We start from the raw sequence: 57,671 nt of genomic DNA on the forward strand, positions 1-57,671 counted from the left end.
CCGCTAAAGGAGGCGATGTGATGTCTGGAGACAGCTTCAGCACTGTGGAGCTTGGCAACGGTACGTTTGCAGTGGCACTTAGTGACGGGATGGGCAACGGGGAACGGGCTCGTATGGAGAGCAGTGCTGCATTAAATATTTTGGAGCAACTGCTTCAATCGGGCATGGACGAGAAATTAGCAATCAAATCTGTCAATTCTGTGCTGATGCTGCGTTCTCCAGAGGAGATGTATGCCACCGTAGATATGGCATTGATCGATGAATATACGGCAGAGACAACGTTTATGAAAATTGGTTCGACCCCAAGCTTTATTAAACGTGGGCAGGAGGTTATTCAAGTTTCAGCGAGCAATCTACCGATTGGGATCATTAAAGATATTGAGGTCGATTTGGTCACCCTTCAGTTACAGCCGGGTGATATCTTGATCATGATGACGGACGGCATCTATGATGCTCCAGGATATGCAGTCAATAAAGAGCTATGGATGAAACGACTTATTCAAGAGATTCATACGGATGATCCGCAGGAACTCGCCGATTGCTTGCTTGAGAGTGTTATTCGCTATCAGCAGCAAGAGATTTTGGATGACATGACCGTTGTGGTTGGCAAAGTTGAACATTATCGCCCGGAATGGGCCACCTTACGTGTGCCTGGTATTAATCGTATGGAGCGTCCTCGCACCGTAAGTTAAATCTATTCGAATCCGTTTGAACTCTCTTCAATGTGGCAATGCTAGTCATAGAGTTGGAGAGTACGAAAAACGGAGGGATATCGGATGAAACAAATTTTGTTGATCACCGACGGTTGTTCCAATGTGGGGGTAAGCCCGGTACTGGCAGCGGCGGAGGCACGCGAAGAGGGTATTACAGTCAATGTCGTAGGTGTAATTGATTATGGCACGATTGGCGAGCTGGGTAGTCGGGAGATTGAGGATATTGCGAGAGCTGGCGGAGGCATCAGTCAGACTGTAGGCACAAGACAGCTTGCCCATACGATGCAGATGATGACGAGAAAAACAGTGGTTCAGACCATTCAACAGGCGGTTAATAGAGAGTTAACACAAATTTTGGGAGAGAAGGGGACCAAGACTGTAACGGATCTGGAACCAGCCCAGCGCTCACAGGTTGTGGAAGTGATTGACAATTTGACGGAAAATGCCGCCCTGCAGGTCACACTTCTGATTGACGTCAGTGCAAGTATGAAACCGAAACTGGCGGCAGTAGAAGAAGGGATTCGGGATTTGATGTTAAGCCTGCAGGCACGAGTAGGCAAAAGTCGTTTATCTGTATTTCATTTTCCAGGCCGCCACAGCGGAGAGGATGCGGTAATGGATATCGACTGGACCGATGATCCCGGGCGTGTTCGTTCCTTGTTTGGACGGTTGCAAACAAAGGGTGCAACACCGACAGGCCCTGCAATTCAGAAGGTGATTGATTTTTACCGTTATGGTACACTGGAGGAACAGCAGGAAATAGAAGGGAACTATCGCATTGAAAGAGAAGGGATGCTCGGTGACAACGTTGTCTGATGCCTCTTTCCCGCCAGGAACCGTCATTACGGGGAAATGGAACCGAAGTCGGTATACGATTCGAAAGTTGCTGGGCAGAGGCGCCAATGGGGTTGTTTTCCTCGTCCAGCGTGGAGAGAATGGCAAACATTATGCGCTCAAAATGGGATTTGACCCGGTTGATTTGCAATCGGAGATCAATGTACTCAAATCATTTCAATTACAGCGTAATCATGAAGCCCTTCGGCAGAGCGGCATTCCTTCCTATCTTAAAGATGTGGATGATTATGCCGTTCGTGGACGGGATATTCCTTTTTATGTGATGCGCTACGTTCGGGGTGAGGCTCTCCATCATTTCATTCGGCGTCAGGGAACGGACTGGACACTGCTGGTTGGATTAAGATTGTTGCAGAGACTCGCTCAATTACATCAGGCAGGCTGGGTATTTGGCGATCTCAAACCTCAAAATGTACTCGTGTCCGATTACGGTCATGTCGAGCTGATTGATTATGGCGGTGTAACGTCCATTGGACGAAGCGTTAAACAGTTCACGGAATGGTATGACCGGGGATTTTGGAATGCAGGTAGCCGAACTGCGGATGCTACATATGATGTGTTTGCGTATGCGCTTTTGATGATTCACATTTTGGAAGCGGACGCGCTGAAGTCTTTGGCTGCAGATGGCCTCCCACAATTGCGGAATGTGAGTCAACTTGTGATGTTGGTGGAAAAAAGCGAACGGCTGGCCCCTTTTCGTGAATGGATTATAGTGGCCCTACGGGGACAATTCCAGAATGCAGACCATGCTGCAAAATCGTGGAAGGAATTAATGGCACGTCCTACACAGATGCGCCGGCGTTCCAGAAGCAGCACACCGCGATGGCTGAAAAATGCATTTGCTCTATCGGTAATTCTACTTATCGGTGTACTTATCTATGCACTACGTTTTTGATGTTGGGCGTGCATATACATAACGCAAGGAATGAGGAACAGGTATGGAAGCTTCACGCTGGGAGACACTGGTGGATAACGTACTGGATGCAGCGGAAGAGCATCAGTTATGGGTTCCCGGAGACCGGATTGTCATCGCTGTATCGGGCGGGCCGGATTCGGTAGCTTTTTTGCATATCATGCATGAGATCAGCAAGCGACATGTGCCGCTTGAATTGATCTGTGCCCATGTACATCATGGATTTCGGACGGAGTCGGATGAAGAGGCCCGTCAGATGATGGATGTGGCACGTCAGCTTGGCCTTGCATTTGAGTGGGTAAAAGCCGATATACCTTCCTATATGAAACAGACAGGTCAGGGTCCACAGGAGGCAGCGAGGAACCGGCGTTACGCCTTTTTGCATGAAGTGGCTGACAAATATGGGGCAGCAAGTATTGCCCTGGCACATCATGCCGATGATCAGGCCGAGACAGTTATGCTTCATTTGCTCCGAGGTAGCGGGCTTTCGGGGCTGGCAGGTATGAAGTTCAAACGTCGTGAAAAAAATGTGGAACTTATCCGTCCATGCCTTCGTATAAACAAGACAGACCTTGTAGAAGCTTGTATTACACAGGGTTTTACTTATTTTCATGATGAGAGTAATGATCAACGAAAATATCGGCGTAATGCGATTCGTCTGGATGTGCTTCCATTTTTGGGGCAATATAATGGACAACTCACGCCGTCACTGAATCGACTTGCCGAAATTGTGGGTGACGAAGACGATTTCATGGAGCAGAGTACTCATGACACATACAGGTGTCTAGTGCAGGTGAACGGCGGAAGGCAGACCTTTGAGGTGCCTTCCTTCTTGAAGTTACATGTCGCTTTACAACGAAGGTTGATTAAACTAATATTGAATTATCTGCCTTTGGACAGTGATTTTGTCGACTTTACCCGTATTGAAACTATTCGGCGCAAGGTCATGGAGACCGAGGTGACGACCTGGAGCCTGGATATAGGACAGACACTCGTATGTGCCCGGGAGTATGATCTGATTTCTTTTGGCGAACGGGCAAGTGCACAGGGTCAATCTTACGAGTATCGTCTTGCACAATGGAGCGGAACTTATGAGCTTTCACTCACCGAGATTAACCGATATATCCGGTTGATGCCGATGAGTCCCGAAAACTATCATGTACCGGAATCGGCTGATCAGGCCGCATTTGATGCGAATGGGCTTCAGATGCCGCTGGTTGTACGTTCACGGTTACCTGGAGATACCATGAAGGTAATGGGATTAAACGGGAGCAAAAAGGTGAAAAATATTTTCATCGACGAGAAGATTCCCCCATCTGTCAGACCACGCATTCCTGTGGTGTGTGATGGAGCAGGCAATGTCATCTGGTTACCGGGTGTTCGCCGGTCCGATATGGCTCCTGTCAGGGAGAGCACTTCCGCAATCCTGTACATGACTGTAGGCGATTCAGCGATTCAGGGGTAGTGGTTATGGTTCAGGTAAGGCTTTCATAGTATAACTTAGGAGGTTCGCACAGTTGCAGAACGACATTCAAGAAGTATTGATCAGTGAAGAAGAAATTCAGAGTAAGGTTAAGGAATTAGGCGCAACACTCAGTGCCGATTATGCTAACCGGAACCCTTTGGTCATTTGCGTGCTCAAAGGTGCGTTTATATTTATGGCTGATTTGGTTAAGAACATAACGGTACCGGTTGAGATGGATTTTATGGCCGTATCCAGTTATGGTGCATCTACCAAGTCATCCGGTGTTGTCAAAATCATCAAGGATCTGGATGTATCCGTTGAAGGACGTGAAGTTCTGATTGTCGAAGATATTATCGACAGCGGACTGACCCTCAGCTATTTGATTGAACTGTTGGAAAACCGCGGTGCTGAAACCGTACGTGTGGTGACATTGTTCGATAAACCATCCGGCCGCAAAGTGGAACTGGAAGCTCACTACACGGGCTTTGATATCCCTGATGCGTTCATCGTGGGGTACGGTCTGGATTATGCCGAGCAATACCGGAATCTTCCTTATATCGGGATTCTGAAACCAGAAATCTACACAAGCTGATATCCAGTAAGGCCGAAGCCTTGAGCTGTTCTTGGCTTCTATTGAGAAGCCATGTCGGGCTATGTTAAAATAATTAAAGTGTCTCGAGAGGAGGTAGGGGATGAATCGGTTCATCCGGAATTCTGGTTTTTATTTGATTCTTTTTTTAGTTGTGGTGGGTTTAGTTAGATTTATCACAGATGGAAACGATGTTATAGAAAACCCTAGATATGATCAGTTTCGTGCTGAGGTTAAAGCCAACAATATCGCCGAAGTGACTGTTCAATTCAACGGTCAGACATATCTCGTGACCGGCCGATACAAACAAGCACCTGATGGGGCCAAATCAGAAAATTTCTCAACGTATATTCCTCCTACGGATGAGGCAATTACCGAACTTGTAGCTGCAAGTGAAGCTAACAAATTTGAATATCATCAGGAACCAATGAAAGGTGACAGCATCTGGTTGACGTTGCTGACTTCCTTTATTCCTTTGATCATTATGTTCCTGCTGTTCTTCTTCCTGTTTAATCAGGCTCAAGGCGGCGGCGGTAAAGTAATGAACTTTGGTAAAAGCCGTGCTCGCCTCTACAATGAAGAGAAGAAGCGCGTTACATTTGAAGATGTGGCGGGTGCAGACGAGGAGAAACAAGAGCTTGTTGAAGTCGTAGACTTCCTCAAGGACCCTCGGAAGTTCGCAGCCGTTGGGGCACGTATTCCGAAGGGCGTATTGCTCGTAGGTCCTCCGGGTACAGGTAAGACTTTGCTTGCTCGTGCTGTAGCTGGTGAAGCAGGTGTACCATTCTTCAGCATTTCCGGTTCCGACTTCGTTGAAATGTTTGTCGGTGTCGGTGCATCACGTGTACGTGACTTGTTCGAAAATGCAAAGAAAAATGCGCCTTGTATCATCTTTATTGACGAGATCGATGCAGTAGGACGTCAGCGTGGTGCTGGTCTGGGCGGCGGTCACGATGAGCGTGAACAGACCCTTAACCAATTGCTCGTTGAAATGGACGGATTCGGTGCAAACGAAGGTATTATCATCGTTGCCGCAACGAACCGTGCAGACATTCTGGACCCTGCGTTGTTGCGTCCAGGCCGTTTTGACCGTCAAATTACAGTGGATCGTCCAGACGTCAAGGGCCGTGAAGCTGTACTGAAAGTACACTCCCGTAATAAACCGCTCACCAAAGATGTGAGATTGGACATCATCGCGAAGCGTACAACAGGTTTCTCGGGTGCAGACCTGGAGAACTTGCTGAATGAAGCGGCATTGCTTGCAGCACGCCGTAACAGAAAAGATATATCCATGCGTGAAGTAGATGAGGCGATTGACCGAGTCATCGTTGGTACGGAGAAGAAAAGCCGTGTCATCAGTGATCGGGAGAAACGCATTGTTGCTTATCACGAAGCAGGCCATACCATTGTAGGATACTTCCTGGAACATGCTGATATGGTACATAAAGTGACCATCATTCCGCGCGGACGTGCGGGTGGATATGTAATCATGTTGCCAAAAGAAGACCGTATGCTCGTTACCAAACAGGAGTTGCTGGATAAAGTAACCGGACTTCTCGGAGGTCGCGTGGCGGAAGAATTGTTTATCGGTGAGATCGGTACCGGTGCATACAGTGACTTCCAACAAGCGACAGGTATCGTGCGCAGCATGGTTATGGAATACGGTATGAGTGAGAAACTGGGTCCAATGCAATTCGGAAGTTCACAAGGACAGGTATTCCTTGGACGGGATATCGGTCATGAACAGAATTACTCGGATTCCATCGCATATGAGATCGACCAAGAGATGCAGCGCTTTATTAACGAGTGTTATGAGAAGTGTAAAGCTCTCCTTACCAAACATACAAGAGAGATGCATCTGATCGCTGAAACACTGCTTGAAGTGGAGACACTGGAAATGGATCAGATCAAGCAATTGATTGAAACAGGTTCCTTGACACCAAAAGCAGAAGGCGATAACTCAGGAGAAGGTACGCCAAATGAAGGCGGCGAGCCAATCATTGATAACATCGGTGATGTTCGCGTTCGCATTCAAGGCAAAGATGAAACATCTGAGCCACCAGCTGGAGATATTCCAAACGAAGCTCCTGACCTGGATAAGGGCAGCAATGATCCGAATGATGGTGGCTCAAAGCCAACATCTTAATATGTAACATGTCTGGTCATGTGACCGGAATAAAAAGAGAGCCCTTTTGGCTCTCTTTTTTTGCAATAATTATTCATTTGGAGGAGGAATAGATAATCAAGAGCTAGATGGCGAACCGGACAGCATAAGGGGGATAAGACAGTATATCCTGCCTTTTTTCATTTATTGACAGAGTCGTGAACGTTGTGTACATTAGTTGTTAAACCGCTTGTGATTCGTTTCACCAGCGAACATAACGACATAGGTTAGCCCATGAAACAGCGCTTGACGCTGTCCCGATAAGGAGAGGATCACAGGTGGAAGCTCTGGCTTTAGAGCGCAAGGCTGAGATGAATCGTGAGCTGCGTGAGCGGCTGATGGAACTCAAGAAGGAACGCAATGCTATTATTCTTGCTCATTATTATCAACGTGATGAAGTACAGGAAGTCGCAGATTTCCGGGGAGACTCTTTCCTGCTGGCCCAGAAGGCAGCGCAAACAGATGCGGATGTTATTGTATTCTGTGGTGTTCATTTTATGGGTGAAAGCGCTAAAATTCTGGCTCCGGGCAAAACCGTTTTGATCCCTGATGAACGTGCCGGGTGCCCAATGGCAGACATGGTGAACGTGGACGGATTACGTAAGCTGAAGGCACAACACCCGAACGCCAAGGTAGTCACCTACATTAATTCCTCGGCTGAGATCAAAGCAGAAACAGATATTTGCTGTACATCAGCAAACGCTGTTCGTGTAATCCAGTCTGTGGATTCCGAAGAAATCATCTGGGTACCGGACAAAAACCTGGGGCATTATGTACAGCAGCACACAGACAAGAAGATGATCATCTGGGAAGGTTACTGCAATACACACGATATGCTTACGGTAAAAGATGTTGTTGAGATGAAGGCTAAATATCCGAATGCTGAGTTTGTGGTGCACCCCGAGTGTCGCCCTGAAGTTGTAGAAATGGGGGATTTTGTAGGCAGCACAACAGCGATTCTGGAATATTGCAAGAAATCCTCCACTAAGGAATTCATTGTCGGCACGGAGGATGGCACAGGATATCAGCTTCGCCTCGACAGTCCGGATAAACAGTTCCATTTTGCGACCAAGTTCCTGGTATGTCCGAACATGAAGGTGAACAACCTGAAGAAGCTGGTCAAATGCCTGGAGACGATGAAGCCTCAGATCTATGTCCCACCGGCTGTTGCTGATAAAGCCAGAGAATCACTAGAGCGCATGTTACTGGTGAAGTAACATGCGTTACTCTTGCTCCGAGACAGGTGAATAAGATGATACCGCAATATATATATGATTTTGACCTCTCTGCGCTGCCAATGGTGGAGACCGATGTACTGGTGATCGGTTCAGGCATTGCTGGTCTGTTTACCGCAATTAAGGCTAGCGAACAGCATCGTGTTCTGATGATTACGAAGAAGTCTTTACTTGAGAGTAACACCAGATATGCGCAGGGCGGGATTGCGGCTGTTATTGCTGAAGATGATTCTCCTGCGTACCACTTGCAAGATACTCTTGTTGCCGGAGCCGGTTTGTGTCGATCCGAGGCAGTTGAAGTATTGGTGAATGAGGGCCCAGACGGTGTCAGAGAACTGATCCGTCTGGGAACATTGTTCGATCTGGAGAACGGCGAGTTGGCGTTGACGCAGGAAGGTGCGCACAGCCACCGCCGTATTTTACATGCCAATGGGGATGCAACTGGATATGAGATCGTAAGGGCGCTCGCTGTTGAGGTTCACGAGCATCCAGGCATTGACGTTTGGGATGAGCACTTTGTGGTGGATTTGATTACGGATCGAGGAGAATGTATCGGTGCTCTGATTCTGAAAGAAGACGGCTCAAAGGTGTTTGTCAAAGCAAAAGCAACAGTGCTCTGCTCAGGCGGTGCGGGACAGCTGTATCGTTATACGACGAATCCGGATGTAGCTACAGCTGATGGGGTAGCTATGGCATACCGTGCGGGGGCTATAGTTCGTGATATGGAATTCATCCAGTTTCACCCGACATCCTTATGTTACCCGGGAGCACCCCGCTTCCTGGTATCTGAAGCGGTACGCGGGGAAGGTGCTTATCTCCGCAACGTGAAGGGTGAACGATTCATGGAGAAATATCATGCCCAGCTCGAACTGGCGCCTCGTGATATTGTAGCTAGAGCCATTGTCAGCGAGATGGAGCTGACAAACAGTACCTTTGTTTACCTCGACATTACCCATGAGCTACCGGAGATGGTGAAACATCGTTTTCCTACCATTTATGAAACTTGTATGCGTTACGGTCTCGACATGACTACAGATTGGATTCCGGTTGCACCTGCCGCGCATTATATGATGGGCGGAGTAAAGACGGACTTGAGTGGTGAGAGCAGTATCCCCCGTTTATTTGCCTGTGGCGAGGTATCCTCTACCGGCGTGCACGGAGCTAATCGACTAGCGAGCAATTCCTTATCTGAAGCGATTGTATTTGGACGCAGAATCGTGGATCGTATCCATGCGTTGCCGGCCATCGAAGAATCACTTGGAAGAGATGTGAAATCTCTGAGCATGGAGAATCAGAATATTAGCCGTGCAAAAGAACAGCAACATTCCAAGCCGGTATCGGAAAGACGTTTACGTCTGCAAAAGATGATGGTTCGTCAAGTGGGACTGCGAAGAAACGGAAAGAACTTGCAACAGGCAATGGATAAAATGCAACAGGAGTTGTCTTTTTTTGATCAAAGACTTACCCAAAGAGAAGAACTGGAGTATGCGAACCTTCTGACTTGTGCGTGGCTTGTAACCAGCGGAGCGCTGCACCGTGAGGAGAGCCGAGGAGCACATTACCGTGAGGACTTCCCTGCACGAGACGATATAATATGGCAGAAGCATAGTCTGCAGCAGCGAGAACAAGCGATTGTGGAGGAATGGATGTCATGATACTGAACGGATATAATGAGGAACTAATTGAGACGATCAAAGGCTGGCTACGCGAGGATGTAGGTGCAGGGGATGTCACAACGAATGTGACCATTCCAGCGGGTAGTGAATCCAAGGCTGTGATTCATGCCAAAGATCATGGAGTCATAGCAGGCATAACGATTGCAGAGCTTGTATTTCAAGTCGTAGATCCGGAGCTTCGTTATACGGCAAAAGTAAAAGACGGTGATACAGTCACTCCTGGCACCATATTGGCTGAAGTTGAAGGGAGTACACATTCGCTCCTGACTGGGGAACGGCTCGCACTTAATCTGTTACAGCGTATGTCCGGTGTTGCTACCCGAACACGTTACTACGTAGATGCTCTTGATGGATTGAAGACCAGACTTGTCGATACACGTAAAACAACACCTGGTCATCGCTTGCTTGAAAAGTATGCTGTACGTGTGGGGGGCGGAGCCAATCACCGGTTTGGACTGTATGATGCTGTAATGATCAAAGACAATCATATTAAAGGTGCAGGTAGCATTACAGAAGCTGTGCAGCGAGCGCGGGCAGTTATTCCGCATACGATGACGATTGAAGTTGAAACGGAAAACATTGCTCAGGTACAGGAAGCCTTGCAAGCTGGGTCAGATATCATTATGCTGGATAACATGCAGCCTGATCGGATGCGAGAAGCAGTCGCTCTGATTCGTGAACAGGCTCCGCATGTGAAGATAGAAGCATCCGGCAATGTGTCACTTGAAACGATTCGCGGAATAGCGGAAACGGGTGTGGATGTAATTTCGGTTGGCAGGTTAACCTATTCTTTTGAGAGCCTGGATATCAGCCTGGATTTAAACGAAAAGAAAGAGGGGTGAACCTCTTTGATTCTAGTCGTAGACGTGGGCAATAGTAACATCGTGCTCGGGGTATATCAGGGCCGTGAACTGTTGCATCATTTTCGTCTGAGCACATCTCGTCAGTCCACAGTGGATGAATACGGCGTATTGATTTATAATTTATTTCATATGTCCGGTATTTCTGCCCGAGACATTGAGGGTGTCATTATTTCATCAGTGGTTCCGCCACTGGTGAGTGTCATCGAAACGATGTGTGTGAAATATGTGGGCAAAAAACCATTGCTGGTTGGGCCCGGTATCAAGACCGGCCTGAATCTGCGATATGAAAATCCGCGTGAAGTAGGGGCGGATCGGATCGTGAATGCTGTGGCGGCCGTGGAAAAATACGGCGGCCCCCTTGTGGTCGTTGATTTTGGTACAGCCACGACGTTCGACTGTATTGATGAGAAGGGCCATTACCTTGGCGGTGCGATTGTACCCGGTATTCACATTGCTACCGAAGCTCTTTACGAGCGAGCAGCGAAGCTACCGCGAATTGAGCTGGAGAAGCCGAAGAAGGTGATTGGGCGCAATACCGTGCATGCCATGCAGTCCGGCATCATCTATGGTTATGCTGGCCAAGTGGACGGCATCGTAGAACGAATTCGCGAAGAGATGAAGGCTGAACCTATGGTTATTGCTACAGGAGGTCTTGCTACTCTGATTGCAGAAGAAACCCGTAGCATTGAGAAAGTTGATCCACTGCTTACGCTTGAGGGGCTACGTGTCATCTACGAGCGGAACCGGGAAAGGTAGACATACAAAGGGCGGCATACAGCAGGCTGGGATTACAGCTTAAATGTTGAGCCGTTTTTTTCTGTTACGATATTAAAATGACACGCCAAAGGAGGCTGAATGACTTGGAAAACAACAACAAACATGACCGGTTGATCCGTGGTACAGCGATGAATGGAAAGGTAAGAGCGTTTGCCGTTCAGACCACAGAACTGGTAGAAGAACTGCGTAGAAGACATGATACGTTTCCCACGGCTACAGCAGCTATGGGGCGTACAGTAACGACAGCAGCCATTATGGGTGCCATGCTTAAAGGTGATGAGAAACTAACTATACAAGTGAACGGAGATGGCCCAATTGGCCAGATCGTAGCCGACGCTAATGCCAAAGGTGAGGTGCGCGGTTATGTTTCCAATCCGCATGTACATCTGCCAAGCAATCGTTTTGGTAAATTGGATGTAGCTGGGGCGGTGGGTACAGAAGGTTTCATAAATATAACGAAGGATCTGGGGCTGAAAGACCCGTACCGTGGTAGCATTCCGATTATCTCGGGCGAACTGGGCGAAGACTTTACTTATTATTTTGCTCAGTCAGAACAGACGCCTTCTGCTGTTGGCGTGGGTGTGCTGGTTGATACGGATAACTCGGTTATTGTTTCGGGCGGATTTATTATTCAGCTTCTCCCAGGCCTCACTGATCCCGAGATTACAGAAATCGAGAATGCCATCGGTGCACTGCCTCCGGTGACAACCTTGTTGAACGAAGGACTCGAGCTAGAAGAATTGTTGCGCCGTCTCCTGCCGGATGTGCAGGTCATGGGCGAACTGGATATTCGTTTTAGATGTAGTTGTTCTCGTGAACGTCTGGAACAAACCTTAATCAGTCTTGGTCAGTCCGAGCTGGAGCAATTAATTGAAGAAGAAGGGCAAGCTGAAGTGGTCTGCCAATTCTGTAATGAAGCGTATGATTTTAACAAAGAGCAGCTAGAGGCCATCCTAGAACAAGCCAAGAATTGATCGATGCGGGGACGGGATGAGGTATGACCAGACAGGAAAAAGGATTATGGACGGCGGTCGTTATTTTGACACTTGGCGTGCTCGTGATGGGTACATTCATGGCGATGCAGGTGCTTCATCAGGGGAAAGAAGATGCAGAGACACCTCATGATGCCAACAAGGAAGAGGGAAGTACGGTTGCAACGATTAACGGTGAAGTGATTACGGATAAAGATTGGACAGATGCATTAAAACGACGTTATGGCAGTGAAATCCTGCTGCAGATGTTGAACCGAAAAGCGGTTTATGCTGAAGCCCTTCAACGCAATCTGGTGGTTACTCCCAAAGAGATCGCAAGAGAAATGGCTGGAGCGATGGATGGGTATGATTCAGAGAAGTCATACTATGATGCCATGAAATCACAGCTTGGCCTGTCGAAGCAGGATCTCGAATTAGAGGCAGGTTACCGTCTACTGCTCGAAAAGATTGCTACCGCAGGTATTCAGGTGAAGGATGACGATATTCAAAAATACTGGGTAGAGCATCGAGAAGACTATATCACCCCTGAGAAATATGATCTGTCTATTATTGTGGTAAAAGAAAAGTCTGATTCAGAGGCTATATTGACGGAGCTTCGGAACGGGAAAGATTTCGAAGAAATGGCTCGCTCCGAATCAGAGGATAGTTACTCCCGAGATGCGGGAGGTAAACTGGGGTGGATTGATCAGAACGACCCTTTCCAACCTAAATCCATTTTGCAAAGGGCTGCCAATATGTCAATCGGTGATATTGCTGGTCCAGTGAAAGTTGAGGACGGTTATGCCATCATCAAACTGAATGACAAAGCCGAACGCCAGGAGCAGTCAGCAAAGGAAGTACATGAAGAGATTCGTATGGAGCTGGCCTTAAGCCAGGCTGATCCACTTCCGCAGGTAGAGCAGATGCTGCGCGATAAATACGAGGCTGTGATCATCTCCGAGATTCCTGCCTCCTGAAACGAAGATTGACAATTTTCCTGTCTTATAGAAGTTGCATCTTGATAAAAATACTTTGTCTACGGTCTCAGGGCCCAAGGCAAAGTATTTTTTTGAGTACTCATATTGACAATGGCGTGTAACGTTGATAAGATGAAAATAATCAAAACCTACTCGTTTACTCGGATATAAATGCATCATGATATGCATGAATTTAGATATTTTCAATGTAATAAAGAAACTTTCGGAAAACTCGGCGCTACCTACACCTGTTTGCGTGGTTCTTTATGCAGAAAGGAACGGATAATCACCGGATTTCCGCAGTTCTTCATAAACATCCAGAGGCTGACTCGCACAAATCACATAAGTTTACAGGAGTTAAGTACCATTTATACCATTAAGGAGGGCATTCATATGGCTAAAGTAGTTAATAACGTAACTGAACTCATCGGAGGTACTCCGCTTGTTCGTTTGAACAATATCGTACCTGAAGGTAGTGCTGAAGTATTGGTGAAGCTGGAATACCAGAACCCAGGATCAAGTGTTAAAGACCGGATCGCAATTAGCATTGTTGAAGAAGCGGAAAAAGAAGGCAAGCTGAAACCGGGTGGTACGATCATTGAAGCAACAAGCGGTAACACGGGGATCGGCCTCGCGATGGTTGCTGCTGCTAAAGGCTACAAGTCTGTTATTGTAATGCCTGAGACGATGAGCTTGGAGCGTCGTAACCTGCTTCGTGCTTATGGTGCTGAGCTTGTACTTACACCTGGAGCAGAAGGAATGAATGGTGCAGTCAAAAAAGCCGAAGAGCTGTTGAAAGAAAACCCGTCCTACTTCATGGCGGAGCAGTTCAAAAACAAAGCAAATGTGAAGATTCACCGCGAAACGACAGGTCCTGAAATCGTTGAAGCGATCCAGTCTGTAGGCGGCACGCTTGATGCATTTGTTGCGGGTATCGGTACTGGCGGAACAATCACAGGTACAGGTGAAGTGTTGAAAGAAGCGTTCCCTGGGATCAAAATTGTGGCTGTAGAGCCGGCAGCATCACCAATCCTGGCTGGTGGCAAACCGGGTCCTCACAAAATTCAGGGAATTGGAGCAAACTTTATTCCTGAAATTTTGGATCAAGAAGTATATGACGAGATCATTCACATCGAGAATGATGATGCATTTGAAACGGCTCGTGCTGTTGCAAAAGAAGAGGGTATTCTGTCCGGTATTTCATCCGGTGCAGCGATTCGCGCAGGACTTCAAGTAGCCAAACAACTGGGTGCAGGTAAACGCGTTGTCGTTATCGTGCCAAGTAATGGCGAACGTTATCTGAGCACACCGCTTTACAATTTCGAGGCGTAATTCAGACACAGGACGTATCTTTTACCGGATAAGCTTGATGTTTCTGAACAGTTTATATCAATCCTTCCTGCCCTGACGGGTAGGGAGGATTTTTTGCGTAATGCTTTTAAAAGCAACGGCGCTTTAGTATACTATCAAACAATAAGAACTATATAAGTTGAACACTCGGTTGCATAGTTTATTGTGACATCGGAGTGTCTGTCTAAATCAATAATTTAACTTATATAGTGACACAAGAAGGGCGGCGGGCCGCAGTGACACACCTGATGACAACATACGCCGACTGGGAAGCATGGGCTGGACAAGGCTGGACAATGTTACCATATATAACGAAGTCGGATGAGGGACCGTATCATGGCGGTTTACCGCTAACGTGGGAGGCAGCGTGGCAGCAAGCATCTCCTAACGCAATTGTGCTGGAGAATGGTAAAGGCGGAAGGTATACTTTCCTCGGCTTAAATCCGGTATCCATCGTTTCCGGCAAAGGACAGGAAGCCACAATTCATGACGTGTTTCAAGGAACAAGTCGAACAGATCAGGGCAATCCGCTGGATGTGCTAAAACGGTGGACATCACCTTACCGAGCACCCAAGGTTGACGGAGCACCAGATTTTGCAGGCGGTTGCGCCGGATACCTCAGCTATGATGTAGCCAGATCACTGGAGAAACTGCCAACGATTGCTGAGGATAATCCCACACTTCCAGATTACTGGTGGATGCGCTTTGAGGAAATATGGGCATACGACCATGAGCAGCAGGCTCTTTTCTGTATGGTGCATCTGGAAGTGAGTGCTGAACAGCAGGAACGGGCCAATCTACAGAGTCTCTATGCTGCAGCTGGGAAACGTGCGGTAGCCATGCAGCAACGCTGGCTTCATATTATGGGTTTCGCTCAGGCAGAGGAGCAACAGCAAGCGTTAGAGCTCCGTCACAGGCGGGTTCATCTTGCCCTACGCACAGAAGAATCCGAACGGGAAACAGAGGGATGGAAGACGTCCTTCCCACAAAAGGATTTTGAACAAGCTGTTCTTCAGGTACAGGAGTATATCAGGCAAGGCGATGTATTTCAGGTTAATCTGTCCCTGCGACATGAAAAGCAGCTCCAATCCAGTAGCGAGCATATCTATGAATGGTTACGTATAGTGAATCCGTCACCGTATATGGGGATGCTTCGCAGTCCCGAATTCCAACTGGTCAGTGGATCGCCAGAATTGCTCGTCAAAGTGGAGAACGGCAAAGTGAGTGCGCGGCCCATCGCAGGAACGCGAAGAAGAGGACGAGATGAAGCAGAGGATCAGGCGATGGCAGATGAGTTGCTTGGCAGTGAGAAGGAGCGAGCCGAGCATATTATGCTGGTTGATCTGGAGCGTAATGATATCGGGCGAATTGCTGCGTATGGATCGGTTCATGTTCCTGAATTAATGACAATCGAGAAATATTCGCATGTTATGCACCTGGTTTCACAGGTGGAAGGCAAGCTGGCGGAAGGATTAACTGTGTTTGATGTCATTGCCGCAACGTTTCCTGGCGGAACGATAACGGGTGCTCCGAAAGTACGCACGATGGAGATTATCGAAGAGCTTGAGCCAGTACGACGGGGGCCATATACAGGGTCAATCGGATGGATAGACTACAGTGGCAATATGGAGCTGAATATCGTTATACGCACTCTTGCGATTAAGGATGGGACGGGGTATGTGCAGGCTGGTGCAGGTATTGTCATTGATTCCGATCCATATCGCGAGTACAAGGAGTGTTCCAACAAGGCTAGAGCAATGATGCGAGCTGTGAACTACAGTGAACGAGCGGAGGCTGACACAGCGCAGGCATCAGCAGGAGAACCCCAACGCGAGCAGAAACACACGAACAGAACAGAATGAAGCGATGAAATGGAATAAGTTAAAATAAACAAGGCATCCGCCGTAATCTGCGGTGGAATATGAGGAGGAGCAGACCTATGATTCTGGTTATCGACAATTACGATTCCTTTACCTACAACCTGGTTCAATATCTGGGTGAATTGGGGGAGACGGTGGAAGTTCGCCGCAATGACGAGATTGATCTGGCAGGTATTGAAGCACTGGCACCGGATCATATTCTGATCTCTCCAGGTCCATGTACACCGAATGAAGCGGGGATCAGCTTGGCAGTTATCGAACATTTCAAAGGAAGCATTCCCATCTTTGGCGTCTGTCTTGGACATCAGGCGATCGGGCAGGCATTTGGAGGTAATGTCATTCGAGCGGATCGGATGATGCACGGCAAAACATCGGAGATGCATCACCAGGGTACATCGGTATTTACGGGGCTGCCTTCTCCGTTTACGGCAACTCGGTATCATTCATTGATCGTGGAACGTAGTAGCCTGCCGGATTGTCTGGAGATTACAGCGGAAACAGCTGAAGGAGAGATTATGGGTCTGCGTCACAAAACGTATGCGATTGAAGGGGTACAGTTCCACCCGGAATCCATCATTACAGATCATGGTCATCAGATGCTTCGCAATTTCCTAGCACAGCAAAAAGCAAACGTATAATATGCAATATGCCGCGATTAATGGGGAACTGGTTCAACTGGCGTCGGCTGTGGTTCCTGTAACGGATCACGGCTTTTTGTACGGACTGGGGCTGTTCGAGACCTTTCGAACATACCAAGGAGTTCCCTACCTTCTGGAAAGGCATCTGGAGCGCATGGCTTCAGGCTGTGAAGAGTTGGGCATTCCTTTTACAGTGACAGCAGAGGAAGTCAAAGACTGGATATCCCGTCTGATGCAGGGAAACGAACTTAAGGATGCGTACGTGCGTTATACAGTATCTGCTGGTGAAGCGCCGCTTGGACTACCTTCGGGGAATTATACAGACCCCACACATATCGTACTGGCAAAATCATTACCTGACCCTTCTCCTACTCTGTATGAAAGGGGTAAAATGCTACAACGTCTATCTACACCTCGTAATACACCGGAAAGCCAAATCAGATTCAAGTCGCTTCACTACATGAACAGTATCTTGGCGAAACGTGAATTAAACACTTATGTTGGGCAAGACCAGCGATTACTGAGCGCAGAAGGATTACAACTTACGCGCGACGATTATGTTGCGGAGGGCATTGTCAGCAATATATTTTGGGTGCGAGAGAAAGTTCTCTACACCCCTTCGCTGTCTACGGGCATTCTTCCAGGGATTACTAGAGCCGTAGTGATGGAGATTGCCGCAGATCAAGGCATCGCTTGCGTAGAGGTGCAGGCACTATGGGAAGATCTACAGCAAGCAGATGAAATTTTTCTGACGGGTTCCGTAGCCGAGCTCGTGCCGGTGACGACGTTGCGGGATCTGAGCGGCACTGAAACAGATATCAGCAATGGACGGATTGGTCCGGTAACGGCAGTACTGCTGCGTATGTACCGGGAGAAAGCGGGGTATACTTCATGACACTTACACCGGTCATCTATGAACGGAAATATGAATGGGGACCAGCTTCAATTACGCTGGGATCCCGGACGCAGATTATGGGCATTTTGAATGTCACGCCAGATTCGTTCTCAGATGGTGGGCGCTACAATAATGTGGAGCGGGCAGTAGCCCATGCGAAACAAATGATGGAGGACGGTGCGGATCTGATTGATATCGGTGGAGAATCCACCCGTCCAGGATCAGAGGTGGTCGGTGCAGATGAAGAACTTCATCGAATTATTCCGGTGATCGAAGCCTTGCGTGCAGAGGCGCCGCATATTCCGATCTCCGTGGATACGTACAAGGCTGACGTTGCGCGCCAAGCCATTCTGGCAGGGGCCCATATCATCAACGATGTATGGGGGGCCAAGGCCGACCCGGATATGGCGCGGACTGCTGCTGAGCTGGGTTGCCCGATTATTCTGATGCATAATCGGCAGACAAGAGACTACACCGATTACCTGCTTGATGTTGTGCGTGATGTGCAGGACAGCGTTCAGCTTGCGCTTGCAGCGGGCGTAGAGAAGAGTCAGATTATACTGGATCCAGGGATTGGTTTTGTGAAGGACCTCTCGGAGAACCTGGAGTTGATGTCTTCTCTCGGTCTGTTAAACGAGTTGGGGTATCCCGTGCTGCTTGCTACATCCCGCAAAAGATTCATCCAGCACACGCTGGATGTAGGTGCTGACGATGCGCTGGAAGGTACAGCAGCAACGGTTGCATTTGGCATTGCCCAAGGCTGCCAGTTGGTACGGGTTCATGATGTGAAGCCGATCCGTCGGACGGCGGACATGTGTGATGCGATGTTATATCGTTCTCCGGGCTTACGGAGAAGATCGTAATAGAGGGCCTTCACGGCCCCTCATGTTGAAGCGAAGCGTTTTGATATAGAAAGTATTTGAATAGAAGGCAGGGGAACTGTATGGACAGAATGGTATTGCACCGCATGGAGTATTACGGGTATCACGGTGTGTTTGCAGAAGAACGAAAGCTAGGTCAGCGGTATTACATTGATCTGGAGATCGATATGGATCTGGGTGAGGCTGGGCGTAACGATGATCTGACCAAAACGATTAATTACGCAGAGATTCATGAGCTGGTGAAGCAGATCGTCGAAAATAAATCATTCCAGTTAATTGAAGCGTTGGGTGAACATATTGCATCTTCTTTACTAGACACTTATACTATTATCAATGCATTGACAGTCAAGGTGACGAAGCCGCACCCGCCATTTGATATTCATTTTGGAGGCGTAACGGTAGAGCTTCGCCGCTCAAGAAAGTGAGAACCGATCATGATTGCACATTCGACCTCTGAATCCTCAGAGGCTTATATTGCTTTAGGGGCTAATTTGGGTAATCGGGAGCAGACGCTGCTTGAAGCGTTAACGCTTCTGAATGAACATCCTCATATATCTGTGCTGCGCTGCTCTGCACTATATGAGACAGAGCCGGTAGGATATGTCGATCAGCCTGCGTTTTTGAATATGGCTGCTATGGTCAGTACAAATCTGACGCCGGAGTTTTTGCTCGCCGAATTGCTCAGTGTAGAGAATCAACTTGGACGGGTTAGGGATATTCGCTGGGGCCCGCGTACGGTGGATCTGGATCTGCTCTGGATGCATGGAGAGACGCGAGATACCGAACTGCTTCAACTGCCGCATCCCCGTATGGGAGAGCGGGCTTTTGTACTGGTGCCGTTGTCGGACATCGTACCGCAGAACGAGGCATCAGGTCTGCATACCTTTGTACACGCATCGTTGTCTGTACTGGATGGAAAGGATGGAATACAGCGTTGGAAAACATGCAATTGGCCAACCGAATCCGGGCGTTCCGGAAGCTGAAAGGGTTAACCCAGCATGAGCTTGCGGCCGAGACAGGTATATCTTTGGCTATTCTGGGGACGATTGAACGTGGAAATCGGAAAGTTACACCACAGGAACTAAGTAAGATAGCGGGTGTGCTCGCGATTAGTATCGAGGAATTACAAGGGAAATAATGAACGGCGGATAACGAAGAACGGATAAAGAGGTGAAACAGCAAGCATGCTTAAGATTGGTAATATTGAAATGAAGAATCAGGTTGTTCTTGCACCTATGGCTGGTGTATGTAATCCTGCTTTTCGCTTGATCGCCAAAGAGTTTGGTACGGGCCTTGTCTGCGCTGAGATGGTGAGTGGTAAAGCCATTGTTCATGGCAACCAGCGGACACGCGAGATGTTATTTGTGGATGAACGTGAGAAACCGCTCAGTCTGCAGATTTGGGGAGGCGACCGGGAATCGCTTGTCGAGGCAGCTAGAATCGTAGATAAGGAAACCAATGCAGATATCATTGATATTAACATGGGGTGTCCTGTTCCGAAGGTAACGAAGTGTGATGCAGGTGCACGCTGGTTGCTGGACCCGAACAAAATCTATGAGATGGTATCGGCTGTTGTAGAAGCTGTTGAGAAACCAGTCACCGTTAAAATGCGGATCGGCTGGGACAACGAACACATCTATGTAGTGGAGAACGCTCTTGCGGTGGAACGCGCTGGTGGAAGTGCTGTCAGCGTGCATGGACGGACAAGAGAACAACTCTATACAGGTACAGCGGATTGGTCACATATCAAAAATGTCAAAGAAGCTGTCTCCATTCCAGTCATCGGTAATGGCGACGTATCTTCACCGGAAGATGCACGCCGTATGCTGGACGAGACCGGGTGTGACGGAGTAATGATCGGGCGTGCTGCCTTGGGTAATCCATGGATGTTATATCGCACAATTCAGTATCTGAGTTCAGGCCAGTTACCTCCTGACCCGAATGCAGAGGAGAAGATCCGTGTAGCTGTTTTGCATATGGATCGACTAATTGCACTCAAAAATGAGACCGTCGCTGTACGTGAAATGCGTAAACATCTGGCTTGGTACTTGAAGGGATTGAAGGGATCTGCCCGAATCAAGGACGTTATTATGGAAGGAACCAAACGGGATGAGATGGTGGGCATACTGGAGAACTTTGTGGAACAGTTGAAAATGGAAGGAAATCTGGAGTCTGAACCGGTAATTGCGGGTAATGCCTCATAATTAGGAGCTGTGCTGTAAAACGTTTACAGCCGCAGGGGATGTAACATTGACTTTTCGAGATCGTTCACCTATAATTTCTCAGTATAAATTCGCCATGTGCGTTTACTAAGTATAGTGCATCAGGAGGAATATTCTATTTCTCTGGAGAACTTCATATAGTTTTGAAGATGTATGCGGGCGGAGTTCTGTCATCAGCACTGATTCCGTTGCCGTACAATCAAATTATTCCCATGACAGGAGAATCGGTTGAGATGAGCGACAAGGAAGTTATCCTTACACCAGAAGGACTCAAGAAGCTGGAAGAAGAACTGGAAACACTGAAGTCAGTGAAGCGCCGCGAAGTGGCTGAACGGATCAAAGTAGCTATTGGCTATGGTGATATCAGTGAGAACTCCGAATACGAAGATGCGAAAAACGAGCAAGCTTTTATTGAAGGACGTATCATCACACTCGAGAAGCTGTTGCGTAACGCACGAATTATCAACAGCGACGAAATCGATACCGATTCCGTAAGTGTGGGTGCAACCGTAACTGTAGAGGATTTGGAATTCGGCGATATCACAGAATATACGATTGTAGGTACAGCGGAATCCAATCCGCTTCAGAACAAGATTTCCAATGAAAGTCCTGTAGGTAAAGCTATTTTGGGCAAGAAAAAAGGTACAGTGGTTGATGTGAGTGTGCCTGCTGGCGTAATTCAATATAAAATTGTAGATATTAAAAAGCTGTAGTAACGAAGCAGTCAGGCGTAGTAGACAAAAGCTTCCTTAGGGAAGCTTTTTTCAACATTACGGACAAGCCTCACGCACAGGCTGCAATGTAAATAAGGAGATGAATACAGATCATGACGGATGAAGTCTTGAATCAGGAAACCGAACTTAGCGAGCTGTTACAGATTCGCCGCGACAAATTGGACGAGCTCCGCAACTTGGGAATCGACCCTTTTGGCCAAAAATACGTACGTACCGAAGAAGCCGGCTCCATTCTGAAGAAGTATGAAGAACTGACCAAGGAAGAGCTGGAAGAGAAGCACATCGAAGTCAGTATTGCCGGACGGATTATGGCGAAGCGGGGCATGGGTAAAGCAAGCTTTGCACATATTCAGGACCTGAGCGGCCGAATCCAGATCTATGTTCGTCAGGATAGCGTACCTGAGGACAAGTTTGCGGCATTCAGCCTGCTTGATCTCGGGGATATCGTTGGGGTAACTGGCGTTGTCTTCAAAACCAAAACGGGTGAGACTTCCGTTAAAGTAAAAGACCTGGAAGTGTTGTCGAAATCTCTTTATCCACTCCCGGATAAATACCATGGTTTGACTGACGTTGAACTGCGTTATCGCCAGCGTTATGTAGACCTGATCATGAACCCTGATGTGCAGCAGACCTTCATTATGCGTTCCAAAATCATTCAATCCATGCGTCGTTATCTTGACTCCCATGGCTACCTTGAAGTGGAGACACCGACATTGCATACAATCGCAGGTGGTGCGGCGGCTCGTCCGTTTATTACTCATCACAATGCGCTTGATATGGAACTGTACATGCGGATCGCGATTGAACTTCACTTGAAACGTCTGATTGTCGGCGGTCTGGAAAAAGTATATGAGATTGGCCGCGTATACCGGAACGAAGGTATGTCTACACGTCACAATCCGGAATTTACGATGATTGAGTTGTATGAGGCTTATGCGGATTACAAGGATATCATGGCTTTAACTGAAAACCTGGTTGCTCACATCGCACAGGAAGTATTGGGTAAACAAGTTATCCAATATGGAGATCATGAAGTGAATCTTAAGCCGCAATGGCGCCGTGTAACCATGGTGGATGCGGTTAAGGAAGTTGTCGGTGTAGACTTCTCCGTTCATATGACGGATGAGGAAGCGCACAGCTTGGCGAAACAGCATAACGTAAAAGTTGAACCACATATGACATTTGGTCACATCCTGAACGCCTTCTTCGAAGAGTTTGTTGAAGAAACGTTGATTCAGCCAACGTTCATTATGGGACATCCGCTTGAAATCTCGCCACTGGCGAAGAAAAGCGATGCAGATCCACGTTTCACGGATCGCTTCGAGTTGTTTATCGTTGGACGTGAGCATGCCAATGCTTTCACCGAGCTGAATGATCCAATCGATCAGCGTCAGCGTTTCGAAGCTCAGATGTTAGAGAAAGAGCACGGTAACGATGAGGCTCATGAGATGGATGACGATTTCATCCGTGCACTTGAATATGGTATGCCACCAACAGGTGGTCTTGGAATCGGTATCGATCGTCTGATTATGTTGTTGACCAATTCTCCGTCCATCCGTGACGTACTGCTCTTCCCACATATGCGTCCACGTACACAAGAGTAAATAAGGAACGTATCTTTCGTTCATAATAGAAGAGGAACCTGCCACTTGCTTCAAGCTGGGGCAAGTTCCTCTTTGGGTTTACATAGGCAACTCATTCAGACGTGCTACGGGTCACAAGTTGCTCCTATTTTTATTTTGGTTAAAAGAGGTGCCCTTCATGAAGTTCAGGCTTCAGATCGCCAGGTTCATATCTCCTCCGTTAATATTGGTTGGCGGTTTCTTGCTAATTATCTCTATTGGGACCGTTTTGTTGATGTTGCCGTTTTCTAATCAGAGTGGCACACATCTAGCTTTTATTGACGCTTTATTCACAGCTACATCAGCGGCATGTGTGACTGGGCTAGTTGTGGTGGATGTAGGAACAACTTTCAATTTGTTTGGTCAGATTGTCATCATGATCCTGATGCAACTTGGCGGGCTCGGTTTCATGACCATGGCCACATTGTTTGCACTTGTGCTGGGCAAACGCATATCTCTTAAAGACAGGTTGCTACTGAAAGAGGCTATTAATGCGGACAGCATGGAGGGAATTGTACGGATTATCCGCAAGGTTCTGATCTTTTCATTCACTATTGAAGGGGTAGCTGCGGTCATTTTGGCTTTACTCTGGGCAACGGAGATGCCTTTTATGCAGGCCGTATACTACGGCATATTTCATTCTGTTTCCTTGTTTAACAATGGTGGGTTTGATCTGTTTGGCAACAGTTTTCAATATTATACCGGAGACTGGATTTTTAACATTACTGCTTCGATTCTCGTGATATCTGGTGGACTTGGTTTTGTTGTGTTGAATGACCTGTTTGAATATCGCAAACGCCGCCGGTTATCTTTGCAATCGAAATTGGTGCTGTCCGTGTCAGGTGCGTTGATCGGTATAGGTGCAGTGGTGTTGTTTATTTTCGAATTCACCAACAGTCACACGCTTGGTTCACTAACTTGGAGCGAGAAGATCTACGCATCGTTCTTTCAGTCTGTCTCAACGCGTTCTTCCGGGACAAGTACGATTGACATTACACAGATGCGACAAGCGACTCAGTTTTTCTTTATTTTGCTCATGTTTATTGGCGCTTCTCCAGGTTCGACAGGTGGAGGGATTAAAACAACCACGTTTCTGATCATGATTGGTGCTGTATATGCCATGATTCGGGGCAACAAGGACATTGTTTTTTTTCGTCAACGTGTACCTAAAGATCTGCTCATGAGAGCCCTGACGATCATTATGGTTTCCCTCAGTATCTTCATGATTGTAGTGATGCTTTTACTTACAACCGAAGATGCACCATTCCTTTCCCTCATGTTTGAGGCTGCATCTGCTATTGGTACGGTGGGGCTGTCGGTGGGCGTAACCCATGAGATGACCAATTGGGGCAAAATCATTATTACCTTCACCATGTTTGTTGGTCGGATTGGGCCGCTAACGATTGCGTATGCACTTCGTCCCCGTAAAGAGAAGAAATTGTATCGCCATCCAGAAGGCCGGATCATTATTGGATAAAACAAAAAACGCAGACATTCGATATCTACCCCTATGAGTAATAATGGGGTGGTATTAAATGTACTGCGTTTTTTATGTTGTGCTCTAAGGGCATAGAGAGGTCAGATGTAAGGTGAGAGCCTCGTCCATAAGTTGGCCGTTCATCTGATCGGGTCTAAGCACGGCATGGATAGCCAAGCCATCAACTAGAGCATACAGTCTTTCGATCTCAAGTTCCTGATTTAGATCTGGTCTGAAGATGCCGGACTGTATTAAAGAAGTAATAACGATCTCAACAGCTCGTCTAATATCATTATATACAGTGTCAGCCAGTTTTTTGAGTGCAGGATCCGTTTTGGATTTGGCAGTAAAAGCGTACCACACCTCCATTTCAGCCATTTTCTCATCCGTATTGGGTATGAATTCAAGCAGTAACTGTTTCATATGTTCCATCGGAGGCCCGTCGAAAGACATACTTTGAATCCGGGCAGTCACCCGTTCCGAAACCAAATTCATTGCATATAACAGAAGCTCCGATTGAGTGGAAAAATAGTGGCGCATGGATCCGACCGAGATTCCAGCTTCCTCAGCGATATTTCGAACAGAAGCTTGTTCCATACCATTTTTCCGGATAATACGCCAAGCGGCCTCAGCTACGAGCAAGCGCTGTTTGTCATGATCAACGATTTTAGGCATGTCATGATTATAACACCATTGATTATTATGGTACAAAAGTGTTAAATTAATTATAATACAGTCGTATTATATAAAAGGGGTGTAATTATGGTTGCTTATTTCATTATTGCCTGTGAGATTGCATTTTGGATATTTGTCGCGGCAGGGCTAAGTGTTCGGTATATGCTGGGTAAGAAGCGATTGGGATTGGCTTTGCTTGCCGCCACACCGATTGTTGATGTTTTGTTGCTCATAGCTACTGTTGTAGATCTTCAACGCGGAGCAACAGCAAGTATGGTTCATGGTATAGCGGCTATCTATATTGGAGTAAGCATTGCTTTTGGACATCAAATGATCGCTTGGGCTGATGGTTACTTTCAATACTGGTTTAGAGGGGGAGAGAATCCTAGGCGGAATAAGTTATATGGAAGAGAACATGCAAGGAACGAGCGTATAGGGTGGGTCAGACATCTTTTGGCTTGGAGTATTGGAAGTGCGCTTTTGTATATTATGATATGGTGGATTGGTGATCCAGCTCGAACAGAGGTGTTTTCAGGTCTAATCCGAGTATGGGCAATGGTGCTGGGGATTGATCTCGTGATAAGTATTAGTTATAGCTTTTGGCCGAGGAAAGCTCCTGCTAAAAATATAGGTTAACGGTTCAGATTGTCTTATGAAATGATCAAGTTCTTGATAAAAGTGAAAAAAAGCTTGCAATCAAAAATCATACATGGTATATTCTAATTCCGGCCAAGAAAACACAGTTTACACGGTGCGGCAAGCCAATAAGAACAAGCTTCGAAAGAAACTTAAAAAAAGTGCTTGCAAAGTTGGTTTGGAAATGATATGATATAAAAGTTACTGAAGCGAACGAGTGACGGTGGCTGAATATGTTTGATCTTTGAAAACTGAACAACGAGTGAGTATCGATCTTGCTTGCAAGATCAAAATGAGATTTTAATCTCGTCAGATTCAAAATGAGCTTATCGCTCTTTTCAATAACTTTATTGGAGAGTTTGATCCTGGCTCAGGACGAACGCTGGCGGCATGCCTAATACATGCAAGTCGAGCGGACTTGAAGAGAAGCTTGCTTCTCTGATAGTTAGCGGCGGACGGGTGAGTAACACGTAGGCAACCTGCCCTCAAGCTTGGGACAACTACCGGAAACGGTAGCTAATACCGAATACTTGTTTTCTTCGCCTGAAGAGAACTGGAAAGACGGAGCAATCTGTCACTTGGGGATGGGCCTGCGGCGCATTAGCTAGTTGGTGAGGTAACGGCTCACCAAGGCGACGATGCGTAGCCGACCTGAGAGGGTGATCGGCCACACTGGGACTGAGACACGGCCCAGACTCCTACGGGAGGCAGCAGTAGGGAATCTTCCGCAATGGGCGAAAGCCTGACGGAGCAATGCCGCGTGAGTGATGAAGGTTTTCGGATCGTAAAGCTCTGTTGCCAGGGAAGAACGCTTGGGAGAGTAACTGCTCTCAAGGTGACGGTACCTGAGAAGAAAGCCCCGGCTAACTACGTGCCAGCAGCCGCGGTAATACGTAGGGGGCAAGCGTTGTCCGGAATTATTGGGCGTAAAGCGCGCGCAGGCGGTCATGTAAGTCTGGTGTTTAATCCCGGGGCTCAACCCCGGATCGCACTGGAAACTGTGTGACTTGAGTGCAGAAGAGGAGAGTGGAATTCCACGTGTAGCGGTGAAATGCGTAGAGATGTGGAGGAACACCAGTGGCGAAGGCGACTCTCTGGGCTGTAACTGACGCTGAGGCGCGAAAGCGTGGGGAGCAAACAGGATTAGATACCCTGGTAGTCCACGCCGTAAACGATGAGTGCTAGGTGTTAGGGGTTTCGATACCCTTGGTGCCGAAGTTAACACATTAAGCACTCCGCCTGGGGAGTACGGTCGCAAGACTGAAACTCAAAGGAATTGACGGGGACCCGCACAAGCAGTGGAGTATGTGGTTTAATTCGAAGCAACGCGAAGAACCTTACCAGGTCTTGACATCCAACTAACGAGGCAGAGATGCGTTAGGTGCCCTTCGGGGAAAGTTGAGACAGGTGGTGCATGGTTGTCGTCAGCTCGTGTCGTGAGATGTTGGGTTAAGTCCCGCAACGAGCGCAACCCTTATATTTAGTTGCCAGCACTTCGGGTGGGCACTCTAGATAGACTGCCGGTGACAAACCGGAGGAAGGTGGGGATGACGTCAAATCATCATGCCCCTTATGACCTGGGCTACACACGTACTACAATGGCCGGTACAACGGGCTGCGAAATCGCGAGATGGAGCCAATCCCAACAAAGCCGGTCTCAGTTCGGATTGCAGGCTGCAACTCGCCTGCATGAAGTCGGAATTGCTAGTAATCGCGGATCAGCATGCCGCGGTGAATACGTTCCCGGGTCTTGTACACACCGCCCGTCACACCACGAGAGTTTATAACACCCGAAGTCGGTGGGGTAACCGCAAGGAGCCAGCCGCCGAAGGTGGGATAGATGATTGGGGTGAAGTCGTAACAAGGTAGCCGTATCGGAAGGTGCGGCTGGATCACCTCCTTTCTATGGAGAATCGTCTTCTGCAACGAAGACATTCAAAACTAAAATCTAGCCAGGTCGGCTAGTTACTCACTCGTTGCTCAGTTTTGAGAGCTCAAACTCTCAAAACTTCTCGTTTGTTCGACCGACACATCCGTGAACGGCCCGAACCAAACGATTTGTTCTTTGAAAACTAGATATCGAAACGAAACAAACGCGAATTAGAACATTCCTTTTTAGCTGAACTTGTGTATAACAAGTTTCAATAAAAACGGTAGATAATGCAGTTGCGATGGTATCGGGTGGGAGCGACTTTTGGCTTTGGACGTAGTCCAAAACAAGGGAAGCGAGCAAACGAAACCGGAGCATATGGTTAAGCTACTAAGAGCACACGGAGGATGCCTAGGCGCTAGGAGCCGATGAAGGACGTGGCGAACAACGAAACTGCCTCGGGGAGCTGTAAGCAAGCTTTGATCCGGGGATGTCCGAATGGGGAAACCCAGCTGGGGTAATTTCCAGTTACTCTTGTCTGAATACATAGGGCAAGTAGAGGCATACCAGGGGAACTGAAACATCTAAGTACCCTGAGGAAGAGAAAACAATAGTGATTCCGTCAGTAGCGGCGAGCGAACGCGGAGAAGCCCAAACCAAGGAGCTTGCTCTTTGGGGTTGTGGGACGTCTCACATGGAGTTACAAAGGAACCGGTTAAGCGAAGAGGTCTGGAAAGGCCCGCCAAAGAAGGTAAAAGCCCTGTAATTGAAAGTCTGTTCCCTCCGAGACGGATCCCGAGTAGTGCGGGGCACGTGAAACCCCGTATGAATCCGGCAGGACCATCTGCCAAGGCTAAATACTTCCTAGCGACCGATAGTGAAGCAGTACCGTGAGGGAAAGGTGAAAAGCACCCCGGAAGGGGAGTGAAATAGAACCTGAAACCGTGTGCTTACAAAAAGTCAGAGCCCGTTTTAGGGGTGATGGCGTGCCTTTTGTAGAATGAACCGGCGAGTTACGTTCCCGTGCAAGGTTAAGGTGAAGAGCCGGAGCCGCAGCGAAAGCGAGTCTGAATAGGGCGAATGAGTACGTGGACGTAGACCCGAAACCGGGTGATCTACCCCTGTCCAGGGTGAAGGTGCGGTAACACGCACTGGAGGCCCGAACCCACGCATGTTGAAAAATGCGGGGATGAGGTGGGGGTAGCGGAGAAATTCCAATCGAACTCGGAGATAGCTGGTTCTCCCCGAAATAGCTTTAGGGCTAGCCTCGGAAAACAGAGTCGTGGAGGTAGAGCACTGATTGGGTGCGGGGCCCGCAAGGGTTACCAAGCTCAGTCAAACTCCGAATGCCATAGACTTACTTCCGGGAGTCAGACAGTGAGTGCTAAGATCCATTGTCAAAAGGGAAACAGCCCAGACCATCAGCTAAGGTCCCCAAGTGTGTGTTAAGTGGGAAAGGATGTGGAGTTGCACAGACAACCAGGATGTTGGCTTAGAAGCAGCCACCATTGAAAGAGTGCGTAATAGCTCACTGGTCGAGTGACTCTGCGCCGAAAATGTAACGGGGCTAAACACACCACCGAAGCTATGGCTTGATGCTTTGCATCAGGGGTAGGGGAGCGTTGTATAAGGGTTGAAGGTGTACCGTAAGGAGCGCTGGACATTATACAAGTGAGAATGCCGGTATGAGTAACGAAAAGATCAGTGAGAATCTGATCCGCCGAAAGCCTAAGGGTTCCTGAGGAAGGCTCGTCCGCTCAGGGTAAGTCGGGACCTAAGGCGAGGCCGAAAGGCGTAGTCGAAGGACAACAGGTCGAAATTCCTGTACCACCGTAAATCGTTACGAGCGATGGGGGGACGCAGTAGGGTAGTGACGCAGGCTGATGGATGCCTGTCCAAGCAGTAAGGCTGGTTAGTAGGCAAATCCGCTAACCGTAAGGCTGAGCTGTGATGGGGAGTGAAAATTACAGTAGCGAAGGTCATGATCTCACACTGCCAAGAAAAGCCTCTAGCCAGATGAAGGTGCCCGTACCGCAAACCGACACAGGTAGGCGAGAAGAGAATTCTAAGGCGCGCGGAAGAACTCTCGTTAAGGAACTCGGCAAAATGACCCCGTAACTTCGGGAGAAGGGGTGCCCCGGTAGTGTGAATAGCACGAGGGGGCCGCAGTGAAAAGGCCCAAGCGACTGTTTAGCAAAAACACAGGTCTGTGCGAAGCCGTAAGGCGAAGTATACGGGCTGACGCCTGCCCGGTGCTGGAAGGTTAAGGGGAGTGGTTAGGGAGTAATCCCGAAGCTGTGAACCGAAGCCCCAGTAAACGGCGGCCGTAACTATAACGGTCCTAAGGTAGCGAAATTCCTTGTCAGGTAAATTCTGACCCGCACGAATGGCGTAACGACTTGGGCGCTGTCTCAACGAGAGATCCGGTGAAATTTTAATACCTGTGAAGATGCAGGTTACCCGCGACAAGACGGAAAGACCCCATGGAGCTTTACTGCAGCTTGATATTGAATTTGGGTACGATCTGTACAGGATAGGTGGGAGCCTTTGAAGCGTGAGCGCCAGCTTGCGTGGAGGCACCGTTGGGATACCACCCTGATCGTATCTAGGTTCTAACCTGGTACCGTAAACCGGTGCGGGGACAGTGTCAGGTGGGCAGTTTGACTGGGGCGGTCGCCTCCTAAAGAGTAACGGAGGCGCCCAAAGGTTCCCTCAGAATGGTTGGAAATCATTCGAAGAGTGCAAAGGCATAAGGGAGCTTGACTGCGAGACCTACAAGTCGAGCAGGGACGAAAGTCGGGCTTAGTGATCCGGTGGTACCGCATGGAAGGGCCATCGCTCAACGGATAAAAGCTACCCTGGGGATAACAGGCTTATCTCCCCCAAGAGTCCACATCGACGGGGAGGTTTGGCACCTCGATGTCGGCTCATCGCATCCTGGGGCTGAAGTAGGTCCCAAGGGTTGGGCTGTTCGCCCATTAAAGCGGTACGCGAGCTGGGTTCAGAACGTCGTGAGACAGTTCGGTCCCTATCTGTCGTGGGCGTAGGAAATTTGAGAGGAGCTGTCCTTAGTACGAGAGGACCGGGATGGACGTACCGCTGGTGTACCAGTTGTTCCGCCAGGAGCACCGCTGGGTAGCTATGTACGGACGGGATAAGCGCTGAAAGCATCTAAGCGTGAAGCCCCCCTCAAGATGAGATTTCCCAGTATGTAAGACCCCTTGAAGACGACGAGGTAGATAGGCTGGGGGTGGAAGTGCAGCAATGCATGGAGCTGACCAGTACTAATCGGTCGAGGGCTTATCCAATAGCAAGTTTTAAATCGCGTAGGTTTCGTTTCGAATCTAGTTTTCAGAGAACAACACTCTGAATGAAGTGAAAATCGGTACATCACGGAATGTGTGTATGATTTTCAGTTCTGATTGATATGGAAGAAGCTATGCTTCGACCAATCGCGTTTGGTGGCGATGGCGGAGGGGTTCCACACGTACCCATCCCGAACACGACCGTTAAGCCCTCTAGCGCCGATGGTACTTGGACCGCAGGGTCCTGGGAGAGTAGGACGCCGCCAAGCAAAGAACCACTGCCGATGATGTTCGGTGGTGGTTTTTTTTTGTTTAAATAGGGAAGAACATAAAAATCTTCATTAAAGGAATACTTAAACTACATTCAAAACAAAAGCAGGCGTCCGATCTGAATAAAAGGACGCCTTTTGTTATATTATCAAGACTTGTCCACCTAAGAAACACATTTGTATACAAGGGGAAGCACACCTGATTGTTCCAAGGAGTTTCCCTTGACATTCTAAATATCGCTTTGCTAAGATGGACAATAATATATTTTCAGAAAACGAATTTTCGGCATACAATACAGCCTGGAATCTTCGGGTTTTGGTCCGTAAAGCTGAGCAAACATAAGGAGGAACACTTGCGTGTGGGAAGATAAATTTGGTAAGGAAGGCTTCACCTTTGATGATGTATTGCTAGTGCCACGGAAATCCGAGACACTGCCTAAAGAAGTAGACGTATCCGTTCGTTTGAGTGATAACGTCAAATTGAACATTCCTTTGATTAGTGCAGGGATGGATACTGTTACTGAAGCGACACTGGCGATTGCCATTGCACGTGAAGGCGGTATTGGTATTATTCATAAAAATATGTCCGTTGAACAACAAGCTGAAGAAGTGGATCGGGTTAAACGCTCGGAGAGCGGTGTTATCACCAATCCTTTTTCACTTACAGCTGAACATCTGGTATCTGATGCTGAGGCAGTTATGGCAAAATACCGGATTTCTGGTGTGCCTATCGTTGAAGGAGATCAGAAGCTCGTAGGAATCCTGACAAACCGTGACTTGCGATTTATCCATGATTTCAACATCAAGATTAGTGAAGTCATGACGCGTGAGAATTTGGTCACAGCTCCTGTCGGTACAACACTGCAAGAGGCAGAAGGTATCTTGCAGAAGCATAAAATTGAAAAGCTTCCATTGGTGGATGAGTCCAACACATTGAAGGGCCTTATCACAATTAAAGATATCGAGAAGGCCATTCAGTTCCCACAAGCTGCGAAGGATGCGCAAGGTCGCCTTTTGGTTGGTGCAGCCATTGGTATCTCCAAAGATACTTTTGAACGTGCAGACGCTTTGGTCAAAGCGGGTGTGGATCTGATTACAGTAGATTCAGCTCATGGCCATCATATTAACATTATTGAAGCGGTTCGCAAGTTACGCGAACGTTTCCCTGAGCTCACCATTATTGCAGGCAACGTTGCTACGGGTGAAGCCACACGTGATCTGATTGAAGCAGGAGCTTCGGTTGTTAAAGTAGGTATTGGGCCAGGCTCCATTTGTACTACTCGTGTTATTGCAGGTATTGGTGTTCCTCAAGTTACAGCTGTATATGATTGTGCAAGCGTGGCGCGTGAATACGGCGTACCTATCATTGCTGACGGCGGTATTAAATACTCTGGGGAGATCACCAAAGCTCTTGCTGCCGGTGCTCATGCGGTAATGCTGGGAAGCCTGTTTGCAGGAACAGCAGAGAGTCCAGGAGAAACGGAAATCTTCCAAGGACGTAGTTATAAAGTATATCGTGGTATGGGTTCAATGGCTGCAATGAAACAAGGCAGTAAAGACCGTTACTTCCAGGATGATGACAAAAAACTGGTTCCTGAAGGCATTGAGGGTCGAGTAGCATACAAAGGTCCTTTGTCTGATACAATTCATCAGTTGATCGGGGGATTGCGTTCGGGTATGGGATACTGCGGAACGAGTAATCTGGATCAATTGCGTAATGACACAAGCTTTATCCGTATTACAGGTGCTGGCCTTCGTGAGAGCCACCCACATGATGTGCAGATTACGAAAGAAGCACCTAACTACTCGTTGTAATCTGAAGTGAGTTAATGATTTCCAAGGCAGGCTCGGCGATTTTCGCCGGGCTTGTCTTTTTTTGCGGATACCCCTGTGATAGAATAGAACAAGCGGTGACCGTCCTAGGATGGAACTGGGCGTTGCGGCGATTTTTTGACGTGATCCATGATTTTTTTATGAGATTCAAGGTAAGCCAGTTATGACTTATCATACTAGAAAGAATGTTTATTACGTTTTACATAAGATAAGCATTCAGCAAGATGCGAGCGAAGTGACAATTGATCTGAATAATAGAGCAACGAACTTGCTCATTTCGATACAGCGCATTCAGCAGAGAACCACATATCCATTGACACAGTGACAGGGACTATGAAAATAGCAGCTTGAGCTGCACTGAGGCATTATTCAGAAGCTTCAGACCGAAGGGAGTATTCATCATTGAAAGCCAAACACATGAATAAGAAAAAACGTCAGATCCTCAAAAAGAGCGTAGCCTCCGTTATGCTCCTTAACATGCTATGCATGTCTGCAGTGATGCCTGTTATGGCCGCTGCCAGTGACTCTGGTCAGGTTCTGACTGCGGCAGCTACAACAACGAAAACGCCAGCAAAGGCCGTTAGTATCCCTTCAGTAGACTCGCTTGGACTTGATGTAAGATCGGCAGTCCTGATGGAAGCTTCTACAGGCCAGATTTTACTGTCAGTTGATGCGGATAAAGCGATGCCGCCAGCGAGTATGACGAAGATGATGACAGAGTATATCGTTGCTGAACAAGTGAAACAGGGCAAGTTTGGCTGGGACGATGTAGTTACTGTTAAAAAAAATGCAGCTAAAAGTATCGGATCACGCATTTTCCTGGCTGAAGGTGATCAGCACACGGTAAAAGATCTGTATATCGCCATGGCTGTTGGATCGGCCAATGATGCTACCGTGGCATTGGCCGAGTATGTTGCCGGTTCGGAAGCTGAATTCGTAAAAATGATGAATGAGGAAGCGAAACGGATGGGTATGAAGGATACCCACTTCATTAACTCTACTGGTCTGGATCGTGCAGACATGCCAGCAGAATTCCGTCCAGCAGAAGACAAGGAAACGGTGATGTCCGCTTTAGACGCTGCTATTTTGTGTAGATATATCGTCAGAGATCATCCTGACTACAAAGATTTTACAACGATTCAATCCTACAAATTCCGTCCGAACGACAAAGCACCTATTATCAATTATAACTGGATGCTGGAAGCGAATAAAAATATAACCAACTTCAAAAGCTACGCTTACGAAGGTCTGGATGGTATGAAAACAGGCCATACGAGCAACGCAGGCAATAACTTTACGGGTACGGCTGAGCGTAACGGTATGCGTTTGATTAGCGTGGTGATGGGAACCGATTCTGAATCCGCACGTTTTAGAGAAACGAAAAAGGTGCTGGATTATGGTTTTGATAATTTTGAAGTAAAACAGGCTGTTGCAGGTAAAACCAAAGTTAAAGGCTGGGAAACGGTACCTCTGAAAAAAGGGAAAGAGACGACAGTTCCTGTCGTAACCGACAATGCAGTAAGTTTTGTTGTTCCTAAAGGTACTCAAGACCTGAACGTAACATTCAAAGCGAGTGTAACCGAAGCGGATAAACTGGTTGCACCAATTAAAGCAGGTACTAAGGTTGGTACGGTCACTTACACCTACAAAGCAGAGGGAATGGAACCTCAGGAAAAAACGGTAAACCTGATTACAGCCGAAGAGGCTGAGAAGGGCGGCTGGTTCCGCCTATTCTTCCGTGCGATCAAAGACTTCTTCGTTGATCTGTTCGATGGAATCAAAAACTTGTTTTAACCGAAAAATACAAACTAATACTGAATGAGTGGATTGTATATTTACGCTTTTTCCGGTAAAATATCAAGTTAGAATTCTACGTATTACAGTATAAAAGTCTAAGGTTCTTTCATCTGAATAGAAGCGCTATTATGCTTATTGAAAAATGGGAGACAACACATACACTACGGGGGGCTTGGAATATGGAAACGGGAACATCACGCGTTAAAAGAGGTATGGCTGAAATGCAAAAAGGCGGCGTAATCATGGACGTCATGAACGCTGAGCAAGCTAAAATTGCGGAAGCAGCAGGTGCAACAGCAGTAATGGCACTTGAGCGTGTTCCTTCTGATATTCGCGCAGCAGGTGGAGTGGCTCGTATGGCTGATCCAACGATTGTGGAAGAAGTAATGAAAGTTGTTACGATCCCTGTTATGGCCAAAGCACGTATTGGTCACTATGTAGAAGCTAAAGTACTTGAGTCACTGGGTGTGGATTACCTGGATGAGAGTGAAGTACTGACTCCTGCGGATGAAGTATTCCATATTGATAAACATGAGTTTACTGTACCGTTTGTATGTGGAGCGAAAGACTTGGGTGAGGCACTTCGCCGGATCGGTGAAGGAGCATCTATGATTCGTACAAAAGGTGAGCCGGGAACAGGCAACATTGTTGAGGCGGTACGTCATATGCGTTTCATTAACGGCCAAATTCGTAAAGTAACCAATATGTCAAAAGACGAGTTGTATGCTGAAGCGAAGAACCTGGGCGTTGCCTATGAGCTTTTGCTGGATGTGCATGAGAACGGAAAATTGCCAGTGGTTAACTTTGCAGCGGGCGGCGTAGCCACTCCAGCAGATGCTGCACTTATGATGCACCTTGGAGCAGACGGTGTATTTGTAGGTTCTGGTATTTTCAAATCGGACAGCCCGGAGAAATTCGCACGTGCAATCGTTGAAGCAACAACACATTATACCGATTATAAATTGATTGCCGAGGTTTCTAAAAACCTGGGAGCACCAATGAAAGGCATCGAAATTTCCAAACTCGCACCTTCCGAGCGTATGCAGGATCGCGGCTGGTAAGAGAAGGGGAATTCAGACATGAAGATCGGCGTTTTGGCACTTCAGGGTGCTGTTACAGAACATATATGCAGTATTGAACGTGCTGGAGCTGAAGGTGTAGCCATTAAGCAAATTCAGCAGTTAGAGGAACTGGATGGCTTGATTTTACCGGGTGGAGAGAGCACAACCATCGGAAAGCTCATGCGCAAGTATGGGTTCATGGAAGCCATTCGTGCCTTCGCCGCAGCTGGAAAGCCGGTATTCGGTACCTGTGCGGGTCTGATCGTTATGGCCAAGCGTATTCAAGGTCAGGATGAGGCTCATCTGGAGCTTATGGATATGACCGTTTCCCGTAATGCTTTTGGGAGACAGAGAGAGAGCTTTGAGACAGACCTACCTGTAAAAGGTATCGATGAGACGGTACGGGCTGTATTTATACGCGCTCCGTTAATTGAGAGTGTTGGCGAACAGGTCGAGGTTCTTTCCACGTATAAAGATGAGATTGTGACAGCACGCCAGGGACATTTGCTGGCTTGCTCCTACCATCCAGAGTTGACGGATGACTACCGTCTACATGCTTACTTTGTAGACATGGCAAGGGCATATAAACAATCGGTATAAGCAAAATAAAGTATGATGTACAACCTATGATCTCCCGGTCATCGGAGCACTCCTCAGTTGTCTGTTCTAGACTACGGAGGCAGCTGCATCTGGACGGATGCCTCATGTTGCTTGTAACTGCTGCATAGCGGAATCGCAGCGGAGGTGGCAACCGGGGACATAGGTTGTTTTTTCGGTTATTAGCACATTGTAGGTTATAATAGATATTATTGTGTTTTTAAATGAATGTATCGAGAACGGGCCTGACATGAGGCTCTATAATGTAGGTTTATTAGGAGGGGTACGTAGTGCTTGATGTGAAAATATTGCGGAATGAATATGCACGTGTAGAAGAAGCATTAAATAATCGTGGCAAATCGCTCGACCTGATTGCTGGGTTTACGGAGCTCGATGCAAAGCGACGGGAATTGCTTCAGGAGAGTGAGAATCTGAAGAGTCGCCGTAACACCGTGTCCGCAGAAGTAGCCAGACTGAAGAAAAATCGTGAGAACGCCGATGATTTGATTGTCGAGATGCGTGAGGTCTCCGATCGAATTAAAGCAATGGATGAGGAAGTACGCGAGCTTGAGGTTAAAATTAATGACCTCACGATGGCGATTCCTAACATTCCAAATGAAAGTGTGCCTGTAGGTACATCCGAAGAGGATAATGTTGAAATTCGCCGTTGGGAAGAGCCCAAGTCATTCTCTTTCACGCCAAAAGCGCACTGGGAGATTGCACAGGAGCTGGACATCCTTGATTTTGAAGCAGCAGCCAAAGTGACAGGTTCACGTTTTACCTTTTATAAAGGACTTGGAGCGCGTCTGGAACGTGCTTTGATTAACTTTATGATGGATTTGCACAGTGATCAGCACGGATACGAAGAAATTTTGCCTCCATATATCGTGAACCGGGACAGCTTGTTTGGAACAGGCCAGTTGCCGAAGTTCGAGGAAGATCTGTTCAAGCTTAGAGATACCGAGTATTATCTGATCCCAACAGCAGAAGTACCCGTAACGAACTACCACCGTGAAGAGATTTTGAATGCCGATGATCTGCCGAAGCATTTTGTCGCATATAGTTCCTGTTTCCGCTCAGAGGCTGGTTCGGCTGGACGGGATACTCGTGGCTTGATCCGTCAGCATCAGTTCAACAAGGTAGAGTTGCTCAAGCTATCTTCACCAGAGACATCGTATGATGAGCTGGAGAAAATGACACAAAACGCAGAGCGTGTACTACAACTTCTGGGCTTGCCTTACCGTGTGTTGACGCTCTGTACGGCAGATATGGGTTTCACTTCGGCTAAAACATATGATATTGAAGTGTGGCTGCCTGAGAGCAATACCTACCGCGAGATTTCATCATGCTCCAACTGCGAAGACTTCCAGGCACGTCGTGCCAATATCCGTTTCCGCAGAGAGCCTAAGACAAAACCTGAATTTGTACACACACTGAACGGTTCAGGACTGGCAGTGGGACGTACAGTAGCAGCCATTCTGGAGAACTATCAGCAAGAAGACGGAACGGTGATTATTCCAGAAGCATTGCGTCCTTATATGGGTGGGATTGAAGTCATCGCTCGCCGTAAATAGTACGATGTTTAAGATAGCATAATTAACAAATCATCTTACTCCATTCGCCATTTGAGGATGGCGGGTGGGATGGGTGATGTGTTACAGTGCTGGAGGCTGTTAAATCCGGTTCTATTATAAATTTTAAATAAAAATACTTGCATTCCATCATTAATCTATGGTATGATACTTTTCGTGGCAAGTTTATAAAATATTTTTTTGGAGAGGTACCGAAGCGGTCATAACGGGGCGGTCTTGAAAACCGTTAGGGTGCAAGCCCACGTGGGTTCGAATCCCACCCTCTCCGCCATATCACACTTATAACAAGGATTCGAGCGATAATGCTCGGGTCCTTTTTTGATTTAATTTTATATAAAGAGTATAACTACTCAGCATGCATAAAAACATCATCATCTCCGCACGTTATAGAAGTGGAGGTGGTTAAAGATGAACCGCGAGCTAAACATTGATCAGAACGAACTTGTAGGTGCTTGGCAGGAGCGTTTGCCTGAAGTCTTGAATGTGGGGGATCAGGCACAGGTTATGGCAGACGAAGCAAATCATCAGGCGATTCGGATACACATTGCAACAGCAGGTCACGAAATGTACTCTTTTGATTTTAAATGCCAATATGTTGATTCCCGTGAGGTCAGTGTAGAGCTAGTTGACGTGGAACGGGATGGGCGAACAACGGATGAGCGCACAGAGCCGATTCAGGAACTGGCGCATGATTACACTCGGCATATTCACGAGTGTGCTCAGTCATTGCAATCGATAACGAAATCATAACACGAACCAAAAGGGGTCGAATGGAATGACTAAAGCCAAATCGGGCGTGGATAAAAACCTGCAAAATGTTGTTGGAGATCTCGAACAAACTGGTGTTAACAGCCATCATGCGCAGCAAATACAGCAAGATTCCAATGATCGCCGCCATCAGGATGCATTAAATCATGATAAAACGGAAGATAGAGACCCATCTCATTCCTAACCTATGATGAGGAGGCACTTATATGAGTAAACCAAAAGCAATCCCTGTACCCGAAGCTCGGGATAACCATCAGCAACGTCATTCATCCAAGCGCTCTTCCATGCAGGAACCATTGTCTGGCTCTAAAAAAGTGAAGAATCAGAACCATGTGGATCATCTAAATCCGGAGGGGTAACCCTATAATGTTCTCGTGCAAAAGATAAGTACCAAACATAAAAAATCACTTCATTTCGAAAGTCCCTTGTTACCTAACAGGGGGCTTTTGCGTATTCATACATATGGAAAGACTAGCAGTCAGATCATCCCGTACCTTACATAGGTCTTTCTAGCCATTTTCAAGAGGAAAAATCACAATTTTCCCAAATTAGGTTTCAGTATCGGCCGAGATGGTATATCATTGGTATTGAATTATTTTTTTGGGGTTATCACGAGAGGAGAGAAACAAATGACTAAACGCATGGGGGCGCTTCTTCTTACGTTGTTGTTAACCGTATCTTTGGCTTTAACAGCATGTAGTAGCAAGCAAGAACCAAAAGAGGCATTGAAGACGGCTGCAGCGAATGCTTCTAAATTAACTTCGTACGAAATGAGTTCCAACTTTACAATTAATGAGTTGAGCTATAAACCTGGTGATGCATCTCAGACCGATCAAAGCATGACCCAGTTTATGAGCATGCTGAAGGACGCACAACTGAATGTCACAGGTGTATACCAAAGCGAGCCAATGCAGACAGAGATGACCGTTGGCATCGAGCTTAAAGGCGATATGGGGATGACTTTTAACATTCCTATGGTAATGACCAAAGAGAAATTGTATATAAAAGTGCCAAACATCCCATTCTTCCCGATTCCGGAAAATATGGTGGGCAAATTTATTGAATTCGACTTGAAAAAGCTGGCGGAGCAAGAGGGTACAGAATTTAACCCCGATGCACTGGACGCAGCCAAAACACAAAAGCTGAGCAACGAAATCATGGATGCGGTACTGGGTGAGTATGATGAAGCTAAGTTCTTCAAAAACCTCGACACCAAAGATGCAAAGTTGCCTGAAGGTGTAGACGCGAAGCAGGTTGTACAATTCTCTGTAAACAATGACAATGTGAAAGAAGCAGTTACTGTACTGGTAACCAAAGCACTTCCTAAAGTGATGGATATTGTCTCTAAAGAAGAGTACAGAGATATGTTGCAACTGAGCCAGGCAGATATTGACAAAGCCAAAGAAGATTTGAAAATCTCTGAAGCAGATCAAGCTGAAATGACTAAAGATCTGGATAAATTGAAAAACGTTCTGACAATCAACACATTCAACATTGATTTTGCGTTGGATAAAAACGACTTCCCAGTTTATCAAAAAATGGTTGCTGACATGCTGATCAAACCGGAAGATACCAAAGACGAAATGAAATTGGCCTTCACTGGTTCGAACACATACACTAAAATTAACGAAAAGCCTGAATTCAAAATCAACATCCCAACGGGTGACGATGTAATTACGATGGAAGAGTTCGAGCAATTGATGAACTCCTCTTACGGATATTAAGATCTAAACCTGATCTACAAATAAAACCCGCCTGATACTCAAGCAGAGAACGCTCTTTTCCTGCTAGTATCTAGGCGGGTTTTATTTGTATAAATACCACTCGCTCCTGTACACAAGGAATGATGTGGTGTTTATTATGTAGACAATCACTGAGGGTGCGGCAATGGGCTTAGCGCTGTAATTCATCTCCCAAATCTTCGGCAAGCACGGCGTAGATTTGATGATCCTGATAGACCCCGTTAATTTTCAAATATTTACGAGCGATCCCCTCAGGCTGGAATCCGTTCTTCTCCAGTACCCGCTTAGAACCCTGGTTTGATGGCAATACAGCGGCCTGCACCCGGTTTAACTTCAGAGCACGAAACCCATAGGCTACAGCCAGCTTTACCGCAGCAGTCATTCGTCCACCGCTTTGATAGTCCGGATGAATGAAGTAACCCATATCTGCATAATTAGCAACGCCGAGCACAACATTGTTCAGACTGACTTGCCCGATGAGGAGGTCATCCTTAATCGTGAAGATACCGAACTGATAACCGGTACCCTCGTCAGCAGCTCGCACGCGATCCTCAATGCGCCGGGTCTGAGCTTCAAGCGTGTAAAAATCATTTTCGCGAATTGGTTCAACTGCTTGATAAGGGATGCGGGTAAGCTCAATCAGTTCAAGATAGGCTTGTGCATCTTTGATGTCGAGTAAACGAAGACTTATGCCATGAGCTGTATCGTATAGTGTTAGTGCCATTGCAGCAAACATCCTTTCTCACATATTGTTTTCTTATGTTACAGGGTTATTATTTTTTACGCAAACGTCTGAAAAATTGAGTCAGCATGGAAGAACACTCCGGTTGCAGAACATCAGGGATAACCTCGGTTCTATGGTTGAAGCGCGGTTCTTGAAGTAAATTCATTAATGTCCCTGCACATCCTGCTTTGGGATCCGCAGTACCGAAGATTACGCGTGGAACCCTGGATTGCACAATCGCACCGGCACACATTGGACAAGGTTCGAGAGTAACGTACAGTGAACAGTCTAGTAAGCGCCAAGCTCCAATGGCTTCGCTTGCCTCTCGAATGGCCACCATCTCCGCATGGGCAGTAGAATCGAGCGTGGTTTCCCGCAGATTATACCCGCGGCCGATAATCTCGTTGTTACGCACAATAACGGCTCCGATAGGTACCTCACCAAGCGCCTCTGCTTTCTGGGCTTCTGCAATAGCTTGCCTCATCCAATATTCATGCAGCTCTTCCTCGGGTAGCACTGTGAGATCAGGCTGGGGAAAATCATCCTTCATAGGCTTAAAACTCCCTTCTTCAACATTTATTCAGCGAACAAACATTCGGTTTGTTAACATGTTGTGCACAGAATTGTGGATAACTATTAGTTAATCACATAGTTATAAACATACTATCCACAACCCTGTGGATTTGTGTACAAATCCAGTGATACATCTCATTGCATTTCATGAAAAGTGAACATACAACAATATTCGATCTATTCAGCCAGAGCGGTAACTTTCGGGCAAAGGGCGATTATCCTTTTCAAATAGTCATACAAGCGTTATGATGGGTATAGGTTTTGCCATATATCGCCAGAGGGCATAAGCCGAGAGGTGAAGAACGAATTTGTCTATTAAAACGAAATTATCCATGATTATGTCGTGCTCGGTGCTCGTTATTTTGGTATTAAATATCGCACTGAGTTATTATACTACAGAAGAGAATTTGAGGCAGGATAGTGAGAACAAGATGGTACTCACAGCGAAACAGATTGCAATTTCTGTCGAACAAAATCAGTACAGTGCAGATTATGTAAAAAGACAGATCGGAAACAATTTGTGGCTTGCTTCTATTATGGCAGCAGAGGAATTAGATCCAGATATCAAGAACATTACCAATGAAGATCTGGTTCGTTTGAGTAAAAAAGTAGGTGTATCCCATATCTCACTCCTGGAACAGACGGATGATGACATTGTGGTTAACAGATCCTCTGATCCAAGGGAGATAGGGCTCTCCACGAAATCAATGACGTACTGGTATCAGGCGTTTAAGCAGTTATTCGAGAAGCATCAGGTAACGATTCCCGAGGGGCAGAAGCTTGATCATTTCTGGTCAGATGGTTTCGAGTATTCGACGTCCAGTCCTACAGATATTGATATCTGGGGTTATTACCATGATGGAAAGAGAAATTACATAATCAACCCCTTCTATAATAATACTGAAGTAGATGACTATGTGAAGATCTCTAGCCCGGATGAAATCTTAAATAAAATCCGTGAAGTCAATCCCTCCATTTTGGAGATTACAGGCATTAATCCATTGACTTTTGCGAGCCCGGATATGAGCGATGATGGAAGAGATACGAACTTCAGCAAACTGAATAACAGACCGATCCGTTTTGGTACATATCAGTATGGCTCGGTAGATGAAGACCATCGTGCTGTGGTGCGAGCTGTTCGCACAGGGCAGAATGTATCTTTCGTGAGTGAAACACATGATCAGAAGGTTTTGAAGAGTTTTATTCCGATTTTCACACCGAATGAGTCTTCATATGTGATCAGTATTGTCATGGATTACAAACAAATATCCTCGATGGTATCTGAACAGCTGGTCAGCCATGCTTCGATATCTCTGGTTTTGCTGGAGATTGTGATCTTTGGCAGTTACTTGCTTGCTGGTTACATTACACGTCCTATCCAATCGATCTTGGGCAAGGTGAATGATGTGGCGGATGGGCATTTTGATTTCCGTCTGAAGATTAAACGCAAGGATGAGCTGGGACAGCTCGCCAACCGGATCAATGCGATGATTCGTAATCTGGGTCACTATACAAGTCGTCTAAAGCAGATGTATGAAGAGAACCGGGCAGTGAAGGAGCATCTGGAGTCTATCATTAATCAGACAGCTGATGCAATTCATATAACAGACCTTGAAGGAAAAGTGCTACGGGTTAACCGTGCATTTGAACAATTATATGGTTTTCGTAGCCGTGAGGTGGAAGGACGTTCGCTCAAGATTATTCCTCCTGAAGCGGAGGAAGAAATGAAGCAGCAGCATGCACAGCTTATTGAAGGCATGTCGATTACGTCTAATGAAACGATCTGGATGAAAAAAGACGGAACCCGGGTTGAAGTCAGTGTAAGTACGGCGCCTGTACGCGACGAGGCTGGTGAGATTACAGCTCTCATCAGTGTCTCAAGGGATATTACAAGCCGTAATCGGATGGAAGAGCTGCTTAGACGGTCGGAGAAGCTAACGACGGTTGGACAGCTAGCCGCCGGAGTAGCCCATGAGATTCGAAATCCACTTACAACGTTGCGCGGTTTCCTACAGCTTCAACAGGAGAGCAACAAGCTAAATCATCGCCATCTGGATCTGATGTTATCTGAGCTTGACCGAATCAACCTGATCGTAGGCGAGTTTTTGATTCTGGCGAAGCCGCAAGCAGTTCATTTTCAAGAGCGGGATATTCGTTTCATTCTTGGGGATGTTATCTCATTGCTGGATAGTCAGGCACATCTGCACGGGGTTGAGTTTGTGTTGCATGCATCATCGGATTCAGCTATGGTACACTGTGAAGAGAATCAGTTAAAGCAAGTATTCATCAATGTCCTCAAAAACGGTATGGAAGCTATGCCGAATGGAGGAAGCATCCATATCAAGCTGAAGGTTAACGAGCAGGCCAACCGAGTTAGGATTGAAATTAAGGATGAAGGCATTGGCATCCCGGAAGAAATGATGGCAAAGCTTGGTGAGCCGTTCTTCACGAACAAAGAATCCGGCACAGGACTCGGCCTCATGGTAAGTCAGCGAATTATTCAATCCCATAAGGGCATGATGGATATTAAGAGTGCTATGAATAGGGGAACCACTGTCATTATTGAACTGCCGGCTTCTGAAGTGCAGACACAGTTACAGGAGGCAGATCCATCAGCGGAAGAACAACAACCAGATGAAGAGAACTAGATGAGGTGAGATGACCTTTTGCGTATTAATAAATTTATTAGTGAGACAGGTTACTGCTCCCGCCGAGCAGCCGACAAATTAATTGAAAGTGGTCAGGTGACCATTAATGGCATTAAGGCGGAGCTCGGCAGTCAAGCAGAAGAAGGCGACGATGTTCGAATCAACGGGAAGCCGATTAGTGAGAAGAAAAAGCATGTGTACATTGCGTTGAACAAACCCGTGGGAATCACAAGTACAACTGAACAGCATATTCAGGGGAATATCGTTGATTTTGTTGGGCATCATGAACGGATCTTCCCGATCGGACGTCTAGACAAGGATTCGGAAGGTTTAATTCTGATGACGAATGATGGGGACATCGTGAATCGGATTTTGAGATCCGAAGGTCGTCATGAAAAGGAATATATTGTAACGGTTGATCGGACAATCACACCAAGCTTCCTCAGGGGAATGAGCACCGGTGTTAAAATCCTAGGTGAAATGACGCTGCCTTGCACCGTAACTAGAATGACAGACCGTGTGTTCCGTATTATTTTGACGGAAGGCAAGAACCGTCAAATCCGGCGGATGTGCAGTGCTTTCGGATATGAGGTTCGCAAGCTGAAGCGGATTCGTATCATGAACATTCATCTTGGAGAGCAGGCAACAGGAACATGGCGGGAGCTTACAACTGCTGAAAAAGCAGAGCTGGGCGGCTTACTGGACTATTCGCTGGAATAAGGAATACTGAATATGAAACGGGTGAAGGCCCGCCTTAACATTAGCACGAATGAAAAAGCATTGTTTCCTTTAAGAGGAGACAATGCTTTTTAGTTTAAATACAGAAGGGCACCCATATACTCGACGCCTCAAAAAAGAGGAAAACCGCTCTCCATCAATTTCAAGGAGAACGGTCTTAAACTCATTCCGTGCTGAAGGACTGCTAATTGCCGCCATTCACGGATTTTACATTCGCATTGTTACTTTGATACTTCCGGATAATGGACACTTCTACACGCCGATTCTGTGCTCTTCCGATGTTTGTATCATTGCTGGCGATTGGATGATACTCCCCGTAACCACTAGGTGTGAACTTGGAAGGATCAAGCTGCGGGTTCAGCAACAGGATTTTCAGAAAGTTCAGAGCACGATCTGCACTCAAATCCCAGTTATCCTTATATTGGTTATTGGAAATGGGAATATTATCGGTATGGCCGGATACGACAACTTCATACTCAGGGAACTCTTGCAGCATGCTAGAGATCGCCTTGGCCAGTGAACGTGATTCAGGCTTCACATCTGCTCGCCCAGAGGAGAATAACGCTTTATCACTGATGGTGATCTTGAGTTCAGACTGGTTGAGTTTGGTATTCAGTTGGTCTGATAGTCCATTCTGAGAAATATACTTGTCGAGTCGCTTCTTGAGTTTTTCCAGATCTTCCTGTTCCTTTTGGGCCATCTGGGCATCCGTAATCTGCGCAGGAGTTTTCTTTGTGATTTCCTTGGGTATTTCCTTGTTCTTGCCTAAGTCTGTACTGGAGTCCGTTGGATTCATTGACGTGTGATCCAGAACACCGGAACCTCCGTTGAGTGCACTGCTTAGTGCAGAGGCCATTTGCTCGAATTTGGCAGCATCCAGTGAACTCATGGAGAACAGGGTGATGAACAAGGCGAGCAACAAGGTCATTAAGTCGGAATAGGGAAGCAACCAACTTTCATCAATATGCTCCTCATGCGGTTCGTGTTTTTTACCCTTTTTCACCTGATGATCCCTCCTTCTCTTCCAGTTGTTTACGTTCGGAAGGTGTCAGGAATACGGATAACTTTTGGTTGATGGCAATAGTAGATACGCCAGATTGAATAGACAAGAGTCCTTCAACCATCATCAACTTGATTTCCATCTCTTTCTTGGACATCCGCTTCAGCTTGTTGGACATCGGGTGCCATAACACGTAACCACTGAAGATACCCAGAAGGGTTGCGATAAATGCCGCTGCAATCGCATGAGAGAGCTTCTCCATGTCACTGAGGTCGGCGAGTGCCGCAATCAGGCCTACGACAGCCCCTAGAACCCCGAGGGTTGGTGCATACATCCCCGCTTGAGCGAAGATCAGTGCGCCGCCGCGATGTCGTTCTTCGGTCGCATGAATATCTTCCATCAGTACATCACTGACGAATTCCTGGTCGTTACCGTCAATAATCATCCGCATACCGCTGCGAAGGAACTGATCATCAATCTCTTCTACTTTTGATTCCAGAGCGAGCAAACCTTCACGACGGGTAGTGGAAGCCCAGTCCATAAATGTGCCAATTAGAGAAACGCGGTCAATCAGTTCTTGCTTCTTGAAAAGGATACCGAATAACTTCGGGATCTTCTTAACTTCAGACATAGGAAACGCCATAAAGATGGTTCCTGCCGTACCAACGAAGATAATAACGTATGCTGCCGGGTTATTAACGAGGTTGATCAGCGGAGCACCCTTCAAAAACATACCGAGTACAAGGGAGACTAACCCCAAAACTAGTCCGATAATCGTTGAAATTTCCATCATACACCTCATCCATGAGATAAAATTGAATCCTTTCAGGCGGCAGAATTCGGGCTTCCAGACGAAGGTTCTGCTGCAATCCGTTGCATGTCTGGCAACCTCCATGGCTACCGAAAACGAATGAAACGGTCATGTATAGTATTTATCGACCAGATGGGCTTTTTTTTTAAGGGTTATTTTCAGGTATAATAAGATCAAATCCGCCTTTTACAAGGTGAGTGGGAGTGAGAAGTCAATGGGCGTAAAGCATGGACGTGATTATGAAGGAATATTGACAGATTTAACAGTGGCCATAGGACGCATACCGGATCGCTATGTTTTCTTTGAAATGGATGCGGAAGAGTGGGGGAGACTAGGGGAACCGGGACAGCTTGAGGTGGACGAAGCGCTGGCGGAGGACTTGTTCTACGCGCTTGGAGAGGAATCCGTCATTCCGGTTGGGAGCGGTGTGGTGATCCATGACAAAGACCAACACCGGATCCATATTTTGATTGGAGAAGAAGAGCTAACCTTTGTACCTCTAATTTAACATGTGTAGTAACGATAAAACCTTGCGCTTCAAGGCACTGAGCCATCTGTTCTATGGATTTTGGTGCTTTGACGTGGTAAGATGATACTCATGAAAAAGGCGCCGCTGGGCGGTGGCCTGCCTTTTAGGCTGTATGGGCAGCATGTAAAGGTGCCGATGGTCATGTGGATGTAAGTCCGCGATGTCTCATCATATGGGGAGGAAGATAACGCATGGTTTTTACGCAAGAGGAAGTCGAAGCTCATCTGGGAAGGCTGGAAGGCTGGGAGCTGGAAGAGGGACGGTGGATTGTCCGCAAATTTGTGTTTTCTAACTATATGAAAGGGATTGCTTTTGTGGATGAAGTCGCTGCGATTTCGGAAGCATTCAATCATCACCCTTTTATTACTATTGATTATACAACGGTTACACTGCGTCTTACGTCTTGGGATGCAGGTGGCATTACATCGGTAGACATCAAAGAAGCAGAGCAGTACAACGAAGCTTTTGAGAAAATGAGAACATAATAATCTGCACCAACGTCGTCTGCAGGATGATGTTTGTCATGCATACCAAAAGAGGCTCTTGCCTCCCTAACGGGAGGATGGAGAGCCTCTTTGATGCCTTGCGCGCAAAAATGCTTATTTCTTCTCTGCCAGCCACATCGCGATGTGGGCAATTTCCTCGTCCTGCAGTCTGCCTTTGAAAGAAGGCATGCCACCTTTACCTTTGACAATGGTGGAATAGATTTTCTCCACATCATCCTTACTACCGATGTTTGCAAGAGCTGGGCCTACGCCACCTTGAAGCTGATCGCCGTGACAGGAAATGCAGTTGGCTTTCACTAACGTCTCAGCCTGTCCAGCATCCATAGCCACTTCAGGCATGCTTGGTTTGGCTTCCTGCTCCACTTCCTCTTTACCTGGAAGCGTAAACATTAAAACAATAGCTAAAGCACATGCTGCAAAAAATACCCCGCTCATGATCCATTTGTGCATCCCTTATGTCCCCTCCAGAATGAAAGATCATCTAACTCAAACTAATCCCTATCATTATAACGGAAGCCGTCGTTACATCATAGCATTTTGTGGTAATTTTTTGAACTAATCACAAAAGAGAGACAAATTGAAACCATTTAATCGTGAGTTTACTCTCTTGGGCCTTCATAAACCATGCAATGGAAGGGCTTTAAACCACTAGGAGTTTGGCGTTCATATGTATCCTGGATGACAAATCCGCTCTTCAGATATACCTGAATGGCACGGTTATTCCAAGTGAGCACTTCAAGATCAATCTCATTGGATGGATTGCGGCGGATGGCCTCTTGTACAATCGCAGTAACGAATGCTTTACCAAGACCTTGACCACACAGATCGGGGCGCATACCGAGACCGATTCGTGTGACATGCTGGAGCGGAAAATATTGTGCAAACCCATAAACCTGGTCATGTTGATCCAGGATAATGGCATATTGTTGTTGTCTGAGCTGTGCATCACCGAACTCGACTTCGAGTACTTTCATCTGTTCCCAAGGAAGCCAGCTATAGATATTGTAAGGTGGGGCGTATTTCCAGCCACATATAAGTTCAGCATGTTCTTCTTGCATCGGTACAACATGAAGTATCAAAGAGGCTTCATTCTTCATATAACAGTGCATGCTCCTTTCTTCAATATCCGTATCATTGTTCACTCTACAAAAGAGCTGTGTATTAGGCAAGTCTTCATATGATCAAATAAAAATTGAAACAAAAGTCGTGATCATTCCGTTTATATTATAACAGGCTGGGTAAAAACATGATAAGGGCACGGACAAACGAAAGCAGGCGAACGTGTTAGTTCACATACACACCATGACTTGCAACATCGGGAACTACACAGAGTCAGAAAGCATAAAAAAACCGCCGGATACATTCCTGCGGAGAATGTACCGGGCGGTTCTGTTTATACTTCGTATTTCGTTACAGTAGAGTTACATGGTTCCAACATCATGTTGATTACAGCTTGTACCTAGTCAAGGGCCAGTGACTCATAATCGTCCGTGCTCATGATCCGTTTAGCGCCAACGTAGCGGTTAGCCCAGTAGTTCTCACTCAAAGAGCTGATCGTTACACCTTTGGAAGAAGAAGAATGTGCAAACTTGCCACTTCCTACAAAAATGCCTACGTGTGATATACCTTTACCTGTTGTGTTGAAGAACACCAGATCTCCAGGTCTCATCTCCATGCGAGATACGGAATCACCCATGTCGTATTGGGAGCTAGATTGACGAGCCAAATCAATACCTAATTTGTCGAATACATACCGTGTGAATCCGGAGCAGTCAAAACCGTCAAGCGTTGTTCCTCCGCTTTTGTATGTAGTTCCCATTGCTGAATCAATTACTTTATCCATCTTAGAATCTGCAAATGCGCTGCCTGCTCCAAGTGATAATGCAAATGTGAGGCTAAGTACTGCTGCGGTCAGTTTCTTCTTAAACAAGTGATATACCCCTTCCAACGCCTGCGAGGTTAGCTTAAGGATTCGGTTGAAGGTCCCCTATGATCCCTCTGTTTCAAGATCAATTCACCCATAACTGGTTCCCCCGCTTCCCAGGTGCCAGGAATTTGGCTATGCTAGTTATGCACCTGAAAAATGAAAAGAAAATTTAATTTTAAGGATTTAATTTAAAGTTGTTACAAATAAGGATTTAAAGATTACAAAGTTGTTACTAAAAACTCACTGCGCTTATTGTACCAGAGGCTTAGTACTTTGGCAACGTTTAGCAGTAAAATTAACAAAAAAAACCTCGACCTTTGACGGGGAAAGGTCGAGGTTTGCGTATTTATACGTAATAACCAATGAAATGTTTAATATAAGATGGTAACATTTCTTTATTTTTGAAAGCGATCTCAGACGGCGTGTAACATTTTAGTTCAACGTATATGATTTTCATGTCTGGTAGATGTGGACTGCCATAAACGGAAATGACTACATACTTTCCACATACTGAGTAGGCTTCGAGCAAGCGGATAGGATTGTTGCAGGATTAATCCGGATAGTCCTGTCAAGAACCAGGAAGCGGAAGTGAATGCACCAAAGACCACTAAATGCACAACTCCCAGCACCAGCGCAATGCCGATGACAGCAAAGATGCGGCGCACAGCAATCCACAGTCCCTTGAGCGTCCCGTGAATTCGCCCTTCTGCTTCCGGGTCAGAAATACCAAACTGCATGTAGAGCACTGCATGATGTACAATCCAGCCATAAATAATCCAGCCTGCTACATATGGAATGCCGGGAAGTAATAAATGAAGAGAATGAAAACTGTCCATTATTGTAGAAAACAATTTGGGCAGAAGCCAGTATGCAGGCAAGAACATGAGAAAGGTACGTATCGTGTGTAGCAATATCATGGGTTTCCATAACGTTTTGATGCCCCGAATAAAAGGAATGCGTTCTTCAGTAGATTGATAATGTTGCAGGGAGTAGAGTAACCCGGCCTGAATAAGTGGACTGATCAGCAGGCGAAGCAATAACATGCCGCCCAAAATCCACAGATAACGCTGGACCTCCGGACCGGACAGGCTGAGCTGGCTTTCCATTTTAAATAAAAGTGTGCTTAGCTCGCCGACATCATCCGTTGGATAACGTAGTAATAGAGGAACGACAGCCGATTGAACCAACCGGTAGATGAAATAACCCCAAGTTAATTGATAGATAAACAAGAGTGCGGCAATAAACATATGCTGACGGACAAGAAACCAGCCTTCACGAATTTTTGCTTTCACTGTCTCCACCTCACCATGACAGACCTCCGAATATGGCTTCAATTAGTTTCGTAGCACTCATGTTCCAGCGGGATTTGACTTGCTCGTCCAGTCCGGTTCTCAGGAAATTGTTCATATGGCGATTTTCGAGCACGATGTCATACAAAGGGTCAGTCATGGCCCAGGTGACAGGAGATGTATATGTCAGTTTATAGGTGACGCGCTCCTCGCGGCCATCCCAGTGTTTGGTTACGATATGGCCGTCCTCAAACGCAATCCGAACAGGAACCTTGGGAAAGTCACTGCCTTTTTTGATAATGGTGACAGAGGACTCGTACATTTTTTTGCCGTCCTTCTCTATAGAAGAAACGTTGATCTTCTCTACAGCAAAATCGGCCATGCCGTTCCGGTAGACATATTGGTCAAAGTAATCCGCCCAGGAGGTGCGGGTGACTTGCTCAACCACCTTTTGAAAATCACCCGTTGCAGGATGTTTAAAACGATATTTTTTTACATACGTCGAAAGGATTCGTTCCATGGTCTTCGCTCCGACTTGCTGTTCAATGCCGAGTAGCACCAGTTTGCCCCTTGTGTACACGTTGGAAGCATATTGATTCTGTGAGTCAAACTTCCACGAGGGCTGTGTTAGAGGAGCCGGAGATGTGATCAGACCTGATTGTACCGGTAGATTCGGAATCAATCCGTATTCCTGTTCCATCAGTTTATCTTCTGCATAGGAGGTGAACCCTTCATCCAGCCAGGCCTCCTCAAACTCATTGCTCGCAACCATGCCGTAGAAGTATTGATGTCCAATTTCATGAACAACGGTGCGTTCCAGATCGTAACCCGGTGTTGTGTCATCGGCCCCAAAGGCTGTAATAAGAGTCGGGTACTCCATGCCTCCGGCCCCGTTTGCGGCTTTTGGCGGAACCACGATAGATAAGGTGGCATAAGGATAGGGGCCAAACCACTTGCTGTAATTCGTTAATGCGGCTTTGGCAGCAAAGAGATACCGCTCCTTCAGATCCTGATGTGCCGGATCAAGGTAGAGTTTAATGCGTACACCGGGCACGTTGGGGGCAGAGAAGGGCTCCTCCGCATACACAAAATCAGGTGAGGCTGCCCAAGCGAAATCATGCACATCATCGGCATAAAATTGATACACTTTCTCACCATTCTTCAAGGTTGCCTGCTGCGTGGGGAATCCGGTTGCTGCCACCTTGTATGTTTCGGGTACTCGGATACGCACACTGTAGATACCGAAGTCAGCATAGAACTCGGAGTTCCCGTGATACTGATGCAGGTTCCAGCCTTCTATGGTACGGCCCCGTCTTCCAACAGGCTCGTAAGCACTGAGTTTAGGAAACCACTGGCCTGCCATGACAAAATCATCTGTTTTGCCCATCCTTGCGAAAATTTTGGGTAAACTTACTTCAAACGATGTGCGTATTGTGATGCTTTCCCCGCCCTTGACGGGTTTAGGGAGACGAACCTTAATCAGTGTTTTGTCTTTGATGTTCCCGTCATCCGGCTGTACATACTGCATCCGGTGTAGCAGAGAGAGCCCATCCTCCGTCTGCATGTCAGTAAATTTCATGGAGCCATAACCATCTGTAGGCATGACATCGCCGCGAAGCTTACCGCCCGATTCTTTCATAAATGTAGTATCCGCAGAGGAGAATGCATTAGGGTACATATGAAAATAAAGTTCGTTCACCGTTTTTTTGCCCGGATGAGTCCATGTTATGGTCTGTGTGCCTTGCAGTTTGTTCCCCTCGTTCAGCTTCACATCCATGTGGTATTCAACCACACGATTGCTGTATACCTCGGCTGTAGGGGATTGTACACTTTCCGGGGGGGCGGGCGCTCCGTTTTTGGCTGGAGGCTTGCCCGATTCTGGAGCGAGTACGGGTAACTCAGATGAAATGGAGCGATTGTAACCGAGTGTGATCCATACCCCTCCGGCAAACAGGCATAAGGCCAGGGATATGATGAGCCAGCTCTTGGCGCGTCGTGGAATCATCGTTCAATACCTCCCGTTGACAAGCATCTACAGCATGTATATGTTTGCATTGGGCCAATTATTAGTTAAAATATTTGTATCAACTCTTGGAGGCTATGAACATGGACCAAAATGAGCAAAACGGCAAGAAACAGATTGCCTTGAATATCGTGAGTGCAAAGAGCAAGCATAAAGGCTTTGGTTCAGGCTCTATTGATCTGAACAATCTTTCTCCGGTCATCATTGACCAGGGCGAAGCGAAAATCGACATCGGTGCCATGCACGCGAAGAGTAAAGTGGAACGAGGCATTAAATTTTCAACGAATCGTGAAGACGTTCCGAATGGACGTCAGGTATGGCTGGTATGGGTTGCTGTGGATCGTACAGAGCAAGGACAGTTGTATGGCGGGGCAACGGCATGTGAGATGTGGATTGACACGGAAGCCAAACGGGGGTGGAAGCTGCTCGCGGATCACGTCAACCGGATGGATTATGCGATGAAACGCCGATTTATGCTGGATGAGCTGGGACCGCAAGACAAAGCGGCACTGAAGACTCTTCTGATCTCTCATAATGAAGAATGGTGGAATGCTTCCCCGGATGAATTGAAAGAGGCACTTGCCTAACGGGAAAAAAGAAAAAAGCAACAAGCCCCGAACCGGCAGGTTATCCGGTTTCGGGGCTTGCTTTATTTCTGTGATGAAGATGTAGCGAAGGCTTCATACAGTCGCCTGCATATTTATGAATCCTCCATGCAAATATATGGAGTCTGTTAAACCGGCCATCTTCTTGACGCAATCAAGTCATTACGGATATGCGTCATTCTGTCATTCTACCCACCAGCGTTTGAAATCACTCCACCAAGAACGCTTCTGCTCCTGTACCCCTTTTTGGTTCTGTGCTTCGCGCGCCTTATCGTCCTGAGGATTGTCCAGTGGCTCCGTCTCGCCACGGCAGACTTCAGTCGGCTCCGTTCCCTGAATAAACACTTCCAGCCGTTTCTCTTCGCAGCCGTTACCAGCGAGTTTTCCGGTTTCCGGGTTAATGTAGACACTCACGACCTGATCAGGTACAGAGAAGATTTTTGGGGGGACACTTGCAAGGGCTTGTTCCGTAAACTGAGCAAAGATCGGGGCTGCGCGTCGGCCATCGGATGTCGAGATCGCTTTGCCCTGATCATAGCCCACCCATACAGCGGTGGACAGCTCTGGGGTGAATCCAACCAACCAGGCATCCGTATTGGTTGTTCCTGTTTTGCCAGCCACCGGACGTTTGATGGTGGCAGATACCCGATTGCCTGTGCCTCCGTTCTCAAAAACACTCTCCATCAGACGTGTCAGTACGTAGGCTGCTGCCGGTTCCACCACGGTGTCTGCTTTGGTCTGCGGAGATTCATACAACACACGCCCTGCCGCATCCGTCACTTGTAAAATAGCTACGGGTGGTGTCCGTTGTCCTCCAGCAGCAATAACGGAGAAGGCGGAGGCCATCTCCAGCGGACTGACAGGTGAAGTACCCAGTGCAAGAGAAGGGACAGGACTCAGCTTGCTTGTAATACCGAGCTTTTGAGCCATCTTTACGACTTGTTCTGGACTGATCTTCATAATCGTGTTGACCGCGTAGATGTTATCAGATGCAGCGATGGCTTGGCGAAGATCAATCTCACCTAAATATTTATCGCCGAAGTTGCCGGGTTTGTACGTTTTGCGGTCATTATCGTAATGGAACAAGGTAGGCTGGCTGTTGAAAATAGATGCACTGGTAAGCTGCTTCGATTCGAGAGCAGCGAGATACATAATCGGCTTAAAGGCTGATCCCGGCTGGCGTGTTGTTGTCAGCACATGGTTGATCTGATTGGTACGATAATTTTTGCCACCAACCATCGCTTTAATGTAACCGGTGCGCGGGTCAATCGACACGAGTGCGGTCTCCAGCTCGCTTTTCGCATCCATACCTTTGACAACCGCCATTTCCGCAGCCTTCTGCACTCGTAAATCCAGTGTCGTGTAGATGTTCAGCCCGCCGTGATCCAGCATCGCTTCGCTGATGCCAAGCTCCTTCACTGCAAGACTTCGAATGTAGTCGCGGAAATACGGTGCGTTCTCCACCGTCTTGCGCTCGCCCTCGGGTTTGAAGTTCAGCATTTCTTCGTAGGCGGAGTCCGCTTGTTTTTGCGTAATTTTACCCGTTTCAATCATGGCTTTCAGCACAATCTTCTGTCGATCCTTGGCATTTTTCATATGATTGTAGGGGGAATAATAAGTCGGTCCCTTCGGAATACCCGCAAGCATAGCGCTCTCCGCCAGATCAAGTTTCTTTGCGGATTTGCCAAAATACATCTGCGCAGCTGCCTCAATGCCGTAGGCACCGTGACCATAATAGATTTCATTTAAGTACATCTGTAAAATTTCATCTTTGCTGTATTTCATCTCAAGCTGAGCGGTATACATTGCTTCCTTGGCTTTGCGTGTCCAGGTTTTCTCATGGGATAGGTAGAGGTTACGCGCAAGCTGCTGTGTTAGCGTACTGGCTCCCTGAGACATTCGCATGTGCTGGATGTTGACAAGGACAGCTCGTCCCATGCCCTGAATGTCGAATCCGAAATGCTGCCTGAATTTACGATCCTCTACGGCTAGTGTAGCGTTCACCAAATCAGGGGTAATATCCTGAAGTTGAACGGGAATCGAATCCTTGCCGCCAGCGGAAAATGTGGCAATCACCTCGCCCTGGCTATCTAGTAGTCTGGAGTTGCGATCCGAGTCAGCCAGGGGAAGGCTGGTGGCGTATAGATATACCAGAATAGCAGCTGTGGCAATCAGGCCGAGCGCCATAAGTATGGATAGATATTTGATGAATTGGAGTGCACGGAACCCGCGTTTGCGGGTCTTAACACTTGGCTTGTTCATGGAACGGGCTCCTCTCTTTTCTTTCCAGTATGGGACTGGAATAACCGGGATATTCAATTGGGCTGCGAAGTGAACAAATTCTGGCCAATTTTGGCCTGAAAACCGTTTTACAGTTGAATCGTCTATCGCGTATAATGCAAAAGGGTAATGAAAAGGTAGGGTTCGGCACAACATACTAAAGCATGTGTGGACGAACAGACCAGTGATTATGCATTTTAAAATGATCACTCATTACTTTTACGGAAAGAAGGTAGCGATCATGGAATTGTGGTTTACAGAGAAGCAGACCCCTGTGTTCGGCATTACCGCTAAGATTAAGCAGACTTACGTCACGGAGCAAACGGATTTTCAGGATCTCGCGATGGTTGAAACCGAAGAATTCGGCAATATGCTTGTACTGGACGGCATGGTGATGACGACGGTTAAGGACGAGTTTGTATATCATGAAATGGCGGCACATCCGGCCTTGAACACTCACCCAAATCCGAAAAAAGTGCTGGTGGTTGGCGGCGGTGACGGCGGTGTAATCCGTGAAGTCATCAAACATGCGGCTGTAGAAAAAGCAGTTCTCGTCGAAATTGACGGTAAAGTGATCGAATATTCCAAAATGTATTTACCTGAAATCGCCGGCAAGCTTGATGAGCCGAACGTTGAAGTGCTCGTTAACGATGGTTACATGCATATCATTGAACATAAAGATGAGTACGATGTTATTATCGTAGACTCAACAGAACCTGTAGGCCCAGCTGCTCCGCTCTTCGAGCGTGGTTTCTATCAGGGGATCTATGAAGCACTCAAAGAAGACGGGATCTTCGTTGCCCAGACGGACAACCCTTGGTTTAAGGCGGATCTGATCCAGAAGGTGAACAAAGATGTCAAAGAAATCTTCCCGATCGTACATGTGTACGGCTGTAATATTCCAACCTACCCAAGTGGTCTATGGACATTTACCATGGGCAGCAAAAAGCATGATCCACTTGAGGTAGACGAGGCTCAA

The 57,671-nt window shown here is 47.0% G+C and carries 51 protein-coding genes, 1 tRNA gene, 3 rRNA genes and 1 riboswitch (2 of these 56 cut by a window edge); of the genes, 44 read left to right on the forward strand and 11 right to left on the reverse strand.

All coding sequences use genetic code 11. The features are described 5' to 3' along the window. The 24 genes from spoIIE to ACT89M_RS00380 all read left to right on the forward strand — a co-directional run. Positions 1–692: the final stretch of a stage II sporulation protein E gene (spoIIE, locus tag ACT89M_RS00265; RefSeq protein ID WP_186809871.1), read on the forward strand. Its footprint begins 1,816 nt before the window's first position; the window shows 692 of its 2,508 coding nt (coding positions 1,817–2,508); its start codon lies beyond the left edge, outside the window; it ends in the stop codon at positions 690–692. An 84-nt stretch (positions 693–776) separates the two neighbouring features. After that, complete coding sequence (locus tag ACT89M_RS00270; protein WP_154892088.1) at positions 777–1,529, forward strand: VWA domain-containing protein; 753 nt, start codon at positions 777–779, stop codon at positions 1,527–1,529. After that, positions 1,513–2,460 (forward strand): protein kinase domain-containing protein, encoded by a 948-nt coding sequence (locus ACT89M_RS00275; protein ID WP_090924624.1) that lies wholly within the window; start codon positions 1,513–1,515, stop codon positions 2,458–2,460. The genes ACT89M_RS00270 and ACT89M_RS00275 overlap by 17 nt, the downstream gene beginning before the upstream one ends. Positions 2,461–2,503: 43 nt before the next feature. After that, positions 2,504–3,943: a tRNA lysidine(34) synthetase TilS gene (gene tilS, locus ACT89M_RS00280; protein ID WP_090924625.1), complete on the forward strand. Its 1,440-nt coding sequence runs from the start codon at positions 2,504–2,506 to the stop codon at positions 3,941–3,943. Positions 3,944–3,995: 52 nt separating this feature from the next. Further along, positions 3,996–4,535, forward strand: a complete 540-nt coding sequence (gene hpt, locus ACT89M_RS00285) for a hypoxanthine phosphoribosyltransferase (RefSeq protein ID WP_090924626.1) — start codon at positions 3,996–3,998, stop codon at positions 4,533–4,535. Between the two features lie 100 nt (positions 4,536–4,635). After that, entirely contained in the window at positions 4,636–6,678 is a 2,043-nt protein-coding gene (gene ftsH, locus ACT89M_RS00290; protein ID WP_090924627.1) for an ATP-dependent zinc metalloprotease FtsH, read from the forward strand. Positions 6,679–6,974: 296 nt separating this feature from the next. Beyond that, positions 6,975–7,913 carry a quinolinate synthase NadA gene (gene nadA, locus ACT89M_RS00295; protein ID WP_090924628.1) on the forward strand — a complete coding sequence of 313 codons (939 nt, stop codon included), beginning with the start codon at positions 6,975–6,977 and terminating at the stop codon, positions 7,911–7,913. Positions 7,914–7,948: 35 nt separating this feature from the next. Further along, positions 7,949–9,586: an L-aspartate oxidase gene (gene nadB, locus ACT89M_RS00300; RefSeq protein WP_154892087.1), complete on the forward strand. Its 1,638-nt coding sequence runs from the start codon at positions 7,949–7,951 to the stop codon at positions 9,584–9,586. Then, positions 9,583–10,449 carry a carboxylating nicotinate-nucleotide diphosphorylase gene (nadC, locus tag ACT89M_RS00305; protein ID WP_154892086.1) on the forward strand — a complete coding sequence of 289 codons (867 nt, stop codon included), beginning with the start codon at positions 9,583–9,585 and terminating at the stop codon, positions 10,447–10,449. Before nadB ends, nadC begins: the two co-directional genes overlap by 4 nt. Before the next feature lie 6 nt (positions 10,450–10,455). Next, positions 10,456–11,226 (forward strand): type III pantothenate kinase, encoded by a 771-nt coding sequence (locus ACT89M_RS00310; RefSeq protein ID WP_090924631.1) that lies wholly within the window; start codon positions 10,456–10,458, stop codon positions 11,224–11,226. Between the two features lie 77 nt (positions 11,227–11,303). Then, positions 11,304–12,221 carry an Hsp33 family molecular chaperone HslO gene (gene hslO, locus ACT89M_RS00315; RefSeq protein ID WP_154892085.1) on the forward strand — a complete coding sequence of 306 codons (918 nt, stop codon included), beginning with the start codon at positions 11,304–11,306 and terminating at the stop codon, positions 12,219–12,221. Positions 12,222–12,244: 23 nt separating this feature from the next. Next, a complete protein-coding gene (locus tag ACT89M_RS00320; RefSeq protein ID WP_154892084.1) occupies positions 12,245–13,195 on the forward strand; it encodes a peptidyl-prolyl cis-trans isomerase in 951 nt (316 codons plus the stop codon). Positions 13,196–13,588: 393 nt separating this feature from the next. Beyond that, entirely contained in the window at positions 13,589–14,527 is a 939-nt protein-coding gene (cysK, locus tag ACT89M_RS00325) for a cysteine synthase A (protein WP_145336417.1), read from the forward strand. A gap of 266 nt (positions 14,528–14,793) precedes the next feature. Continuing rightward, complete coding sequence (locus tag ACT89M_RS00330) at positions 14,794–16,407, forward strand: anthranilate synthase component I family protein (RefSeq protein WP_154892102.1); 1,614 nt, start codon at positions 14,794–14,796, stop codon at positions 16,405–16,407. 77 nt (positions 16,408–16,484) lie between these two features. Further along, positions 16,485–17,063 (forward strand): aminodeoxychorismate/anthranilate synthase component II, encoded by a 579-nt coding sequence (gene pabA / locus ACT89M_RS00335; protein ID WP_090924635.1) that lies wholly within the window; start codon positions 16,485–16,487, stop codon positions 17,061–17,063. A 1-nt stretch (position 17,064) separates the two neighbouring features. Continuing rightward, positions 17,065–17,958 (forward strand): aminotransferase class IV, encoded by an 894-nt coding sequence (locus tag ACT89M_RS00340; RefSeq protein ID WP_154892083.1) that lies wholly within the window; start codon positions 17,065–17,067, stop codon positions 17,956–17,958. Next, positions 17,955–18,821, forward strand: a complete 867-nt coding sequence (folP, locus tag ACT89M_RS00345) for a dihydropteroate synthase (protein WP_154892082.1) — start codon at positions 17,955–17,957, stop codon at positions 18,819–18,821. Before ACT89M_RS00340 ends, folP begins: the two co-directional genes overlap by 4 nt. A gap of 80 nt (positions 18,822–18,901) precedes the next feature. After that, on the forward strand, positions 18,902–19,264 hold the full coding sequence (folB, locus tag ACT89M_RS00350) for a dihydroneopterin aldolase (protein ID WP_090924638.1): 363 nt from the start codon (positions 18,902–18,904) through the stop codon (positions 19,262–19,264). 9 nt (positions 19,265–19,273) lie between these two features. After that, positions 19,274–19,822, forward strand: a complete 549-nt coding sequence (gene folK, locus ACT89M_RS00355) for a 2-amino-4-hydroxy-6-hydroxymethyldihydropteridine diphosphokinase (protein WP_308723515.1) — start codon at positions 19,274–19,276, stop codon at positions 19,820–19,822. Beyond that, a complete protein-coding gene (locus ACT89M_RS00360; protein ID WP_154892101.1) occupies positions 19,783–19,977 on the forward strand; it encodes a helix-turn-helix domain-containing protein in 195 nt (64 codons plus the stop codon). Before folK ends, ACT89M_RS00360 begins: the two co-directional genes overlap by 40 nt. 46 nt (positions 19,978–20,023) lie before the next feature. Then, entirely contained in the window at positions 20,024–21,043 is a 1,020-nt protein-coding gene (dusB, locus tag ACT89M_RS00365; protein ID WP_090924641.1) for a tRNA dihydrouridine synthase DusB, read from the forward strand. Between the two features lie 251 nt (positions 21,044–21,294). Further along, positions 21,295–21,774 (forward strand): transcription elongation factor GreA, encoded by a 480-nt coding sequence (gene greA, locus ACT89M_RS00370; RefSeq protein WP_090924651.1) that lies wholly within the window; start codon positions 21,295–21,297, stop codon positions 21,772–21,774. A gap of 113 nt (positions 21,775–21,887) precedes the next feature. Then, positions 21,888–23,399: a lysine--tRNA ligase gene (gene lysS / locus ACT89M_RS00375; RefSeq protein WP_090924642.1), complete on the forward strand. Its 1,512-nt coding sequence runs from the start codon at positions 21,888–21,890 to the stop codon at positions 23,397–23,399. 157 nt (positions 23,400–23,556) lie between these two features. Next, positions 23,557–24,894 carry a TrkH family potassium uptake protein gene (locus ACT89M_RS00380; protein ID WP_154892080.1) on the forward strand — a complete coding sequence of 446 codons (1,338 nt, stop codon included), beginning with the start codon at positions 23,557–23,559 and terminating at the stop codon, positions 24,892–24,894. 84 nt (positions 24,895–24,978) lie between these two features. On the opposite strand, the gene ACT89M_RS00385 is transcribed toward ACT89M_RS00380, so the two are convergent. Beyond that, positions 24,979–25,569, reverse strand: a complete 591-nt coding sequence (locus ACT89M_RS00385) for a TetR/AcrR family transcriptional regulator (protein WP_253498814.1) — start codon at positions 25,567–25,569, stop codon at positions 24,979–24,981. A gap of 87 nt (positions 25,570–25,656) precedes the next feature. Between ACT89M_RS00385 and ACT89M_RS00390 the strand changes: the two genes are divergently transcribed. From ACT89M_RS00390 to ACT89M_RS00455, 14 genes are all read left to right on the forward strand, one after another. Beyond that, on the forward strand, positions 25,657–26,205 hold the full coding sequence (locus ACT89M_RS00390) for a hypothetical protein (protein WP_154892078.1): 549 nt from the start codon (positions 25,657–25,659) through the stop codon (positions 26,203–26,205). A gap of 347 nt (positions 26,206–26,552) precedes the next feature. Next, positions 26,553–28,108 (forward strand): 16S ribosomal RNA (locus tag ACT89M_RS00395). 347 nt (positions 28,109–28,455) lie between these two features. Further along, positions 28,456–31,383: ribosomal RNA gene (locus ACT89M_RS00400) — 23S ribosomal RNA — on the forward strand. A 149-nt stretch (positions 31,384–31,532) separates the two neighbouring features. After that, positions 31,533–31,649, forward strand: a 5S ribosomal RNA gene (gene rrf, locus ACT89M_RS00405). Together the 16S, 23S and 5S rRNA genes form the textbook arrangement of a ribosomal RNA operon. A gap of 357 nt (positions 31,650–32,006) precedes the next feature. Continuing rightward, entirely contained in the window at positions 32,007–33,464 is a 1,458-nt protein-coding gene (guaB, locus tag ACT89M_RS00410) for an IMP dehydrogenase (RefSeq protein WP_090924897.1), read from the forward strand. 420 nt (positions 33,465–33,884) lie between these two features. Next, a complete protein-coding gene (locus ACT89M_RS00415; protein ID WP_154892144.1) occupies positions 33,885–35,276 on the forward strand; it encodes a D-alanyl-D-alanine carboxypeptidase family protein in 1,392 nt (463 codons plus the stop codon). 182 nt (positions 35,277–35,458) lie between these two features. Continuing rightward, complete coding sequence (gene pdxS, locus ACT89M_RS00420) at positions 35,459–36,340, forward strand: pyridoxal 5'-phosphate synthase lyase subunit PdxS (protein ID WP_024628815.1); 882 nt, start codon at positions 35,459–35,461, stop codon at positions 36,338–36,340. A gap of 18 nt (positions 36,341–36,358) precedes the next feature. After that, positions 36,359–36,940 (forward strand): pyridoxal 5'-phosphate synthase glutaminase subunit PdxT, encoded by a 582-nt coding sequence (pdxT, locus tag ACT89M_RS00425; RefSeq protein WP_154892143.1) that lies wholly within the window; start codon positions 36,359–36,361, stop codon positions 36,938–36,940. Positions 36,941–37,227: 287 nt separating this feature from the next. After that, a complete protein-coding gene (gene serS, locus ACT89M_RS00430; protein WP_487344964.1) occupies positions 37,228–38,511 on the forward strand; it encodes a serine--tRNA ligase in 1,284 nt (427 codons plus the stop codon). Positions 38,512–38,711: 200 nt separating this feature from the next. Beyond that, positions 38,712–38,800: transfer RNA gene (locus tag ACT89M_RS00435), tRNA-Ser, on the forward strand. Between the two features lie 137 nt (positions 38,801–38,937). Further along, the gene (locus ACT89M_RS00440) at positions 38,938–39,279 is read left to right on the forward strand and encodes a hypothetical protein (RefSeq protein WP_090924892.1); all 342 of its coding nucleotides are present in this window, start codon (positions 38,938–38,940) and stop codon (positions 39,277–39,279) included. A 25-nt stretch (positions 39,280–39,304) separates the two neighbouring features. Beyond that, a complete protein-coding gene (locus ACT89M_RS00445; protein WP_167375858.1) occupies positions 39,305–39,481 on the forward strand; it encodes a hypothetical protein in 177 nt (58 codons plus the stop codon). A gap of 22 nt (positions 39,482–39,503) precedes the next feature. Then, entirely contained in the window at positions 39,504–39,656 is a 153-nt protein-coding gene (locus ACT89M_RS00450; protein ID WP_090924891.1) for a small acid-soluble spore protein P, read from the forward strand. A gap of 270 nt (positions 39,657–39,926) precedes the next feature. Then, entirely contained in the window at positions 39,927–41,021 is a 1,095-nt protein-coding gene (locus ACT89M_RS00455; RefSeq protein WP_090924890.1) for a hypothetical protein, read from the forward strand. Positions 41,022–41,190: 169 nt separating this feature from the next. Here ACT89M_RS00455 and ACT89M_RS00460 read toward each other — a convergent pair whose 3' ends face one another. Together ACT89M_RS00460 and tadA are read right to left on the reverse strand one after the other, a co-directional pair. After that, entirely contained in the window at positions 41,191–41,763 is a 573-nt protein-coding gene (locus tag ACT89M_RS00460; protein WP_154892142.1) for a GNAT family N-acetyltransferase, read from the reverse strand. 49 nt (positions 41,764–41,812) lie between these two features. Continuing rightward, entirely contained in the window at positions 41,813–42,313 is a 501-nt protein-coding gene (gene tadA / locus ACT89M_RS00465; RefSeq protein WP_154892141.1) for a tRNA adenosine(34) deaminase TadA, read from the reverse strand. 331 nt (positions 42,314–42,644) lie between these two features. Here tadA and ACT89M_RS00470 point away from each other — a divergent pair, with 331 nt between their 5' ends. Together ACT89M_RS00470 and ACT89M_RS00475 are read left to right on the forward strand one after the other, a co-directional pair. After that, positions 42,645–44,984, forward strand: coding sequence for a PAS domain S-box protein (locus tag ACT89M_RS00470; RefSeq protein WP_090924887.1), 2,340 nt, complete (start codon positions 42,645–42,647; stop codon positions 44,982–44,984). Positions 44,985–45,002: 18 nt separating this feature from the next. Further along, entirely contained in the window at positions 45,003–45,704 is a 702-nt protein-coding gene (locus ACT89M_RS00475) for a pseudouridine synthase (protein ID WP_154892140.1), read from the forward strand. Positions 45,705–45,906: 202 nt separating this feature from the next. On the opposite strand, the gene motB is transcribed toward ACT89M_RS00475, so the two are convergent. Together motB and motA are read right to left on the reverse strand one after the other, a co-directional pair. Next, entirely contained in the window at positions 45,907–46,725 is an 819-nt protein-coding gene (gene motB, locus ACT89M_RS00480; protein ID WP_154892139.1) for a flagellar motor protein MotB, read from the reverse strand. Then, positions 46,712–47,512 carry a flagellar motor stator protein MotA gene (gene motA, locus ACT89M_RS00485; protein ID WP_090924884.1) on the reverse strand — a complete coding sequence of 267 codons (801 nt, stop codon included), beginning with the start codon at positions 47,510–47,512 and terminating at the stop codon, positions 46,712–46,714. The genes motB and motA overlap by 14 nt, the downstream gene beginning before the upstream one ends. A gap of 235 nt (positions 47,513–47,747) precedes the next feature. Between motA and ACT89M_RS00490 the strand changes: the two genes are divergently transcribed. Further along, positions 47,748–48,041 (forward strand): hypothetical protein, encoded by a 294-nt coding sequence (locus tag ACT89M_RS00490; protein WP_154892138.1) that lies wholly within the window; start codon positions 47,748–47,750, stop codon positions 48,039–48,041. A 212-nt stretch (positions 48,042–48,253) separates the two neighbouring features. Further along, positions 48,254–48,547, forward strand: coding sequence for a 4a-hydroxytetrahydrobiopterin dehydratase (locus tag ACT89M_RS00495; protein WP_090924882.1), 294 nt, complete (start codon positions 48,254–48,256; stop codon positions 48,545–48,547). A gap of 114 nt (positions 48,548–48,661) precedes the next feature. Here ACT89M_RS00495 and ACT89M_RS00500 read toward each other — a convergent pair whose 3' ends face one another. From ACT89M_RS00500 to ACT89M_RS00520, 5 genes are all read right to left on the reverse strand, one after another. Then, on the reverse strand, positions 48,662–49,018 hold the full coding sequence (locus tag ACT89M_RS00500; RefSeq protein WP_090924881.1) for a c-type cytochrome: 357 nt from the start codon (positions 49,016–49,018) through the stop codon (positions 48,662–48,664). Positions 49,019–49,167: 149 nt separating this feature from the next. Next, on the reverse strand, positions 49,168–49,665 hold the full coding sequence (locus ACT89M_RS00505) for a GNAT family N-acetyltransferase (protein ID WP_154892137.1): 498 nt from the start codon (positions 49,663–49,665) through the stop codon (positions 49,168–49,170). A 362-nt stretch (positions 49,666–50,027) separates the two neighbouring features. Beyond that, the gene (locus tag ACT89M_RS00510) at positions 50,028–50,498 is read right to left on the reverse strand and encodes a C40 family peptidase (protein ID WP_090924879.1); all 471 of its coding nucleotides are present in this window, start codon (positions 50,496–50,498) and stop codon (positions 50,028–50,030) included. A 3-nt stretch (positions 50,499–50,501) separates the two neighbouring features. Continuing rightward, a riboswitch (cyclic di-AMP (ydaO/yuaA leader) is annotated at positions 50,502–50,639 on the reverse strand. A gap of 293 nt (positions 50,640–50,932) precedes the next feature. Beyond that, positions 50,933–51,787: a hypothetical protein gene (locus ACT89M_RS00515; RefSeq protein ID WP_154892136.1), complete on the reverse strand. Its 855-nt coding sequence runs from the start codon at positions 51,785–51,787 to the stop codon at positions 50,933–50,935. A 10-nt stretch (positions 51,788–51,797) separates the two neighbouring features. Then, positions 51,798–53,789 (reverse strand): M1 family metallopeptidase, encoded by a 1,992-nt coding sequence (locus ACT89M_RS00520; protein WP_154892135.1) that lies wholly within the window; start codon positions 53,787–53,789, stop codon positions 51,798–51,800. Between the two features lie 101 nt (positions 53,790–53,890). Here ACT89M_RS00520 and ACT89M_RS00525 point away from each other — a divergent pair, with 101 nt between their 5' ends. Further along, positions 53,891–54,394 carry a YwhD family protein gene (locus tag ACT89M_RS00525; RefSeq protein ID WP_090924876.1) on the forward strand — a complete coding sequence of 168 codons (504 nt, stop codon included), beginning with the start codon at positions 53,891–53,893 and terminating at the stop codon, positions 54,392–54,394. Positions 54,395–54,595: 201 nt separating this feature from the next. Here the strand turns inward: ACT89M_RS00525 and ACT89M_RS00530 are convergent, their stop codons facing one another. Further along, positions 54,596–56,674: a transglycosylase domain-containing protein gene (locus ACT89M_RS00530; RefSeq protein ID WP_308723544.1), complete on the reverse strand. Its 2,079-nt coding sequence runs from the start codon at positions 56,672–56,674 to the stop codon at positions 54,596–54,598. Positions 56,675–56,933: 259 nt separating this feature from the next. On the opposite strand from ACT89M_RS00530, the gene speE reads away from it, so the two are divergent. Then, positions 56,934–57,671, forward strand: the 5' portion of a protein-coding gene (gene speE, locus ACT89M_RS00535) for a polyamine aminopropyltransferase (protein WP_154892133.1). It continues 90 nt past the right edge of the window; the window shows 738 of its 828 coding nt (coding positions 1–738); it begins with the start codon at positions 56,934–56,936; the stop codon falls past the right edge of the window.

The organism is Paenibacillus sp. NN59 (assembly GCF_057597225.1).

What these genes read in the sequence shown, in the direction of transcription:
- ACT89M_RS00270 (WP_154892088.1), top strand. Translation starts at nt 777, where the DNA reads ATGAAACAAATTTTGTTGATCACCGACGGTTGTTCCAATGTGGGGGTA.
- tilS (WP_090924625.1), top strand. Translation starts at nt 2,504, where the DNA reads ATGGAAGCTTCACGCTGGGAGACACTGGTGGATAACGTACTGGATGCA.
- ftsH (WP_090924627.1), top strand. Translation starts at nt 4,636, where the DNA reads ATGAATCGGTTCATCCGGAATTCTGGTTTTTATTTGATTCTTTTTTTA.
- nadB (WP_154892087.1), top strand. Translation starts at nt 7,949, where the DNA reads ATGATACCGCAATATATATATGATTTTGACCTCTCTGCGCTGCCAATG.
- nadC (WP_154892086.1), top strand. Translation starts at nt 9,583, where the DNA reads ATGATACTGAACGGATATAATGAGGAACTAATTGAGACGATCAAAGGC.
- hslO (WP_154892085.1), top strand. Translation starts at nt 11,304, where the DNA reads ATGACACGCCAAAGGAGGCTGAATGACTTGGAAAACAACAACAAACAT.
- ACT89M_RS00320 (WP_154892084.1), top strand. Translation starts at nt 12,245, where the DNA reads ATGACCAGACAGGAAAAAGGATTATGGACGGCGGTCGTTATTTTGACA.
- cysK (WP_145336417.1), top strand. Translation starts at nt 13,589, where the DNA reads ATGGCTAAAGTAGTTAATAACGTAACTGAACTCATCGGAGGTACTCCG.
- ACT89M_RS00330 (WP_154892102.1), top strand. Translation starts at nt 14,794, where the DNA reads ATGACAACATACGCCGACTGGGAAGCATGGGCTGGACAAGGCTGGACA.
- pabA (WP_090924635.1), top strand. Translation starts at nt 16,485, where the DNA reads ATGATTCTGGTTATCGACAATTACGATTCCTTTACCTACAACCTGGTT.
- ACT89M_RS00340 (WP_154892083.1), top strand. Translation starts at nt 17,065, where the DNA reads ATGCAATATGCCGCGATTAATGGGGAACTGGTTCAACTGGCGTCGGCT.
- folP (WP_154892082.1), top strand. Translation starts at nt 17,955, where the DNA reads ATGACACTTACACCGGTCATCTATGAACGGAAATATGAATGGGGACCA.
- folB (WP_090924638.1), top strand. Translation starts at nt 18,902, where the DNA reads ATGGACAGAATGGTATTGCACCGCATGGAGTATTACGGGTATCACGGT.
- folK (WP_308723515.1), top strand. Translation starts at nt 19,274, where the DNA reads ATGATTGCACATTCGACCTCTGAATCCTCAGAGGCTTATATTGCTTTA.
- ACT89M_RS00360 (WP_154892101.1), top strand. Translation starts at nt 19,783, where the DNA reads ATGCAATTGGCCAACCGAATCCGGGCGTTCCGGAAGCTGAAAGGGTTA.
- dusB (WP_090924641.1), top strand. Translation starts at nt 20,024, where the DNA reads ATGCTTAAGATTGGTAATATTGAAATGAAGAATCAGGTTGTTCTTGCA.
- greA (WP_090924651.1), top strand. Translation starts at nt 21,295, where the DNA reads ATGAGCGACAAGGAAGTTATCCTTACACCAGAAGGACTCAAGAAGCTG.
- lysS (WP_090924642.1), top strand. Translation starts at nt 21,888, where the DNA reads ATGACGGATGAAGTCTTGAATCAGGAAACCGAACTTAGCGAGCTGTTA.
- ACT89M_RS00380 (WP_154892080.1), top strand. Translation starts at nt 23,557, where the DNA reads ATGAAGTTCAGGCTTCAGATCGCCAGGTTCATATCTCCTCCGTTAATA.
- ACT89M_RS00385 (WP_253498814.1), bottom strand. Translation starts at nt 25,569, where the DNA reads ATGCCTAAAATCGTTGATCATGACAAACAGCGCTTGCTCGTAGCTGAG.
- ACT89M_RS00390 (WP_154892078.1), top strand. Translation starts at nt 25,657, where the DNA reads ATGGTTGCTTATTTCATTATTGCCTGTGAGATTGCATTTTGGATATTT.
- pdxS (WP_024628815.1), top strand. Translation starts at nt 35,459, where the DNA reads ATGGAAACGGGAACATCACGCGTTAAAAGAGGTATGGCTGAAATGCAA.
- pdxT (WP_154892143.1), top strand. Translation starts at nt 36,359, where the DNA reads ATGAAGATCGGCGTTTTGGCACTTCAGGGTGCTGTTACAGAACATATA.
- ACT89M_RS00440 (WP_090924892.1), top strand. Translation starts at nt 38,938, where the DNA reads ATGAACCGCGAGCTAAACATTGATCAGAACGAACTTGTAGGTGCTTGG.
- ACT89M_RS00445 (WP_167375858.1), top strand. Translation starts at nt 39,305, where the DNA reads ATGACTAAAGCCAAATCGGGCGTGGATAAAAACCTGCAAAATGTTGTT.
- ACT89M_RS00450 (WP_090924891.1), top strand. Translation starts at nt 39,504, where the DNA reads ATGAGTAAACCAAAAGCAATCCCTGTACCCGAAGCTCGGGATAACCAT.
- ACT89M_RS00455 (WP_090924890.1), top strand. Translation starts at nt 39,927, where the DNA reads ATGACTAAACGCATGGGGGCGCTTCTTCTTACGTTGTTGTTAACCGTA.
- ACT89M_RS00460 (WP_154892142.1), bottom strand. Translation starts at nt 41,763, where the DNA reads ATGGCACTAACACTATACGATACAGCTCATGGCATAAGTCTTCGTTTA.
- tadA (WP_154892141.1), bottom strand. Translation starts at nt 42,313, where the DNA reads ATGAAGGATGATTTTCCCCAGCCTGATCTCACAGTGCTACCCGAGGAA.
- motA (WP_090924884.1), bottom strand. Translation starts at nt 47,512, where the DNA reads ATGGAAATTTCAACGATTATCGGACTAGTTTTGGGGTTAGTCTCCCTT.
- ACT89M_RS00490 (WP_154892138.1), top strand. Translation starts at nt 47,748, where the DNA reads ATGGGCGTAAAGCATGGACGTGATTATGAAGGAATATTGACAGATTTA.
- ACT89M_RS00495 (WP_090924882.1), top strand. Translation starts at nt 48,254, where the DNA reads ATGGTTTTTACGCAAGAGGAAGTCGAAGCTCATCTGGGAAGGCTGGAA.
- ACT89M_RS00500 (WP_090924881.1), bottom strand. Translation starts at nt 49,018, where the DNA reads ATGCACAAATGGATCATGAGCGGGGTATTTTTTGCAGCATGTGCTTTA.
- ACT89M_RS00505 (WP_154892137.1), bottom strand. Translation starts at nt 49,665, where the DNA reads ATGAAGAATGAAGCCTCTTTGATACTTCATGTTGTACCGATGCAAGAA.
- ACT89M_RS00520 (WP_154892135.1), bottom strand. Translation starts at nt 53,789, where the DNA reads ATGATTCCACGACGCGCCAAGAGCTGGCTCATCATATCCCTGGCCTTA.
- ACT89M_RS00525 (WP_090924876.1), top strand. Translation starts at nt 53,891, where the DNA reads ATGGACCAAAATGAGCAAAACGGCAAGAAACAGATTGCCTTGAATATC.
- ACT89M_RS00530 (WP_308723544.1), bottom strand. Translation starts at nt 56,674, where the DNA reads ATGAACAAGCCAAGTGTTAAGACCCGCAAACGCGGGTTCCGTGCACTC.